46 protein-coding genes, 7 pseudogenes and 1 riboswitch (2 of these 54 cut by a window edge) are annotated in these 57,671 nt (G+C 38.5%); of the genes and pseudogenes, 50 read left to right on the plus strand and 3 right to left on the minus strand.

What is annotated here, in order from left to right; translation table 11 throughout:
* The 10 genes from ADH49_RS00780 to ADH49_RS00825 all read left to right on the plus strand — a co-directional run.
* A protein-coding gene (locus ADH49_RS00780; RefSeq protein ID WP_048688079.1) for a CopY/TcrY family copper transport repressor crosses the window boundary here: on the plus strand, positions 1–30 show its 3' end. 405 nt of this gene lie to the left of the window's left edge; 30 of the gene's 435 nt are visible here — the last part of the coding sequence; its start codon lies beyond the left edge, outside the window; its stop codon occupies positions 28–30.
* Positions 27–2,255, plus strand: a complete 2,229-nt coding sequence (locus tag ADH49_RS00785; protein WP_048688082.1) for a heavy metal translocating P-type ATPase — start codon at positions 27–29, stop codon at positions 2,253–2,255. Before ADH49_RS00780 ends, ADH49_RS00785 begins: the two co-directional genes overlap by 4 nt.
* 48 nt (positions 2,256–2,303) lie before the next feature.
* Positions 2,304–2,510, plus strand: a complete 207-nt coding sequence (gene copZ, locus ADH49_RS00790; RefSeq protein WP_048688240.1) for a copper chaperone CopZ — start codon at positions 2,304–2,306, stop codon at positions 2,508–2,510.
* A 237-nt stretch (positions 2,511–2,747) separates the two neighbouring features.
* Positions 2,748–4,010, plus strand: a complete 1,263-nt coding sequence (locus ADH49_RS00795) for a UDP-N-acetylglucosamine 1-carboxyvinyltransferase (RefSeq protein WP_048688087.1) — start codon at positions 2,748–2,750, stop codon at positions 4,008–4,010.
* Positions 4,011–4,022: 12 nt separating this feature from the next.
* Positions 4,023–4,574: a GNAT family N-acetyltransferase gene (locus ADH49_RS00800; protein ID WP_048688090.1), complete on the plus strand. Its 552-nt coding sequence runs from the start codon at positions 4,023–4,025 to the stop codon at positions 4,572–4,574.
* A complete protein-coding gene (gene spxR, locus ADH49_RS00805) occupies positions 4,567–5,844 on the plus strand; it encodes a CBS-HotDog domain-containing transcription factor SpxR (RefSeq protein WP_006596063.1) in 1,278 nt (425 codons plus the stop codon). The genes ADH49_RS00800 and spxR overlap by 8 nt, the downstream gene beginning before the upstream one ends.
* A gap of 18 nt (positions 5,845–5,862) precedes the next feature.
* Positions 5,863–6,723 (plus strand): methionyl aminopeptidase, encoded by an 861-nt coding sequence (locus ADH49_RS00810; RefSeq protein WP_048688095.1) that lies wholly within the window; start codon positions 5,863–5,865, stop codon positions 6,721–6,723.
* Positions 6,724–6,811: 88 nt separating this feature from the next.
* Positions 6,812–7,780, plus strand: coding sequence for a YihY/virulence factor BrkB family protein (locus tag ADH49_RS00815; RefSeq protein ID WP_048688100.1), 969 nt, complete (start codon positions 6,812–6,814; stop codon positions 7,778–7,780).
* 116 nt (positions 7,781–7,896) lie between these two features.
* A complete protein-coding gene (locus ADH49_RS00820) occupies positions 7,897–8,361 on the plus strand; it encodes a MarR family winged helix-turn-helix transcriptional regulator (protein WP_048688103.1) in 465 nt (154 codons plus the stop codon).
* Entirely contained in the window at positions 8,358–9,065 is a 708-nt protein-coding gene (locus ADH49_RS00825) for a B3/B4 domain-containing protein (RefSeq protein ID WP_048688105.1), read from the plus strand. Before ADH49_RS00820 ends, ADH49_RS00825 begins: the two co-directional genes overlap by 4 nt.
* Before the next feature lie 56 nt (positions 9,066–9,121).
* On the opposite strand, the gene ADH49_RS00830 is transcribed toward ADH49_RS00825, so the two are convergent.
* Positions 9,122–9,559, minus strand: a complete 438-nt coding sequence (locus ADH49_RS00830; protein ID WP_048688108.1) for a GtrA family protein — start codon at positions 9,557–9,559, stop codon at positions 9,122–9,124.
* A gap of 28 nt (positions 9,560–9,587) precedes the next feature.
* A riboswitch (PreQ1 riboswitch) is annotated at positions 9,588–9,723 on the plus strand.
* Here ADH49_RS00830 and ADH49_RS00835 point away from each other — a divergent pair.
* The 4 genes from ADH49_RS00835 to pulA all read left to right on the plus strand — a co-directional run bounded on the left by ADH49_RS00835 (position 9,721) and on the right by pulA (position 15,680).
* Positions 9,721–10,230, plus strand: a complete 510-nt coding sequence (locus ADH49_RS00835; protein WP_048688111.1) for a QueT transporter family protein — start codon at positions 9,721–9,723, stop codon at positions 10,228–10,230. It overlaps the preceding riboswitch by 3 nt.
* Before the next feature lie 140 nt (positions 10,231–10,370).
* Positions 10,371–12,329, plus strand: coding sequence for an NAD-dependent DNA ligase LigA (gene ligA / locus ADH49_RS00840; protein ID WP_048688114.1), 1,959 nt, complete (start codon positions 10,371–10,373; stop codon positions 12,327–12,329).
* A gap of 8 nt (positions 12,330–12,337) precedes the next feature.
* Positions 12,338–13,306 carry a diacylglycerol kinase family lipid kinase gene (locus ADH49_RS00845; protein ID WP_048688118.1) on the plus strand — a complete coding sequence of 323 codons (969 nt, stop codon included), beginning with the start codon at positions 12,338–12,340 and terminating at the stop codon, positions 13,304–13,306.
* 76 nt (positions 13,307–13,382) lie between these two features.
* On the plus strand, positions 13,383–15,680 hold the full coding sequence (pulA, locus tag ADH49_RS00850; RefSeq protein WP_048688120.1) for a type I pullulanase: 2,298 nt from the start codon (positions 13,383–13,385) through the stop codon (positions 15,678–15,680).
* A 309-nt stretch (positions 15,681–15,989) separates the two neighbouring features.
* Here pulA and ADH49_RS00855 read toward each other — a convergent pair whose 3' ends face one another.
* Positions 15,990–18,176 (minus strand): LTA synthase family protein, encoded by a 2,187-nt coding sequence (locus ADH49_RS00855; protein ID WP_048688124.1) that lies wholly within the window; start codon positions 18,174–18,176, stop codon positions 15,990–15,992.
* Between the two features lie 242 nt (positions 18,177–18,418).
* On the opposite strand from ADH49_RS00855, the gene ADH49_RS00860 reads away from it, so the two are divergent.
* From ADH49_RS00860 to ADH49_RS01005, 30 genes and pseudogenes are all read left to right on the plus strand, one after another.
* Positions 18,419–19,582: a class I SAM-dependent rRNA methyltransferase gene (locus ADH49_RS00860; protein WP_048688127.1), complete on the plus strand. Its 1,164-nt coding sequence runs from the start codon at positions 18,419–18,421 to the stop codon at positions 19,580–19,582.
* Positions 19,579–20,256, plus strand: a complete 678-nt coding sequence (gene aroD, locus ADH49_RS00865) for a type I 3-dehydroquinate dehydratase (RefSeq protein ID WP_048688131.1) — start codon at positions 19,579–19,581, stop codon at positions 20,254–20,256. Before ADH49_RS00860 ends, aroD begins: the two co-directional genes overlap by 4 nt.
* On the plus strand, positions 20,246–21,121 hold the full coding sequence (gene aroE / locus ADH49_RS00870; RefSeq protein WP_048688134.1) for a shikimate dehydrogenase: 876 nt from the start codon (positions 20,246–20,248) through the stop codon (positions 21,119–21,121). Before aroD ends, aroE begins: the two co-directional genes overlap by 11 nt.
* Before the next feature lie 101 nt (positions 21,122–21,222).
* The gene (gene aroB, locus ADH49_RS00875; RefSeq protein ID WP_048688136.1) at positions 21,223–22,287 is read left to right on the plus strand and encodes a 3-dehydroquinate synthase; all 1,065 of its coding nucleotides are present in this window, start codon (positions 21,223–21,225) and stop codon (positions 22,285–22,287) included.
* A 20-nt stretch (positions 22,288–22,307) separates the two neighbouring features.
* Entirely contained in the window at positions 22,308–23,474 is a 1,167-nt protein-coding gene (aroC, locus tag ADH49_RS00880; protein WP_048688143.1) for a chorismate synthase, read from the plus strand.
* A gap of 12 nt (positions 23,475–23,486) precedes the next feature.
* Positions 23,487–24,593: a prephenate dehydrogenase gene (locus tag ADH49_RS00885; protein ID WP_048688146.1), complete on the plus strand. Its 1,107-nt coding sequence runs from the start codon at positions 23,487–23,489 to the stop codon at positions 24,591–24,593.
* A gap of 99 nt (positions 24,594–24,692) precedes the next feature.
* Positions 24,693–25,031 (plus strand): YlbF/YmcA family competence regulator, encoded by a 339-nt coding sequence (locus ADH49_RS00890; protein ID WP_048688148.1) that lies wholly within the window; start codon positions 24,693–24,695, stop codon positions 25,029–25,031.
* Positions 25,032–25,148: 117 nt separating this feature from the next.
* Positions 25,149–26,432, plus strand: coding sequence for a 3-phosphoshikimate 1-carboxyvinyltransferase (gene aroA, locus ADH49_RS00895; RefSeq protein WP_048688151.1), 1,284 nt, complete (start codon positions 25,149–25,151; stop codon positions 26,430–26,432).
* Positions 26,425–26,910, plus strand: coding sequence for a shikimate kinase (locus ADH49_RS00900; protein WP_048688154.1), 486 nt, complete (start codon positions 26,425–26,427; stop codon positions 26,908–26,910). The genes aroA and ADH49_RS00900 overlap by 8 nt, the downstream gene beginning before the upstream one ends.
* A complete protein-coding gene (pheA, locus tag ADH49_RS00905; protein ID WP_048688156.1) occupies positions 26,901–27,755 on the plus strand; it encodes a prephenate dehydratase in 855 nt (284 codons plus the stop codon). Before ADH49_RS00900 ends, pheA begins: the two co-directional genes overlap by 10 nt.
* Positions 27,752–29,077, plus strand: a complete 1,326-nt coding sequence (locus tag ADH49_RS00910) for an LCP family protein (RefSeq protein WP_048688157.1) — start codon at positions 27,752–27,754, stop codon at positions 29,075–29,077. The genes pheA and ADH49_RS00910 overlap by 4 nt, the downstream gene beginning before the upstream one ends.
* Before the next feature lie 63 nt (positions 29,078–29,140).
* The gene (rlmD, locus tag ADH49_RS00915) at positions 29,141–30,499 is read left to right on the plus strand and encodes a 23S rRNA (uracil(1939)-C(5))-methyltransferase RlmD (protein WP_048688160.1); all 1,359 of its coding nucleotides are present in this window, start codon (positions 29,141–29,143) and stop codon (positions 30,497–30,499) included.
* Positions 30,500–30,794: 295 nt separating this feature from the next.
* A complete protein-coding gene (locus tag ADH49_RS00920) occupies positions 30,795–32,069 on the plus strand; it encodes a DUF262 domain-containing protein (RefSeq protein ID WP_048688162.1) in 1,275 nt (424 codons plus the stop codon).
* Positions 32,066–32,785, plus strand: a complete 720-nt coding sequence (locus ADH49_RS00925) for a hypothetical protein (RefSeq protein WP_048688164.1) — start codon at positions 32,066–32,068, stop codon at positions 32,783–32,785. The genes ADH49_RS00920 and ADH49_RS00925 overlap by 4 nt, the downstream gene beginning before the upstream one ends.
* Positions 32,786–33,168: 383 nt before the next feature.
* Positions 33,169–33,378 carry a helix-turn-helix domain-containing protein gene (locus tag ADH49_RS00930; protein WP_048688167.1) on the plus strand — a complete coding sequence of 70 codons (210 nt, stop codon included), beginning with the start codon at positions 33,169–33,171 and terminating at the stop codon, positions 33,376–33,378.
* Positions 33,379–33,381: 3 nt separating this feature from the next.
* Complete coding sequence (locus ADH49_RS00935; protein ID WP_048688170.1) at positions 33,382–35,121, plus strand: type I restriction-modification system subunit M; 1,740 nt, start codon at positions 33,382–33,384, stop codon at positions 35,119–35,121.
* A gap of 1 nt (position 35,122) precedes the next feature.
* Positions 35,123–36,220: a restriction endonuclease subunit S gene (locus ADH49_RS00940; protein WP_048688173.1), complete on the plus strand. Its 1,098-nt coding sequence runs from the start codon at positions 35,123–35,125 to the stop codon at positions 36,218–36,220.
* Between the two features lie 13 nt (positions 36,221–36,233).
* On the plus strand, positions 36,234–39,470 hold the full coding sequence (locus ADH49_RS00945; protein WP_048688175.1) for a type I restriction endonuclease subunit R: 3,237 nt from the start codon (positions 36,234–36,236) through the stop codon (positions 39,468–39,470).
* Positions 39,471–40,591: 1,121 nt separating this feature from the next.
* A complete protein-coding gene (locus tag ADH49_RS10460) occupies positions 40,592–40,762 on the plus strand; it encodes a recombinase zinc beta ribbon domain-containing protein (protein ID WP_414260468.1) in 171 nt (56 codons plus the stop codon).
* Positions 40,763–41,101: 339 nt separating this feature from the next.
* A complete protein-coding gene (locus ADH49_RS00955) occupies positions 41,102–42,220 on the plus strand; it encodes an Abi family protein (protein WP_048688182.1) in 1,119 nt (372 codons plus the stop codon).
* 394 nt (positions 42,221–42,614) lie between these two features.
* Positions 42,615–43,214, plus strand: coding sequence for a hypothetical protein (locus ADH49_RS00960; protein ID WP_048688185.1), 600 nt, complete (start codon positions 42,615–42,617; stop codon positions 43,212–43,214).
* 167 nt (positions 43,215–43,381) lie between these two features.
* The gene (locus ADH49_RS00965) at positions 43,382–43,555 is read left to right on the plus strand and encodes a hypothetical protein (RefSeq protein ID WP_239681805.1); all 174 of its coding nucleotides are present in this window, start codon (positions 43,382–43,384) and stop codon (positions 43,553–43,555) included.
* 2 nt (positions 43,556–43,557) lie between these two features.
* Positions 43,558–44,049 carry a nucleotidyltransferase gene (locus ADH49_RS00970; RefSeq protein WP_048688188.1) on the plus strand — a complete coding sequence of 164 codons (492 nt, stop codon included), beginning with the start codon at positions 43,558–43,560 and terminating at the stop codon, positions 44,047–44,049.
* A gap of 558 nt (positions 44,050–44,607) precedes the next feature.
* A pseudogene (locus tag ADH49_RS00975) lies at positions 44,608–45,055 on the plus strand (ATP-binding cassette domain-containing protein); the annotation flags it as partial.
* Between the two features lie 90 nt (positions 45,056–45,145).
* Positions 45,146–45,463: pseudogene (locus ADH49_RS00980) on the plus strand (23S rRNA (uracil-5-)-methyltransferase RumA); the annotation flags it as partial.
* A gap of 17 nt (positions 45,464–45,480) precedes the next feature.
* Entirely contained in the window at positions 45,481–45,762 is a 282-nt protein-coding gene (locus tag ADH49_RS00985; RefSeq protein WP_048688193.1) for a CD1845 family protein, read from the plus strand.
* 247 nt (positions 45,763–46,009) lie between these two features.
* On the plus strand, positions 46,010–46,201 hold the full coding sequence (locus tag ADH49_RS09880; RefSeq protein WP_152904146.1) for a hypothetical protein: 192 nt from the start codon (positions 46,010–46,012) through the stop codon (positions 46,199–46,201).
* A gap of 44 nt (positions 46,202–46,245) precedes the next feature.
* Positions 46,246–46,905 (plus strand): DNA-binding protein, encoded by a 660-nt coding sequence (locus ADH49_RS00995; protein WP_048688199.1) that lies wholly within the window; start codon positions 46,246–46,248, stop codon positions 46,903–46,905.
* 152 nt (positions 46,906–47,057) lie between these two features.
* Positions 47,058–48,155, plus strand: coding sequence for an AAA family ATPase (locus ADH49_RS01000; RefSeq protein ID WP_048688202.1), 1,098 nt, complete (start codon positions 47,058–47,060; stop codon positions 48,153–48,155).
* Between the two features lie 2 nt (positions 48,156–48,157).
* Positions 48,158–50,491, plus strand: coding sequence for a S8 family peptidase (locus ADH49_RS01005; protein ID WP_048688205.1), 2,334 nt, complete (start codon positions 48,158–48,160; stop codon positions 50,489–50,491).
* Between the two features lie 30 nt (positions 50,492–50,521).
* Here ADH49_RS01005 and ADH49_RS01010 read toward each other — a convergent pair.
* Positions 50,522–51,009, minus strand: a pseudogene (locus ADH49_RS01010) (hypothetical protein); the annotation flags it as partial.
* Between ADH49_RS01010 and ADH49_RS09620 the strand changes: the two are divergent.
* The 6 genes and pseudogenes from ADH49_RS09620 to ADH49_RS01040 all read left to right on the plus strand — a co-directional run.
* A pseudogene (locus ADH49_RS09620) lies at positions 51,010–51,798 on the plus strand (putative ABC transporter permease subunit); the annotation flags it as partial.
* Positions 51,780–52,360: pseudogene (locus tag ADH49_RS01020) on the plus strand (recombinase family protein); the annotation flags it as partial. The pseudogenes ADH49_RS09620 and ADH49_RS01020, both read left to right, overlap by 19 nt.
* Positions 52,361–52,655: 295 nt before the next feature.
* Positions 52,656–53,492: pseudogene (locus ADH49_RS10440) on the plus strand (alpha/beta fold hydrolase).
* Between the two features lie 166 nt (positions 53,493–53,658).
* Complete coding sequence (locus tag ADH49_RS01030) at positions 53,659–54,513, plus strand: ADP-ribosylglycohydrolase family protein (protein WP_048688211.1); 855 nt, start codon at positions 53,659–53,661, stop codon at positions 54,511–54,513.
* Positions 54,514–54,598: 85 nt separating this feature from the next.
* Positions 54,599–55,117: pseudogene (locus ADH49_RS01035) on the plus strand (ClbS/DfsB family four-helix bundle protein).
* A 324-nt stretch (positions 55,118–55,441) separates the two neighbouring features.
* Positions 55,442–57,671, plus strand: the 5' portion of a protein-coding gene (locus tag ADH49_RS01040) for a GbpC/Spa domain-containing protein (protein WP_048688214.1). Its footprint extends 320 nt past the window's final position; the window shows 2,230 of its 2,550 coding nt (coding positions 1–2,230); the start codon lies at positions 55,442–55,444; its stop codon lies beyond the right edge, outside the window.

The following is a 57,671-nucleotide window of genomic DNA, read 5'->3' on the forward strand; positions in this document are numbered from 1 at the left end:
TGTGCCAGTCATGTGGAGGAAGAGATATGAAAGAAGAAACTTTTGTCATCAATGGGATGACCTGTGCATCCTGTGTGATCAATGTGGAGAAAGCTGTTAACCATCTTGAGGGTGTTGAAAAAGCGACAGTGAACCTAACCACTGAAAAAATGACGGTTGAATATCAGGGGGAACCTTTGAGTCCAGAGGCTATTTCAAAAGCAGTAGCGAACGCCGGTTATGAGGCAGTAGTATACAATCCAGATACAGCTAAGAGCCAAGAAGAGCGAGAAGGTGACAAGCTACAATTGATCCGAAAACGCCTCTTTTGGTCTTCCATCTTCACCCTGCCTCTCTTTTATCTAGCAATGGGCCCCATGATTGGCCTACCAGCACCTGCATTTGTTTCACCTGGTCGAGCACCTGTGGCTTATACTCTTGTTCTTTTGTTCTTGCCCATTCCCGTGATGATCTTTGGACGAGCCTTTTATCGAAATGGCTTCCGAACCCTTCTAAAAGGCCATCCCAATATGGATGCTTTGGTAGCTCTAGCGACTAGTGCAGCCTTTCTTTATAGCCTTTATGGGACTTATCACATATTGCTTGGTCACCACCATCACGTGCACCAGCTTTATTTTGAATCTGTAGCCGTGATCCTGACCCTAATTACTCTGGGTAAATATTTTGAAATGCTATCAAAAGGGCGTACTTCTCAAGCCATTAAAAAGCTCATGCATCTGGCGGCTAAAGAGGCAACGGTCCTACGTGATGGAAAGGAAGTGAAACTACCTGTAGAAGACTTGGTCATTGGAGATCAGATCCTGGTCAAACCAGGTGAAAAAATAGCCGTTGATGGTCAAGTGGTTTCCGGACAATCAGCCATTGATGAAAGCATGCTGACGGGTGAATCTATCCCCATCCAAAAAACTGAAGGCAGTCCAGTTTACGCAGGTTCCATTAATGGACAAGGTAGTTTGGTTTATCGGGCTGAGAAAGTTGGTCGGGATACCTTACTAGCACAAATCATTCAGCTGGTGGAAGATGCCCAACAAACCAAAGCACCGATTGCCAAGATTGCGGATCAAGTGGCAGGGGTCTTTGTCCCAGTAGTCATGGGGATTGCCCTCTTATCAGGTCTCTTTTGGTACTTCATCATGGGTGAGACCTTCACCTTTGCTATGACGGTAACAATTAGTGTCTTGGTCATTGCCTGTCCATGTGCTCTAGGCTTGGCGACTCCGACAGCCATCATGGTGGGGACAGGATTAGGGGCAGAGCATGGGATCCTCTATAAGAGAGGGGATGTCCTTGAGTTAGCTCACCAAGCGCAAGTCTTGGTCTTCGATAAAACGGGGACCATCACTCAAGGTAAACCTCAGCTGTCTTCTTCTTATACCTATGGTCAGAAGAACCATGCCTTACAACTCCTAGCTTCTCTGGAAGCCAAGTCCGAGCATCCATTGGGACAAGCTATTTTGGATGCTGCGAAAGAAGAGCATATAGACTTATTAGAGATGAAAAACTTCTCTAGTCTAACAGGAAGGGGCCTCACTGCTAACTATGGTGGGAAGGTTTATCTGGCTGGGAATCAAACGCTCATGGATGAGGAAGGAATCGATATTCATCTTGCCAAGGCTGACTTGGAGGACTTAACTCAGGATGGACAAACCCCGATTTTCTTAGCTGAAGATGGACAACTCTTGGCCCTATTTGGGGTAGCAGACCGGATTAAGGAAGATAGTTTAGAAATGGTTGCTAGCCTAGAAAAAATGGGCAAGGAGGTCATCATGCTGACTGGGGATAATGAACGGACTGCTCGAGCGATTGCCAAGAAGGCTGGAATCCAGCAGATCATCAGTCAAGTGCTTCCTCAAGAAAAATCACGGGCGATCCAAGATTTGCAAGCAGAAGGCAAGTCTGTGATCATGGTGGGAGATGGAATCAACGATGCACCAGCTCTTGCAACTGCGGATATCGGGATTGCCATGGGATCTGGGACAGATATCGCCATGGAAAGTGCCGATATCGTCGTCATGAAACCGCAATTGATGGATGTCGTCCGGGCTTTGGAAATTAGTCGTTACACGATTAAGACCATCAAGGAAAACTTGTTCTGGGCCTTTATCTACAATGTTTTAGCCATTCCGGTGGCGATGGGCCTTCTCTATCTCTTTGGTGGCCCGCTCTTAAACCCGATGTTAGCAGGTCTAGCCATGAGTTTTAGTTCAGTATCGGTTGTACTGAATGCTCTAAGATTAAAGAGAAAAAAATTGTAAGAACTAGGAGAAAAATTGCCTCCTCGAGTAAAAGAAGGGAAAATAATTATGTCAAAAACATACGAAATTAGTGGAATGAAATGCCAAGGTTGTGCCAATGCTGTCACTGAAAAATTATCCGCAGTAAAAGGTGTGGAAGAAGTAAGAGTCGATATAGAAAAAAATCAAGTAACCATTGAGGGGAAATCTTGGAAATGGTCCTTGAGCCGAGCTCTAAAAGGCAGTAAATACGAACTAGGAAATGAAGTGAAATAAACTCAGGAAAGGCGGTCCGAAAAGGGCTGCCTTTTTTAAAAAACAACAATAGAACACATAAATAAATTAGTCTTGCAAGCAAAAATATAAAAAAATAGTAAAACATATAGTTGAGGTTTTCTAAGGATTGGATTGACCGATCAAAAGATAAGAAGTAGTGGAAAATGAAGCGTTTTTATGATATAATAGATGCGGTAATTTTTTACCGAATGATTGAAAGAGCTTATACAAATTTACATGAAAAAAATTATAATTAATGGTGGTCGCCCTTTAAAAGGTGAGGTGACCATTAGTGGTGCAAAAAATAGCGTGGTGGCCCTTATTCCAGCGACTATTTTAGCAGACGAAATTGTGACCCTTGATGGTGTTCCAGATATTTCAGATGTGGCTAGCTTGATTGACATTATGACCCTCATGGGGGCAAAGGTGGAGCGAGATGGGGAGACTCTTATTATCGATCCACGTGGTGTACAAGATATGCCAATGCCATTTGGTAAGATCAATAGTCTTCGCGCTTCTTACTATTTCTACGGAAGTCTTTTGGGACGTTATAGCCAGGCAACTGTCGGTCTACCAGGTGGATGTGACCTAGGTCCTCGTCCCATTGATCTGCATTTGAAAGCCTTTGAGGCGATGGGTGCTAAGATGACCATGGATGGTTCGAGTATGAACCTTTCCACAAATGGGAAGCGTCTTCGTGGTGCAGCTATCTATATGGATACGGTTAGCGTTGGAGCAACTATTAATACCATTCTGGCTGCTGTTAAAGCGGAAGGTCGTACCGTTATTGAAAACGCTGCTCGTGAACCTGAGATCATTGACGTCGTGACCCTTCTCAATAATATGGGAGCACACATTCGTGGTGCGGGTACAGATATCATTACCATTGAAGGAGTGGACTATCTCCACGGGACGCGTCACCAAGTGATCCCCGATCGCATCGAAGCAGGGACTTATATCGCCCTTGCTGCAGCTGTTGGAGAAGGGATTCAAATCAACAATGTCCTCTACGAACACCTAGAAAGCTTTATCGCTAAGTTGGAAGAAATGGGCGTTCGTATGACGATTTCTGAGGATAGTGTGTTTGTTGAAAAGCAAGATAATCTGAAAGCTGTTCACATTAAAACCTCTCCTTACCCAGGATTTGCAACGGATTTGCAACAACCCTTGACTCCATTGCTCTTGACAGCTAATGGAAAGGGAAGCATCGTAGATACTATTTATCAAAAGCGGGTCAACCATGTGACTGAACTGATGCGCATGGGAGCGACCATTGAAACAGTTGGTGATCACATTGTTTACCAAGGACCAAATCAATTAACAGGTGCTCCAGTTAAGGCGACAGACCTGCGTGCAGGCGCTGCCTTGGTGATTGCTGGTTTGATGGCTCAGGGTAGAACGGAGATTACCAATATTGAGTTTATCCTTCGCGGCTATTCGCATATTATTGAAAAATTGCAACAATTGGGAGCTGACATCGAGCTGATTGATGAAGCATAACGAACGATTTTTATGAACATTTGGACGCAACTAGCAGCATTTTCATGTTTTGAAACAGAGCGCCTCTTCTTGAGGCCCTTTCTATATAGTGATGCCGCTGACTTTTATACCATATCCTCCAATCCAGAGAATTTGCCTTTTATTTTCCCAGCACAAACGTCCCTAGAGGAATGCCAGTATGTCTTGGCGAATTATTTTCTAAAGAATCCTTTAGGAATATGGGCGATTTGTGACAAGGGAACAGACCGTGTGATTGGATCGATTAAGTTTGAAAAATTGGATGAAATTAAGAAAGAAGCTGAACTTGGTTATTTCTTACACAAGGACTATTGGGGTCAAGGCCTCATGACAGAGGTTGTCAAAGAAATTACCTTCTTGTCCTTTCAGGAATTTCATCTCAAGCAAGTCCGAATCATTACCCATGTTGAAAATATTGCCAGTCAACAGGTGGCTTTACATGCCGGTTATAGTTTGAAACGGCAATTCAAGGGGAGTGACCGCTATACCCGAAAGATGCGGGATTATTACGAGTTCTGCATAGATAGAGGAGATCTCAATGAGTAAACACCAAGCGATCTTAGATTATTTGGAGAAACTACCAATTGGCAAACGTGTCAGTGTGAGAAGTATCTCGAACTATTTGCAGGTGAGTGATGGGACTGCCTATCGGGCCATTAAAGAAGCTGAAAATCGTGGAATTGTTGAAACGAGACCTCGTAGTGGGACTGTTCGTGTCAAGTCCAAAAAGGCTGTCCTAGAACATCTGACTTTCCGAGAGATTGTAGAGATTACCGGTTCAGAAGTCTTGGCAGGAAAAGAAGGGCTGGAACGAGAGTTCAACAAGTTTTATATCGGGGCCATGACAGAAGAGCATATTTTAGATTATGTCTCTGAAGGTGGACTCCTCATTGTGGGAGACCGGACCAATATCCAACGTCTGGCCCTCCAACACGACAATGCTGTTCTTGTAACTGGTGGTTTTGACGTCGATCCTTCTATTTTGGAACTGGGTCGCAGTGGTCAAACTCCTATCTTACGTACCAAGCATGATACCTATACCGTGGCGACCATGATCAACCGTGCTCTCGCCAACATGCAAATTAAAACGGATATTTTAACGGTCGAACAAGTCTATTCGCCTATGCATGAATATGGTTTTTTACGGGAAACAGATACCGTACGAGATTATTTAGATTTGGTAAGAAAGAGTCGGTTTAGTCGTTTTCCTGTCGTCAATCAACACCAGATGGTTGTTGGGGTAGTGACCATGCGAGATGCCGGAGACAAGACACCCCAGACAACTCTGGACAAGGTCATGTCCCGTAGCGTCTTTACGACAAACCTATCCTCTAGTATCGCCAATGTCAGTCAACGCATGATTGCAGAAGATTTTGAGATGATCCCTGTTATTCGCAGCAATCAGACCCTATTAGGGGTTATTACTCGTCGTGCTGTCATGGACCGGATGAGCAAGGAGCAATTGTCGGGCTTGCCAACCTTCAGTGAACAAATCAGTCAAAAAGTAGTTCTGCAAGCCAATCATTTTGAATTGACGGTTGAACCGAGTATGTTAGAAAAGAGTGGTGTTCTCTCGAATGGCGTTCTCACTGAAGTTCTAACAACAGTCACTCGCCAGCTCATGATGAATTCTGGGAAAAATTTAATCATCGAACAGCTCTTGGTCTATTACCTCCAAGCTGTTCAAGTGGACGATACCTTGCGGATTGAAACGCGTATTGTCCGACAGACTAGACGATCGGCTATTATAGATTTTGATTTGTATTTGAATTTACAGTTAGTTACGAAGGCCACCGTCACTTTGAAAATTAATTAGAATGGAAGTAGGAAATAGATGATTACATTGAAATCACAGCGTGAAATCGAAGCCATGGACCGTGCAGGAGACTTTCTTGCTAGTATCCATATTGGCCTTCGGGATTTGATCAAACCAGGTCTCGATTTGTGGGAAGTAGAAGAGTATGTTCGACGTCGCTGTAAAGAAGCCAATGTCTTGCCCCTTCAGATTGGTGTAGAAGGAAGCTTGATGGACTATCCCTATGCGACATGTTGTGGGATCAATGATGAAGTGGCTCACGCCTTTCCTCGCCACTATGTCTTAAAAGATGGTGACCTCTTAAAGGTGGATATGGTCTTATCAGAGCCCTTAGATAAGTCTGTTATTGATGTCTCAAAATTAGACTTTGATAATGTTGCACAGGTGAAAAAGTATACAGAAAACTACTCTGGTGGTTTGGCTGATTCTTGTTGGGCCTATGCAGTTGGTAATGTTTCCCAAGAGGTCAAAGATCTCATGGATGTCACCAAAGAATGCCTCTATAAGGGGATTGAACAAGCGGTTGTCGGAAATCGTCTGGGTGATATTGGAGCAGCGATTCAAGAATATGCTGAAAGCAAAGGCTATGGTGTAGTACGTGATTTGGTCGGTCACGGCGTAGGACCAACCATGCATGAAGAACCAATGGTACCTCACTACGGACGTGCAGGACGTGGCTTGCGCTTACGTGAAGGGATGGTCTTGACTATTGAACCGATGATTAATACCGGAACTTGGGAGATCGATACAGATATGAAGACAGGTTGGGCCCACAAAACCCTTGACGGTGGACTTTCTTGTCAGTACGAACATCAGTTTGTTATTACAAAAGATGGACCGGTTATTTTGACCAGTCAAGGCGAAGAAGGAACCTATTAAAACAAGTAGAGAGGAAAGAATGGAGCTGAAGATAAATAACGGTTTCGCTCTTTTCTCTTTTTATGACTTTGTTTAGGGGAGGATAGATATGAAAAAGTTTCTAAAATGGCTAGGCCAACGACCGTTTATTAAGGGGTTCTTGCGCTTTTATATGGCCTCTGAATCGGACATCACAAGTATAGCAGTGGCCTATTATTTATTGATTTCCATTCTCCCTTTATTGTTGATTGCAGCCAATATCCTTCCTTACTTCCAGATTCGTCCGACTCAGATTTTGCTGACCTTGCGTGAAGTATTACCCGCCTCCATGTACCGCATTGTCTTGCAAGTTATTTCATCGGTGCTTACTAAGCCGTCTACTGGTTTGCTGAGTTTCTCCATCATTTCGGCTTTATGGGTCTCCTCACAGTGTATCGCTTACCTGCAGAGAGCTTTCAATAAAAGTTATGGAGTGGAGAAGGAGAGGGGGATTATCTGGGCGAGAATCTTCAGTATTTTGATTAGTTTTGCTCTGCAAGGTCTGTTCGGTCTATCTTTGGTTCTTACCATGTTTGGCCGGATGATTATTCGTTCTGTCTATGAGATTTTTAAGTTTGATGAAAGTATCTACCTTCGCCTCTTAAATATTTCAGGACCTTCGGTTTACTTCCTGCTCTTTTTAACCTTGCTCTTGCTCTATTACACTCTTCCCAATATCAAAATTCCTAAGTTTCGCTATGTCTTTCCGGGAGCCATCTTTGTGACAGCAGTCCTTTATTTGACCTTGAATATTTTCTGGAAATATGTCGACCACTACATCACGAGTTTCTTAGATGCACGTTTCTTCGGGTCAGTCCTTTTAGCGGTCATTATGTTCTGGTTTATCCTGGTAGCTAAAGTATTGATTATTGGCTGTATCTTAAATGCTAGTATTCAATATGCGATTGAAGCGAAATTTGAAACAAAAGATGGGGATGTGGTAGCCAAGTACAAGTCTTCTAAGGTAGCTTTTCACCAAAAGGAAGCTTCTCTCAAGCGTCGTTTCCATCTTAAAAACTTGAGAAAAAATCAGGACTGATGTTAAAGAATAAAATAGGAACAAGCCGGTTTTCAGCCGGCTTTTTGTTTTATATAAATTTAGTTGCATTTGCAATAAAAATGTGATAGACTCCTTATAAAGGAAAGGAGGAGCAGATGAAGGTTCTAAGAGAGATTGGCATCATAGCCCGAGCCTTAGATTCGATTGCCAATATTGAGTTCCGAGATTTGGAACTGGCAAGAGGCCAATACCTATATTTAGTACGGATCGGGGAGCAACCAGGCATCATTCAAGAGGAGTTATCCGATTTATTAAAAGTGGACCGCTCAACAGTAGCCCGCTCTGTTAAAAAATTAGCTGATAAAGGATTTATCCGAGAATTAAATGATCCTTCCAATCAAAAGATAAAAAAATGGATCCTGACGGAAAAGGGTCAAGCACTTTATCCTTTTATCCTTGCTGAGCATGCTTATTCTGAGAACACTGCCTTAAAAGGTTTTTCAAAGGCAGAAATCCTTCAATTAGAAGAATGGCTTGCTAAAATGAGAGAAAACGTAGCAGCGGATTGGGAGCAAGTGAAAAAAGGTCAAAAAAGAAACTATAGTGAGGTAAAGAAATGAAATTTACAGTAGATCAAGCATTTTGGGATTTGTTTCCCCAAGCAAAAGTAGTGGTGATGACAGTAGAAGGTATCGACAATCATGTTGACGAGAGCAAGGATCCTTATTTTAAGGATCTGCTCGACAAGGGAGTCGCACGATCAAAAGAATATATTGATGAAGATCAGTTCACTGCTAGTCCAGTCGTTCAGGAATGGCGACAGGCTTTTACCAAATTTAAGACCAAAAAAGGTGCACGTTCGTCAATCGAAGCCTTATTGAAACGTGTGTCGCAAGGACGGGAGTTTTATCCCATTAATCCTTTGGTTGATCTCTACAATAGTGTTTCGCTAGCCTATGCTATCCCCTGTGGTGGTGAGGATATGGAAAAGTTAGCTGGAGGCTTATCCTTAGGAAAAGCTAAGGGGGGAGAGCCATTCTTCCCGCTAGGAGCTGAGGAAGACGCTCCGGCTTTGCCGGAAGAGATCATTTATTATGATCAAGAAGGTGCTGTTTGTCGTTGTTTAAACTGGCGGGAAGCTCAAAGAACCATGCTGACAGAAGAAACGCGACAGGCTATTCTTGTGATGGAGGCAGTGACTGAAGAACAAGCAGAACGGGCCAAAGAAGCGATGGACGAATTAAAAGGCTTGGTCAAGGACTACTTTGGTGTGGAAGGAAAGATTGCATATTTGAGCGCCCAAGTATCTAGTCTAGAAGTATAAAAAAATACCGTCAGAGACCATATGAGTTCTGACGGTTTTTCTTAGTTATTTGGAACTTATTTCTTATTTCGGAAGACAAAAAGTTTACTGAAAACATAGTTCAAAATGACGATCATAAATTGGGCGGCAAACGTTTCGATGGTATTAATTGCCGTCCGATTCATATTGACGAACTGACCAATGATTTGCGGATACTGGGTTACAAAGATGGTGGTCATCAGGAGGTCCAGCACGAGAGTTCCCATTCTAGCAAAAGAGAAAACAATCAACCGTTTCAACCAGCCTTTTCTTTCTTGTTTAAAGACAATCGTATCATTGGTAGCAAAGGCAAAAAGAATTCCTGCAATATTTCCAATCAAGGTAGCTAATTGTTCCTGGTCTGTCAGTTGGAAAACAATCAGCCGAGTAGCAACAGAAACAATCGTTGTAGCAACACCAAAAATCAGGTAGGCTAAGATTTCATTATCAAAGATTCGATTAAGTAGTTTTTTCATACAATTAGTCTATCATAATTTCCTTATTTATGCTATACTTATAAAGTTGATTTGCTGCTTTGAAATCTATTAGTTTGGGTCATCGGCAAAGATCAACCCTTGGTGCTTAGCTTCTTTCACCAAGCATATTATACGCGGGAAAACCGCTAAAGGAGAAAACGATGAAAAACTATACTGTTCGTGACTTGGCACAGATTGCCCTAGTTGCAGCTCTCTATGTGGCCTTGACCATTACGCCCCCGTTGAATGCCATCGGAAGCAACGAGATCCAATTCCGTGTTTCTGAAATGCTCAACTTCATGGCTTTCTACAACCGAAAATACATTTGGTCTGTTACCATTGGGTGTATGATTTCTAACTTCATGAGTTATGGAATTATCGATTTGATCGTTGGTGGTGGATCTACCTTGGTCTTCGTAACACTTGGGGTTTACCTATTTAAACGATTTGAAAAGGAAGAGCTCTTTAATGGATGGATTCGCAAGGATCATTTCTTATTTTCAATTTTCTTTGCCCTCTCTATGTTCACGATTGCCTTAGAATTGCATATTATAAACGAAACACCATTCTTCTTGAATTGGTTGACTACTGGTTTGGGTGAATTCGCTTCTCTGATTGTCGGAGCGATTCTGATCAAACGAATTTCAAATCATATTGATTTAACTCAATAAATTAAGAGTCTGAAGCCTTGCTTCAGGCTTTTTTTGCTCATTGAAATAGGATTTCGGCCGGGTAGTAAAAAAATGCTTTTTTTCTAGTGGGAAGTAGTCAAACAGGCCACAGTAAAGCGTTTTTATGGTAAAATAGAAGTATGGAAACCAGAATAAAAGAGTTAGTAAATCTACTCAACCAATATGCGGAAGAATATTATACCAAAGATGCTCCCTCGGTATCTGATCAAGAATATGATCGTCTATACCGAGAACTTGTAGAATTAGAAGAAGCCCATCCAGAATTGGTTCAACCCAATAGTCCAACTCATCGAGTCGGAGGAACCATTCTCAAAGGATTTGAAAAATACCAGCATACTTACCCGCTTTATAGCTTGCAGGACGCCTTTTCTTATGAAGAATTGGTGGTCTTTGACCAACGGGTTCGAAAGGAATTTCCATCTGTCACCTATGTATGTGAGTTAAAAATAGATGGTCTATCTATTTCACTTTCTTATGTGGATGGCGTCCTCGAAACTGGTGCTACGCGGGGGGATGGGAGTGTTGGAGAAAATATTACCGAGAACCTCAAGCGAGTTCGCGATATTCCTCTAGTTTTACCGGAACCTCTTACATTAACCGTTCGCGGAGAATGTTACATGCCCCGTGCGTCTTTTGATGCTGTAAATTTGTCCCGTCAAGAAAATGGGGAAGCAGAGTTTGCGAATCCTCGAAATGCTGCAGCCGGTACTCTAAGACAGTTGGATACGAAGATTGTTACGGAGCGCAAGCTCGCGACCTTCCTCTATCAGGAAGCTAGTCCTACTGACCAAGCGACCCAAGAGAAGGTATTAGCCAAATTAAACGGACTCGGTTTTGTCGTCAATCCTCATCACAAGATAGCGACTAGTATCGAGCAAGTTTGGACCTATATTCAAGAAGTGGCAGCCATGCGAGACCAGCTTCCTTATGATATCGACGGGGTCGTGATTAAAGTAAATTATCTAGCTGTTCAAGAAGAACTTGGTTTTACCGTCAAGGCTCCCAAATGGGCAGTGGCTTACAAATTCCCAGCTGAGGAGAAGGAAGCAAAACTCTTGTCAGTTGATTGGACTGTCGGTCGGACAGGAGTGGTGACACCAACGGCTAATTTGACTCCCGTTCAGCTGGCAGGGACGACTGTTAGTCGTGCTACTCTCCATAATGTGGATTACATTGCTGAGAAAGATATCCGCAAGGACGATACGGTTATTGTTTATAAGGCCGGGGACATTATCCCCGCTGTCTTGCGTGTTGTCATGGATAAGCGCATATCGGAAGAGAGATTAGAGATTCCGTGTCACTGTCCGAGTTGCGAGAGCGAGCTCCTTCATTTTGAAGATGAAGTGGCCTTGCGTTGTATCAATCCTCGCTGTCCGGCTCAAATAAAAGAAGGACTCGCTCACTTTGCCAGCCGTGATGCCATGAACATTACAGGCTTGGGGCCAGCAGTGGTCGAAAAACTGTTTGCTAAAGAACTGGTTCAAGATGTAGCAGGTATTTATCGGCTAACCGTCGATGACCTCTTGCAATTGGATGGTTTTAAAGAAAAATCTGCCCAAAAATTAGTAGATGCGATCCAGACATCGAAGGGAAATTCTGCTGAAAAACTATTGTTTGGTCTGGGAATTCGTCATGTGGGAAGTAAGGCTAGCCAGCTCTTGCTCCAGGAATTCCATTCCATTCCAGCTATAGCAGATGCAAAGGTTGAAAAGATTGCGGCGATAGACAGTTTAGGAATGGTGGTTGCTGAAAGTCTTAAGCGTTATTTTGCCCAGGAAGGCTCTCAACTTCTTTTAGAAGAGCTTAAGGATGCTGGGGTAAACTTAGATTACCTTGGACAAAAGGTTGCAGCAGATGCTCCTTTGTCCGGTAAAACAGTTGTCTTAACTGGTAAACTGGAACGTCTGACACGTTCGGAAGCCAAGGCTAAATTAGAAGCCTTAGGGGCTAAAGTCACAGGTTCCGTGTCCAAAAAAACTGACCTATTAGTAGCAGGTAGCGATGCGGGAAGTAAATTAAGCAAAGCGCAGGAATTATCGATTGAAATACAGGATGAAGCCTGGCTTGAAAGTTTATAGAGGCATGTATGGAAAATAAGATTAAAAAAGCACGAGTGATATATAATCCGACCTCTGGTCAGGAAATCATTAAAAAGAATATCGCAGAAGTTTTGGATGTGTTAGAGGATGTTGGCTACGAAACAAGTGCCTATCAGACCACTCCAGAGCCCCTTTCAGCTCAATTAGAAGCAGAACGAGCTGCAAAAGCTGGTTTTGATTTGATAATTGCTGCTGGAGGAGATGGAACCATTAATGAGGTTGTCAATGGGGTTGCTAGCTTGGAACACCGTCCAAAGATGGCTTTTATTCCAACTGGAACAACCAACGATTATGCTCGTGCACTGAAGATTCCAATGGGAGACCCAGTCGCAGCTGCACGGATCATTGAGAAGAACCAAACTATTCAAATGGACATTGGCCGTGCTTACGGAAGTAAATATTTTATCAATATTGCTGCAGCAGGAACCTTGTCCGAATTAACCTTTAGCGTTCCAAGTGAAGTGAAATCACGCTATGGCTACTTTGCTTATGTGGCCGAAGCTGTGAAAAAATTTCCTAAAAATAAAACCCGCAAGGTACGGATTGAACACGACAATGGGGTCTATGTTGGACCAGTTTCTCTTGTTTTCGTAGCATTGACCAATTCAATCGGTGGCTTTGAAAGTGTGGCACCAGATGCTAAACTTGATGATGGGAACTTTACCTTGATCTTAGTCAAAACAGCTAAATTATTTGAAATGCTGTCTCTCATTATGCAAGCTGTAAATGGTGGGAAACACGTTAATGATTCAAATATTGAATACCTCAAGACCTCTAAATTAAAAATTGAAGTTTTGGATCAGAAAGAAGAGTTCAAGATTAATTTAGATGGCGAATACGGCGGAGATACACCGGTAGAACTGGAAGTTTTCCACAATCACTTAGAATTTTTTGCCAACATCGATGAAATTAATGACGATGCTCTGGTCCGTTCAGAATATAAATCAGAAGAATAATGGAGAATCATTGCTGAGAGTGGGTAATGCCAGTTTCTTCATACATAGTTAATTAGGAAATAGGAAATACAATACGATGCATCAGTATCAAGTGAAAATCCACTACCATCATCCCGTAGGTGATTATTTCGCCCGTGATATGTGGAAGTGGCATGAAGGAGTATGGGGAGAGGAAGTCTCTTTCTCCAAGCTCGATTATTTTGGAGTTGAGGGGCTCCTAGTTTATAACTGTGAGACACCTCAACACATTGGCCATGTCATCATCAAGGAAGGAAACTGGCTTAGTCAGTCGGATGAATACCATATTGAGCTTTTACCAGAAGGGAAAGTGCGGGAAGTCTGGTTGATTCAAGGAGATGACACCGTTTATTATTCCTTGCAGGCTGCAATGACCAGTCATGAATACAGCCGTCGGAAGCCACGCGCTTTTGATATGGCGACGCACTATCAAGAATTTGATGCCAAATGGGGCTATCAGGGTTGGTTGGGATATCGCCAGCAAGATGATGATTACCGCTTTAAACTTTGGGCGCCTACTGCCAATAAAGTAGACCTTCTCATCTATGATTCTGTAGCCAATGACAGCAAGGTCTGGAAGATTGTCCCAATGGTTCGTGGTCAGAGAGAATCTAGCGACCATGTTCGCAATAACTGTGGTGTCTGGTATGCGGATGTCATGGGAAACCTCAGTGGACTAGCCTATCAGTATAAGGTTTATTTTGATTACCATACAGAGATTGCGCGTGATCCTTATACGATCGCTACCAGTGAAAATGGGAAAAAGTCTGCCATTCTTTCTCATCAGGATTGCATCTTCCCTGCCTTTCAGTCAGAAGCTTATGAAAAGGCTGACTGGCGTCTGGATAATCCTTGTCAGGCGGTTGTCTATGAAATGCATGTCCGGGATTTGACCATCTCTCCGACTTCCGGGGTGGATGATGCCTATCGAGGAACCTACCGAGGAGCTCACCAGACTGGGACGAAGAACGCCCAAGGAGATGCCACAGCCTTTGACTATATCAAGGAATTAGGGGTCAATGTGGTCCAACTGCAACCAGTGACCGACCGCTATAAGACCTATGATGAAGACGGGAATGTCCTCTACAATTGGGGCTACGACGTGCAGAATTACTCTGCTCCAGAGACTAGTTACTCGACCAAACCTCACGATCCTAAGACCACCATGCGTGAGTTAAAAGAAATGATACACGCCTATCATGAAGCGGGTATTTCGGTAGTCATGGATGTGGTCTATAATCATATCTATTCGACAGAAGATGGAGCTTTCCAAACAACCGTTCCTGATTATTACTACCGGATGAATCCAAATGGATCCTTCCAAAATGGTACAGGAGTTGGGAATGAGACGGCCAGTGAGCATGAGATGTACCGCAAATTCATGATTGATTCCTTGACGTATTGGGTAAAAGAATATAAGATTGACGGTTTCCGCTTTGACTTAATGGGGATTCACGATGTGGATACTATGAATGAAATCCGTGAAGCCATGGACGCAATTGATCCACGGATTCTCCTTTATGGAGAAGGTTGGGATATGGGGACAGGATTGGCTCCGGAAGATAAGGCCAAAAAGGACAATGCTTATCAAATGGCCCAAGTCGGTTTCTTTAATGATACCTCTCGAGATGCCATTAAGGGAGCTGAGGTATTTGGTTCCATCAAACGTGGCTATGTTAGTCGCAAGTCTACAGAAGATATCATTGCGCGCTCCGTACTTGGAAGTGCAGAGTTGGGATCCTTCCTAACGCCAAGTCAGGTCCTCAACTATGTAGAAGCCCATGACAACTACAACCTCTACGATTTACTTTCTTATGTCCATCCAAATGATTCTCAGGAAAAAATTAAGAAGCAGGTAGAAATGGCGACAGCCATGAATCTCCTCTTCCAAGGGATGGCCTTTATGCAGGTTGGACAAGAGTTCCTACGAACCAAACTAGTTGCAACGGGCGAAGATGGAGAAGTGACACCTCAAGATCGAGAACGGGCCATGAATTCCTATAATGCGCCAGATGCTGTCAACCAAGTCGATTGGGATTTAGTATCTGTCAATAAGGATACAATCGAATATGTGCGTCAAATCATTCATTTGAAGAAGACCCTACCTGCCTTGTCCCTCGAATCTTATGAGGAAATCTACCAACATGTCTTCGTGCATACAGCAGATATGGGCAGTGGTGTTGTTGTCTTTGAATTGACCTGGGATAAACACTATTATGTTATCTTTAACACCAGTGGACTACCATTCTATCTCCAGAACGCAAATCATCTTGAGCTCCTTGTTGGAAATAGCCGAAACAAACGTCCATTCTATGTAGAGAATTTAACAGCTTCCATATTTGAATGGAAGAAATAAATAAAAAAAAAGATTGGGATTTCCTAATCTTTTTTCAAATAGAAGATAATGTCCTCTTAAAAACTTTCCTTAGGTGAGTACGGACGTCAGCGAACTTCTCTGAAGTTCCAAGACTTAGTTTTGAACCTAAAGTTTCAAAACTCCCGAGTACTTGAAACACTATGTTTCAAGTACTTTTCTCACAGCGGAAAGTTTTAGATTTGCTTTAATAATCCAAGGTAAAAGAAGTGTTTTTTGAAAAACAGTCCAGCTTCCTTAAAGTAAAAACAGTTTGTCTATATTCAAAAATAAGATTGGGAGGTCCCAATCTTATTTTTTCTCTGATGAAGATGAGCTTGAGCTACTTGAGCTGGAATCCTCACTCGAAGAAGAAGAACTGAACTGTTCAGGGTGGAGATCTTTATAGCTTGGTGCTTTGAAGAGATCAACCGTTGATTGATTGCCTTTTTGGCTATAGAGGCTGGTTGAGGAATTCCCTTTTTCTTTTTCAATTTTCTTCAATGCTTTCATCGAGTTGTTGTAGGAGTAGTCATCCGGGTTGACTTTACCAAGATCATTTCCAGTGTAGAATCGTAAGAGGTCCCCCGTTTGGATACTATCACTAATCTTGAGTTGTAAATTAGCTGCCTCACGGATTTTATCCAGTTGCTCTTTCGTTGATTCGTCTGGATTGGTGATTTCTTCACCAGTCTTGGTGTAATAGGTCCGCCCACTGTAACTTGTATACTCAGGAGTCACAAAGTAGTTAGCAGAACGGAAAGCTACGATTTGGCTATGATTTGGAGATAACAAGTCTTGACCCACTTGAAGGAAGTTCTTAGAATCAATTCCTAACAAGTGTTCCAATGTTGGAAGCATATCAATCTCTCCACCATAGGTCTCAATGACTTTCCCCTTGTTCATGCCAGGCACGACCACCATATAAGGTACCCGTTGCAACATAGCATTATCATAACTTGACCAAGTCTCAGAGTTCTTATCAAGCAAAGGAGCTAGAGCTGGATTGCGAGAATTAGAAATACCGTAGTGGTCTCCATAAAGAACGATAATAGAATTTTCGTATAAGCCAGATGCCTTTAGATAATCGAAGAAGGCCTTGATGGATGAATCAAGATAATTGGCTGTTGCAAAATAGCCATTAATCGTTTCATCCTGGGTTTCTGCAAGAGGGAAGCCAATTTCGTCACCAATCAGACTCGTCGTATAAGGATAGTGGTTGGAAACGGTAATGAACTTAGTATAAAAAGGTTGTTGCATGTGTTCCAAGTACTTGATAGAATCCTTCAACATAATCTTATCATTAAGTCCATATTGGAAGGAGTTGGTATCATCTTGCTTGGTAAAATAGGAGGCATCAAAGAAGTAATGGTAGCCCCATTGTTTGTAAGCAGTATTACGGTTCCAGAAGCTTCCGGCATTTCCGTGGAAAACAGCACTGGATTGGTAGCCATTCTTTGAAAGAATGAAAGGAGCTGCTTGCTGGGTATTGGTCCCACCGTAGTTCACCATAAAGGAACCTTGGTTCAAACCGAACAAGCCCGTTTCAATCATGGTCTCTGCATCCGATGTTTTACCAGCTTTTACCTGGTTGAAGACATTGGAAAATGCAAAGGTTTCGTTTGAATGGTAGAGCGAGTTGATAAATGGGGTCACTTCGTATTCTTTGCCATCGACTTTCAATTTATAGTCGATCAAGAATTGTTGGAAGCTTTCCAAATGGATATAGATAACATTACGACCTTTAGCAAGTCCAAAGGTTTCAGGGTTTGGTTGAGCATAATGGCTAGCAACATACTCTTCAACTGGTTTCAGGTCAACTTCAGAAGCCTTTGAACGTTCTTTATTGGCCATGTAAGTCTGGTTGGCACTGTAACCCAAAAAGGCAGGTAAACCAAGCGCACGAACCACATAGTAGTTGGAGAAGCCACGCGTTAACAATTCCGGACGGTCAATCTCTGCCAAGAAAAGGTTGGCAGAGAAGAGCATAGCAGAGAGCGAAGTCACTGCAAAACTTGCCCGTTTGTTAAAGGGACGGTGATCTAGTTTGACCAATTTCTTTAAGAAGAGGAAAGCTAGAATCGGGAAGTCTAAAATATAGATAATATCCCAGGGACGGAATAATTCTAAGGCTGCAGCTCCAAGACCAGCGGAAACCTTACTAGAGGCCAGCATGGTATTAACCGTTACGAAGTCAGTAAACTCACGATAATAAATCGAGTTGGAAATCAACCAGATAAATAAAATGACATAGATGCTAAAAGATAGCAAATAAAAGAGTTTGGTTCTCTTAATATAAAAAGCGAGACCGATGAATAAGAGGCTGAGTGGAATCGGGTTAATGACTGCGAGAAAAACCTGATAAAAGCCTTGAATATCTAGATTAAAGTCTACTGCATAGGCCCACATGGTTTTAAACCAATAAAGCAACAGTAGGGTAAAGACAAATCCTAGTCTGGTACTCATAGCATCGAGTATCGTTTTGGTAATTTTTTTCACAAAAATATACTTCCTTGCCTTATTTCCTAAAAATTTTCTTACAACAGTATACCATAATTTAAAACGTTTTGAAAATAAAGCAAGTAAATAATAATGTTAAAAAAGAGTATGGTTGATATTGGTAATCATTAGCTAAACAAAAGAAGTGAGATTGTTTAAAAAGATGGTGAATACTTCCTTGATAATAGGATTCTTAAGTAGGAGACTTTGTGAATTTTTGAAAATTTTGATACAATAGAAGTATGAAAAAGCTGACAATTAACCGACAAGTTGAGAAAAAAATCCATAAAGGTTATAAGATTTTAGAGAAGAGTGATTTTGAACAACTCCCTTTTGACAATGAGGTAGTCGAGCTGGTCACAGCTTCAGGTCATTTTCTAGGGACAGGCTATCTTTCAGAGCAAAACAAGGGGCTTGGTTGGGTCATTTCTACGAAGAAAATCATCTTGGATCAGGCTTACTTTAGTTACTTATTTGCTGAGGCTAAGTCAAAACGTCAGTCTTACTATCAGTCGGAATTGGATACAGCTTTTAGAATTTTTAATCAAGAAGGCGACGGATTTGGTGGCTTGACCATTGATCTCTATGGAGATTATGCTGTTTTTTCTATCTACAATGCCTTTGTTTATCAAATCAGAGAGCTTCTTGTTACGGCTTTTCAAGAAGTTTTTCCAGAGGTCTTGGGAGGATATGAAAAAATCCGTTTCAAGGATCCAGGTTATGAGTCAGCCCATCTTTTTGGTCAAGAAGCTCCAGAGCAGTTTTTGATTTTGGAAAATGGTGTTCGCTACCAAGTCTTTCTGAATGATGGCTTGATGACAGGGATTTTCTTGGACCAACACGATGTGCGTGCTAGTTTAGTAGATGGCTTAGCTGCAGGTAAATCCTTACTCAATATGTTTTCCTACACGGCGGCTTTTTCGGTAGCAGCGGCCATGGGCGGAGCAGTAGAAACAACCTCTGTTGATTTGGCTAAGCGGAGTCGCGAACTATCTGAAGCTCATTTTGTGGCAAATGGTCTAGCATTGGACCAGCACCGCTTTATCGTCATGGATGTTTTTGATTATTATAAGTATGCCAAGCGTCATGCCTTGACTTATGATGTGATCGTTTTAGATCCGCCGAGTTTTGCTCGCAATAAGAAGCGTACCTTCTCTGTTGCGAAGGATTATCACAAACTAATCGAGCAGTCCCTAGAGATCTTGAAACCAAAAGGTATTTTGATTGCAAGTACGAATGCTGCCAATGTCAGTCGGGATAAATTTAAGAAAGAAATTGAAAAGGGCTTCAAAGGCCAAAAGCATCGCTTTATCAGTGAAGTAGGACTTCCAGCTGATTTTCAATACAATGAAAGGGAAGAAAGTAGTAATTACTTGAAAGTTTTTACGATTAAGGTGGATCAATGAAATTAGTCGTTTCTGTAATGCCAAGAAATTTTGAAGAAGCACAGGCCATTGATGCCAGTCGTTATCAGGATGCAGATGTCATTGAATGGCGTGCGGATTATTTAGACAAAAATGATATCTTACAAGTGGCGCCTGCCATCTTTGAAAAATTTGCAGGCCGTGAGATTTTATTTACGCTACGGACACGGGAGCAGGGAGGAGAAATTGAACTTTCTGGTGAAGAGTACGTAGCCCTTATCCATGATATCAACAACATCTACCATCCGGATTATGTCGATTTCGAGTACTTTGGTCATCAGGCAGAGTTTAATCAGATGATGGATTATTCCAATCTTTGCTTAAGCTACCATAATTTCCAGGAAACCCCTGAAAATATGATGGAAATTATGTCTGAATTAACCAGCTTTACACCGAAATTGGTCAAGGTATCTGTGATGGCTCATACCGAGCAGGATGTTCTGGACCTAATGAACTATACACGTGGCTTTAAGACGCTAAATCCAGAACAAGAGTTCGTTACCATTTCTATGGGGAAAATCGGCCGAATCTCTCGCATCGCTGCCGATTTAACCGGTTCTGTTTGGTCCTATGCCAGTGTTGGAGAGCAAAGTGCACCAGGTCAAATCAGCTTGTCCAGCATGCACAAGATTCGGGAGATCTTAGATGAAGATTGATGGCTATACGCGAATGGCGGCCGTGATTGCCAAGCCCATTCGTCATAGTATCTCACCCTTTATTCACAACCGGGCTTACCAATTAACCGCGACCAATGCAGTCTATCTTGCTTGGGAAGTGGAAGAAGAACAAGTCGAACAAAGTCTTCAACAGTTACGGGTACTAGATATGTTGGGTGCTAATATTTCCATGCCCTACAAGAAAAAGGTCTTGCCATTTTTAGATCAGGTAGATGGAAGCGCGCAACTCATTGGTTCGGTCAATACAATTGTTCAGAAAGATGGTCGTTTAACAGGCTACAACACAGACGGTCTTGGTTTTCTAAAGAGTCTCCCTAAGACTTTTTCGATAAAGAATAAGAAACTTGTCCTTTTAGGAGCGGGTGGTGCTGCGACTGCTATTGTTGTAGAGGCTATTCGGCAAGGAGTTGGCGAGATTCATTTATTTGTTCGTCCAGAAAGCTTAGATAAATATCAGGCTATCTTTGCTCCACTATCCGAAACTCTTGCTGTTTTAATTGTCCTTCATGACTTATCCAGTTGGGATCAGTTGAATGCAACGATAGAGGGGACGGATTTATTGATCAATGCTACAGGACTTGGAATGGACGGGTTTTCTCTCCCTATTCCGAAAGACTTTATCTTTCCTAAAGGTTGTCTAGTGGCTGATTTAGCTTATTTTCCTGTCAAGACACCATTTCTTCAATTAGCAGAAGAACAAGGGGCAAAAACCTTAAATGGCTTGGGAATGCTCTTCCATCAAGCTGCCGTTGCCTTCGAACTGATGACGGATAAAACTTTCCCGGAAGAGGAAGTCTGGCAAGCTTTGAAATTGGAATACCCAGATTATGTATTAGAAAAATGATGGAAGAAAACAGAAAAACTTAATCAAGTATGCTCTGTTTTCTATTTTTATACAATAGTGAAATTGTAATTTTTTTCACATGGATTTGAAAGGAGATCCTTATGAAGGTGAATGTTGATCTACCAAAGAATGGTTATGAGATTGTCATTGAGAATGGAGCGATCCAAAAGGTTGGAACCTGGCTCAGTCATTTATGGGAAGCTCAAAAAGTAGCAGTCATTACAGACAACCATGTAGGATCTCTTTATGCAAGTCAGGTGGTAAAAAACCTTGAAAGTGAAGGATTTACAGTGATTAGCTATGAGTTCCTAGAAGGAGAAGCTAGTAAAAATCTGACGACCGTCCAGAAAGTCTATGAATTTTTAGCGAAAAATGGGATGACACGATCAGACGGCATTCTCGCTCTTGGTGGTGGCGTTGTCGGTGATCTAGCTGGCTTTGTAGCTTCCACCTATATGAGGGGCATTCATTTCGTTCAAGTACCGACTAGTTTGACAGCGCAGGTTGACTCCTCTATCGGAGGTAAGACCGGAGTCAATACACTCTATGCTAAAAACATGGTAGGAACATTTGCCCAACCGGATGGGGTATTGATTGATCCTGAAGTGCTGCGGACTCTTGGCAAGCGCGAGTTGATCGAGGGCATGGGAGAAGTTATCAAGTACGGTCTCATAGAAGATCAAGTCTTATGGGAAGAGCTGGATCAAATGGATGGCTCCGTTGAGTCTATTTATGAGCATGCAGAATCCCTGATTGCCCATTCCTGTCAAGTCAAGCGCAAGATGGTCGTCGAAGATGAGCTAGACCAAGGCATTCGCCTATATCTGAATTTTGGTCATACCCTTGGCCATGCGATTGAAGCAACAGCCGGTTATGGCCAGATTATGCACGGAGAAGCCGTAGCGATTGGAATGGTGCAAATCACTAAGGTGGCAGAAGCTAAGGGATTGGTCCAAGCCGGTTTAACGCAGGCTATTCGTCAAATGTGTCAAAAATTTGGCTTACCAGTAGAATTCCATACTTGGGATAAGGAAAAGCTTTATCAGGCCTTAACCTTGGACAAGAAGGCGAGGGGCAATCAATTGAAACTCGTTTTGGTACCTGAAATTGGAACTTGTCAGATCCATCCAGTCCCATTGGAAGAAATGAGAGACTTCTTAAACTAGAAAGCGACAAAGGAGATACCATGCGTTATTTAACAGCAGGAGAATCACACGGACCACGACTTACAGCTATTATCGAAGGAGTGCCAGCAGGTCTCCCTTTGACAGCTGATTATATCAACGTCGAATTAAAACGCCGCCAAGGAGGCTACGGTCGTGGAGCACGGATGAAGATTGAAAGCGATCAGGTCGAGATCACCTCTGGTGTTCGCCATGGCTTGACCATGGGAGGTCCTATCACCTTGAATGTCACCAATCTAGACCATCAAAAATGGCTAGAAATCATGTCTGTTAGTGATGTGGAGGAAAAGAAGAAGGGGCTCCGGAAAATTACCAAGCCTCGTCCAGGCCACGCCGATTTGGTCGGTGGCATCAAGTACCGTTTCGATGACTTGCGAAATTCTTTGGAACGGTCATCGGCTCGGGAAACAACCATGCGGGTAGCAGTAGGTGCAGTAGCCAAACGTTTATTGGAAGAGATTGGGGTTCAAGTAGCCAGCCACATCGTCAATTTCGGTGGCATCGAAGTAGAGGTTCCGGAAAATCTAACAGTTTCCCAAATCAAGGAAGCGGTTGCTCAGTCAGAAGTTTCCATCGTCAATCGAGAGCGAGAAGAGGAAATCAAGGCCTATATCGATAGTGTGAAGAAAGAAGGGGAAACCATCGGAGGGATCGTCGAAACGATTGTAGGTGGTGTGCCTGTCGGTCTGGGATCTTTTGTCCAATGGGACAAGAAATTGGATGCTAAGATCGCTCAAGGGGTTGTCTCTATCAATGCTTTTAAAGGTGTAGAGTTCGGGCTAGGCTTTGAAGCAGGCCGTCGAAAAGGCAGTCAAGTCATGGACGAAATTCTCTGGTCTGAGCAAGATGGGTATACTCGTCGAACCAATCATTTGGGTGGATTTGAAGGCGGTATGACCAATGGAGAGCCGATTATCGTTCGTGGTGTTATGAAACCAATCCCAACCCTTTATAAACCCCTCATGAGTGTCGATACTGAAACGCACGAACCGTATAAGGCAACGGTGGAGCGGAGTGATCCAACAGCACTTCCGGCTGCAGGGGTTGTCATGGAAGCTGTGGTGGCAACGGTTTTAGCCACAGAAGTCTTGGACAAGTTCTCTTCTGATAATCTGGAAGAATTGAAGGAGGCTGTCGAGAGTCATCGGGCCTATACCAAAGCTTTCTAACTGGAGAAATAGATGGAAGAAAAGGTTGTTTATATCGTCGGTCTAGGACTGATTGGTGCTTCGTTAGCCATGGGGATCCGGAAAGCTCATCCGCAAGTGACTTTACTAGGCTATAATCGCAGTCAGGCCTCACGGGATATTGCACTTAAGAATGGCATAGTGGATGAGGTGACGGCTGATTTGGAAGAGTTTGCTGGTCGTGCAGATGTTATCATCGTCTCTTTGCCCGTCAAACAAACGATTCAAACCTTTCAGCAACTGGCGAAAATACCACTGAAAGAAGGAGTCATTGTGACAGATGTGGGCTCCACCAAGGGGGCCATTGTAGAAGCTGGCGAAAATGCTTTTAGGCATCTCCCAGTACGTTTTGTCGGCGGGCATCCCATGGCGGGAAGTCACAAGACAGGAGCTGCCTCAGCTGACTCCACCCTCTTTGAAAATGCCTATTACATTTTTACCCCAACAGCTGAGACAGACCCAAGTGCGGTCTTGGAATTGAAGGATCTCCTCTCAGGGCTTGGAGCCCGTTTCATCGAGGTAGATCCAATAGAACACGATCGGGTCACTTCTCAAATCAGCCACTTTCCTCACGTATTGGCAGCTACCCTGATGGGACAAGCAGCTGCTTATACAGAAGAGCATGCCTTAGCAGGTCGCTTTGCTGCAGGAGGATTTCGTGATATGACGCGGATTGCGGAGAGTGAGCCAAGTATGTGGACCTCCATTTTGCTATCTAATCCAGCTTCGGTTCTTGATCGGATAGCGGATTTTCAGGATCGTCTTGAGCAAGTTGCTGATATGATTCGCCAAGGGCAAGAAGATGCCATTTGGTCCTTCTTTGACCACAGTCGAAACCAACGCCAACATATGCAGATCCATAAGAGAGGAGGGGTTGAAAGCACCTTCGATATTTTTGTGGATGTTCCAGACGAAGAAGATGTCATTCTTCGAATCCTGGAGTTGCTTCGTGGTACCTCCTTGGTCAATATTCATATCAATGAGGAAAACCGAGAAGATGTCTACGGGATTCTTCAGATTTCCTTTAAGACAGCTGCAGATCAAGCACGGGCCGAAGCCTTGATCACCGAGAAAACGGATTATAGCGTAGTGATCAAATAGGTCCCAAGTAGGATTTTTACAAAAATAGCAGTTTCTAACACAAGTTGTACCAGAATCTTTGTATAATAGAACAAAACCAAATTGTTAAGGAGAAATCACATGTCAAATATTTATGATCTAGCCAATGAATTGTCACGCGGAATTCGTGACTTACCAGAATACAAGGCTGTCCTTGCTAGTAAGGAAGCCATTGATGCCGATGCCGATGCAAAAGCGTTATTCGGAGACTACCTGGCTTTCCAACAAGAAATTCATGGAGTCATCCAGTCTGGACAAATGCCAACTGAAGACCAACAAAAGGAAATGCAGGACTTTGCTGGAAAATTACAAGGAAACCCAATTGTAAATGAGTTTTTCACCAAACAACAGCAATTGTCTGTTTATCTAGGAGATATTGAACGGATTATTTTTGATCCAGTTCAAGATTTATTTAAATAAGGGAGAGGTGGAGAGCCCACCTCTTTTTCTCTCCCATCTTAGAGGACCTTCCAAGTGAACGTTGAAAATGGCTTTTTTTTATGGTAAAATTTTTAGAAAAGCTTGAAAGGGTAAGCCATGAAATTACAAACGAATTGTAAGGGTTTAAATGGAATCATTCGTGTTCCGGGGGATAAATCGATCAGTCATCGTTCGATTATCTTTGGAAGCCTTGCGCATGGAACCACTAAGGTCTATGATATCCTACGTGGTGAAGATGTCTTATCCACTATTCAAGTATTTAGAGATCTAGGCGTTTCTATCCAAGATGATGGTCAAGTGATCACCATCGAGGGAAAAGGCTTCGAAGCCTTTCAACAACCTAAGAATAATCTGGATATGGGGAACTCAGGCACCTCCACTCGATTGATAGCGGGTGTCTTAGCAGGAAGTCCATTCCCAGTCACCATGGTTGGAGATGATAGCTTGTCCAAACGACCAATGGATCGAGTGGCGATCCCCCTTCGAGAGATGGGAGTCACTGTCCAGGGTCAAACAGATCGAGACATGTTGCCCCTTCACCTTCATGGAACAAAAGAGTTACAACCAATCCATTATTCATTACCGGTAGCCTCTGCTCAGGTCAAGTCAGCTCTTCTATTTGCTGCCATGCAAGCAGAAGGGGAGTCAGTCATTCTAGAGAAAGAACTGACACGGAATCACACCGAAGATATGATCCAGCAGTTTGGTGGCCAGATCAGCGTGAAGGGCAAAGAAATTCGCCTACGTGGGCCTCAAAGCTTCCAAGCCTGTGAGGTGACGGTACCAGGTGATATTTCCAGTGCAGCCTTTTGGTTGGTAGCTGGTTTGATTGTCCCTAATAGTCAGATTCGTCTAGAGAATGTCGGCATCAATGAGACTCGTACAGGTATCCTAGAGGTTATTGAAAAAATGGGTGGCAAGCTTCAAATATTGGATGTTGATCCTCTTGATAAGGCTGCGACGCTTGTCGTAGAGACTTCCGACCTCCATGGAACAGAAATTTCGGGTGATTTGATTCCTCGCTTGATTGATGAGCTTCCAATTATTTCTCTTTTGGCAACCCAAGCTTCTGGGAAAACCATTATCAAAGATGCTGAAGAATTAAAAGTTAAAGAAACGGATCGCATTCAAGTCGTGGCGGATAGTCTAAATGCCATGGGGGCTTCCATCACTCCAACAGAGGATGGTATGATCATTGAAGGGAAAACACCTTTGCATGGTGCTAGTCTGCAAACCTTTGGCGACCACCGGATCGGCATGATGGGAGCTATCGCAGCCTTGCTTGTAAGAGAAGGTGAAGTGGAGCTTGCGCGTGCTGAAGCAATTAATACCAGTTACCCTTCCTTCTTTGCAGACTTAGAGAAGGTGTCTCATGCCTAAAATACTACTTGGCTTTATGGGAGCAGGGAAAACGACTATTGGTCGTTTGTTGGATCCAGCTTTTGCTGATATGGATGCACTCTTAGTTCGACGCTTAGAAATGCCGATTTCTGACTATTTTACCCGCTATGGTGAGGAGAGTTTTCGCTTGCAAGAGTCGCTTTTGTTGAAAGAGTTACTCAATCAAGATAGCTCGGTCATTTCAACTGGTGGGGGCATCGTCCTGAAGCCAGAAAATCGAGAGCTTCTCAAGAAGAATGCTTGTAATATTTATTTGCGGATTGATTTTGATCACCTCTATCAACGACTGGCAACTGATCCTGTAAATAAGCGCCCTCTCTTTCTTGATAAAAACCAAGAAGAGTTTTGTACCTTGTATGAACAACGTCTGCCCTTATATGAAGAAGTTGCCACACATGTGATTGATGTTGCTGATAAGACACCTGAAGAAATTGTGGAGATGATCCAATGCTTGTAGCTTATCTTGGTCCTAAGGGATCCTTTACCCATCATGTAGCCCTTGAAAGTTTTGAAGACGCGACATTACGCCCTTACGGGTCTATCACAGAAGTGATCAAAGCCTATGAATCCGCCCAAGTTGATTATGCGGTCATCCCTGTTGAGAACTCTATCGAAGGCAGTATTCATGAGACGATTGACTACCTCTTTCACCAGGCTCATTTTCAGGCTATCGCAGAAGTAGTCTATCCCATAAAGCAACAACTCTTAGCAGTTAGACAGGATCAAGCCATTGAAGTGATCTATTCGCATCCACAAGCTTTAGCCCAAGGGAAAGCCTATGTCCAGGAGCATTTCCCTCAAGCCAGACTGGAGATGACAACTTCGACATCCTATGCAGCTCGATATGTCTCTCAACATCCGGAACTTCCTATCGCAGCCATTGCGCCTTTAGAGGCCAAGGATGAATATGGTCTGGAAGTGGTGGCCAGTAATATTCAAGAGATGGATCAAAATTTCACCCGCTTTTGGATCCTTGGTCAGCGCCCTTTTGAAGGCAGTCACTCGCTGAAGAAAGCTGCCTGCAAGGATAGTTTGGCGATTACCTTACCAAGTAATATTGCGGGCTCCTTATGCCAGGCCCTATCTACATTTGCTTCAAGAGAATTAAATTTAACAAAAATTGAAAGTCGTCCTTTAAAGACGGCCCTAGGGGAGTATTTTTTTATTATCGATGTGGTGGATGCTGACGAATCACTGTTTGCTTCTGCCTATCAAGAACTGGAATCCCTAGGAGCATCCATCAAAACCTTGGGCCACTATTGGGTCTATGTGCTAAACGACAATGAAACGGAGAACGTATGAGTAGAGAATCAGAAAACCTATCCTATCATGAACAAAAGAGATTGGATTATCTTTATTCCAACTACCATTATCTGAACGAAAAAGAGCAGTTGGAATACAAGTATTTAAAAAATAAATCAGAGGGACGATTCCAAGACGATCCCGTTTCAGCAAGAGCAGAAGAGTCAGTTGTTCCTTCAAGTAGAGGGGAAGACAATTCTGATGAATTACCAGTCTATCCATCACGTAGCCGGAAGGACAAACAAAAAACCAATAAAAAGAATCGAGAGGAAGGAGCAGCCCTTCCCAAACGTAATAAGGGAAGAAAGATCCGCTTTAAACGTATTTTAAAATGGATAGCCATCTTCTTCTTATTGGTTCTTGGTGGAATGGTCTTCATGTTTCTCAAAGGTTTGAATAGCAAACCCGGTGGGACCAACGCCCAACCAGCTGTTAAAGAGTATTTTAACGGTCAGAAGACCAAAGACGGGGTCAATATTCTGATCTTGGGAACAGATGGTCGGATTGGGGAAAGCTCGTCTGAGACGCGAACGGACTCCATCATGGTGGTCAATGTCAACAACAAGGACGGCAAGGTGAAATTGGTCAGTTTTATGCGGGATACCTTGGTTCATATTGATGGCGTGAGCCAGCAAACAGATCCAGAATATCCAGATTATTATGACCAGAAGTTGAATACGGCCTTTACTATTGGAGAGCAGAATAACAACCAAGGGGCGGAATTGGTCCGTCAGATGCTCAAGGATAACTTTGACATTGATATCCAATACTATGCCATGGTTGATTTCCAAACCTTTGCGACGGCCATCGATACCCTCTTCCCAAATGGGGTCGAGATGAATGCGCAGTTTTCAACGATTGATGGCGAAAAGGTCAGTGAAGTGGAAGTGCCAGACGATTTGAACATGAAAGATGGCGTCGTTCCAAATCAGACCATTAAGGTCGGAAAACAACGGATGGATGGCCGGACCCTCCTCAACTATGCTCGTTTCCGTAAGGATGATGAGGGTGACTTTGGCCGGACAAGACGCCAACAAGAAGTTATGTCTGCCATTGTTCACCAAATCAAGGATCCAACCAAGCTCTTTACTGGATCTGAAGCACTAGGAAAGGTCTTCGCTATGACCTCAACCAATGTACCCTTCTCCTTCCTGTTGACAAACGGAATTGGCTTAGTCGGAAGTGCCAGCAAGGGGATTGAACGTATTACCATTCCAGAAAATGGGGATTGGGTGGATGCCTACGATATGTATGGTGGTCAAGGCTTGCTGGTCGATTTCGATGCTTATAAAAAGAAATTGTCCCAAATGGGCTTAAGATGATATAATTAAGGGATAGGAGTCTGAAAACTCCATCCCTTTTAATTTGTAGAAAGATAGAACACCATGTTAAAGAAAAATGAAATTGTAGACGTTGAGATTGTCGATTTGACCCATGAGGGAGCAGGGGTGGCTAAGGTCGATGGCCTGGTCTTTTTTGTGGAGAATGCCCTACCAGGAGAAGTGATCCGCATGCGCGTGCTTAAAGTCAACAAAAAGATTGGCTTCGGTAAAGTAGAGGAGTACCTAGAAAAGTCCCCTCACCGCAATGAAGAGCTAGACATGGCTTACTTACGAACTGGAATTGCCGACTTGGGGCACCTGGCCTATCCCGAGCAACTGAAATTCAAGGCCAAGCAGGTCAAGGATAGTCTTTACAAGATGGCAGGTATCTCTGATATCGAAGTACCCCTGACCTTGGGGATGGACCATCCTATCCAATACCGCAACAAGGCACAAGTCCCTGTTCGTCGTGTCAATGGTCAGGTAGAGACAGGATTCTTTCGGAAGAACTCTCATGATTTGATGCCGATCGAAGATTTCTACATCCAAGATCCAGTCATTGACCAAGTGGTCTTGGCTCTTCGAGATTTGATTCGTCGGTTTGACCTCAAGCCTTATGATGAGAGGGAACAATCTGGCTTGATTCGCAATCTTGTAGTCCGCCGAGGACATCATTCTGGAGAAATCATGGCCATTTTGGTCACTACTCGTCCCAAGGTTTTCCGTGTGGACCAGTTGATCGAGCAGTTTATCAAGCAATTCCCGGCCATCAAATCCGTTATGCAAAATATCAACGACCAGAATACCAATGCCATTTTTGGGAAAGAGTGGCGAGTTCTCTATGGTCAAGACTATATTACCGATCAAATGTTGGGCAATAGCTTCCAAATCTCAGGACCAGCCTTTTACCAGGTCAATACCGAAATGGCAGAGAAGCTCTATCAGACAGCCATTGACTTTGCGGAGTTAAGAGCAGAAGATGTCGTGATTGACGCCTATTCCGGAATTGGGACCATTGGCTTGTCCGTTGCCAAGCATGTTAAAGAAGTCTATGGAGTAGAGGTCATCCCCGAAGCTGTGGAGAATAGCCAGAAGAATGCTAGTCTAAATGGCATCACCAATGCCCACTATGTCTGTGATACAGCAGAAAATGCTATGAAAAATTGGCTTAAGGAAAGCATCCAACCAACTGTTATCCTAGTAGACCCACCACGCAAGGGCTTGACTGAAAGCTTTATCAAAGCAAGCGCCCAAACAGGCGCTGACCGCATCGCCTATATCTCCTGCAATGTCGCAACCATGGCGCGTGATATCAAACTCTACCAAGAGTTGGGCTATGAATTGAAGAAAGTCCAGCCGGTGGATTTATTCCCACAAACGCATCATGTCGAGTGTGTGAGTTTATTGGTAAAACGCAGTTAAACATCTCGCTTTTACATTTCAAGGCGAGATGATTCAAAGCTCCATTGGAGCTTTTGAGTCCCGCAGACGCATCACGTTGAGGCCGTATCACTGCTTGTACGAGCTGAAACATCAGCGAAGTAGAAGTAAAAATATAGTTTATACTTTTACAAATAAGAATGGGATTGTTGCAGTTTATTTTTAGATGGACTAAGATAGAATTATAGTGATTGTTACTGAGAGGTTGCAGTTGTTTTATGGTATAATATATATTAACAGATATTTTGTGTTGATAAATAGAGAGGAATATAAAGTTATGGAGAATAAAGTATATTACGGAGAATATTCTTTGGACTATTGGATTGAATTAATTCTGTCAAAAAACATTATACTGCCCGATTATCAAAGAAATTTTTCATGGGACGAGACTAAAAGAGAGAAATTGATTACTTCTCTTAAAAATAAGGAATTTGTTCCCCCTGTAATTATTGGATCATTTACTAAAAATGGTTTGAAGAAAAATCTTTTAATTGATGGACAACAAAGGTTAACTAGTATTTTATTGTCCGTTTTGGGTTATTTTCCAGACCGTGAAACCTATAAAAAGCATTCAAAAGATAAAGTTAGAAATTATATTGATGAGAATGACGATTTTGCAGGTGAAACAGATTCCTCCACTGATGTCATTAATTGGACATTTAATGATTTACTCATAGGTGATAATTTAACAATTTCAAAAATAAAATCAACTTTAGAAAAGGATGAATATTTCAAAGAGTTGAATAATGATAATGAAATAGATAGTTCTTTTTTGAAGAATACTTTTCTCGGATTTTCGTATCTTGTACCTAGTAATAGTCAAATAGGGGATCAGCAAAGATATTATTCATCAGTTTTTAGAAATATTAATAGACAAGGAATGTCTCTTACTGGTCAAGAAAGTAGAGAAGCACTTTACTATTTAGATGAAAGTAAAACTAGTTTCTTTAAGCCTAAATTTATCAACCTTATTGAAGGTGAGTTATCCATTGATTTTATTAGATATTTATCAATTTTATCACAATATAAAAAAGAGGCATCTGCTCAAAATTTATGTAGTGGATTTGGTGGAAGAAAAGAAAAATTAGAGGAGTACTATGAAAATTATATCAATTTTATAATTGGTGATAAAAATATTAAGTATTTTATTAGCTATGAAGAATTATTTGATACTAATGAACAACTACTCTCTTGCGAACATCCTCATTCAGGACGCTATAACAACATGAGTAATTTCATTAGTGATTCACCTTTAACCAAAAATACTTTTGATTCTATTATTGATTGTGACTTATATTACTTTGGTTTAATTTATTTAATAATATTTGAAAATAAGAGTATTGATTTGGAAAAATGGTCGGACATAACTAAAAGAATTGAGAAACAAATAGAAGAATATAAAGCACCATATCTTGATGAACAGGGTGTTCCAACATATGAATTTTCAAAAGCTGTATCAATCAGCTACCACCAAAAAAATCCATCTGCCTTAAAATATTTACGTGAGAGAGTTGAAAAATCAATTGCTATTTATAGGGAGTTTGAGATATGAGTAAACATGAGGAATTTATTAACAGTCCTATTGAATCCATTATGTTGGAAGGGATTTCTGCAATTACTCCTATCAATACAGGAATAGAAACTTATCCTTTAAATGATTACTTGCTTAAGACAATTTTTCTACAAATGACAGGTTTTCAAGAACAAAAATTTAAATGTATTGCTTGGGAAATAGCTACTGAAGATTTTGAGTTTCGGAGAGTTTTTTTGAAAGATTATGCTTCCCAAGGTTTTTCTACTTATGACTCTAAAAAGTCTATTTATCAAAACCTAATGATTCTACTTGATAGGGGTGAACTATCTGAATTTGATAGAAAGTTGATAGTCAATGAATCCAAAGATATCATATGTAAAATTTTTAATGAAAGTAATTTCCAATACTGGAATGGTAATACTTACATAGAATTCAAGGGTAATATAAAGAATAAAATTGGATATAAAGGCATTGCAAGAAAGGGAGAAGGTTACAATTTGCTAGAAAGTGAAGGTCAGAAAGTATATGATATGTTGTATCGACATAGAAATCGATTGGCCCATAATACGCTTTCATATCAACGTAATTTGCCTACATTACATGAATTAGAGAATAAGGAATTTGGGGATTCTAACTATTTTACCTGGTTTTATATTTTGATAGTTATAGATAAAATTATGATTAAACTATACAATGAATTTAATCAAACAAATAAATCTCTTCTGGATATGTGATTTATTATTTCCAATAGAAAATTTCGTTTTATAGTATAATTTAAAAAACAATTGTGGCATTTTTGTTCTTTAGTACGAGTAGATCCTATCACTATATGTTGAGACGGTATACCTCCAAAAGAAACAGTAATCTTAAATGATGGCATAGTCCAGAGGTTATCTTCAGGGCTATGCCTTTTTCTTATTGGAGGATATTCTTCAATGTGATTATGGTTGATTCATGTTATTTTACAATGCCTTTCCAGCAACATAAGAAAGACGCTTTTTAAAATGTTTAAAAGATGTTGTGAGAGTGATTTAGATTTGATTTAAAGAATTTAGAGTTGTATGCGTATTCACGGAAATGTGATATAATTTATAAAAACGTTGATGGAGGAATTGTGATGGCTGTAAGTTACAAAAAACTTCTACACATGATGATAGAAAAAGACATCTCTAATCAAGATTTAATAAGACATGCCAATATTTCAGCAAATATTATTACGAAAATACGTACAGGAAAATATATAGCATTAGATAAATTAGAGAGTATTTGCTTAGCGCTGAACTGTACTCCTAATGATGTACTTGAATTTATTAAGGAGAAAAAATAGCAAATGAAAGATACAGAACTGAAACAATTAAAAGATAAACTATGGCATTCTGCCGATGTTCTTCGTGCGGGAGCGCATTTAGCTGCAAATAAATATGGTCAGCCTATTCTTGGACTTATCTTCCTTAGATATGCAGATATTTTATACAAACAACATAAGGAAGATATTGAGGAGGAGTATAATCGTCTTAAAGGTGGACGTATGGAAAAATCCATGAAAGAAATTTCAATAGAAAAATGCGGATTCTATCTTCCTGAGTGTGCTTATTATGACTTTATCAATGACGCGCCGGATGATGCAAACAAAGCTATTCTTGTAAAGGAAGCTATGGAAGCCATTGAGAATGAAAATCATAGAATGGAGGGTGTCCTTCCTAAAGAAGTATATGCGCAGCTAGTACCGGAAGAGGAACCAGAGCTTCTTTCTAACATCGTGCGTATTTTCAAGGATATTCCTGAAAATAGCACGGTTGATATTTTTGGTGAAATTTATGAATACTTCTTAGGGAAATTTGCACTTTCGGAAGGTAAGGATGGGGGAACATTCTATACACCTGCAACTGTTGTAAGATATATGGTTGAAGTGTTAAATCCTCAACCAGGTGAAAAGAAGTTCCTAGATCCAGCATGTGGTTCTGGTGGTATGTTCGTACAGGCCGCAAGATATATGCATGATCATAATGCCAGCGAGAGTGAGCAGATGAAATTCCGTTGCTATGGTGTTGAAAAGGAACCGGATACAGTAAAACTAGCAAAGATGAATCTTCTCCTTAATAATATCCGTGGTGATATTACACAAGCTAACTCATTTTATTCAGATCCGTATAATGCAGTTGGACAGTTTGATTATGTAATGGCAAATCCTCCTTTTAATGTTGACGAGGTTGTGGTTGAGAAAGTTTCTGATGATGCTCGGTTTAATACGTATGGTGTACCAAGAAACAAGAGTAAATCGACAAAGAAAAATGCTGATAAGAAAGAAACAGTGCCAAATGCTAACTATTTATGGATTGGCTACTTTGCTACTGCGCTAAATGAGAATGGAAAAGCAGCTCTTGTTATGGCTAATTCTGCTTCGGATGCTTCTGGTTCAGAATATGAAATCAGAAAGAAAATGATTGAAGAAGGTATCATCTCACAGATGGTGACTCTTCCTTCTAATATGTTTTCTTCAGTAACTCTTCCTGCAACTCTTTGGTTCTTCGATAAACAGAAGCCAAACACTGAAAAGAAAAATGAAATCTTATTTATAGATGCGAGAAATGTATTTACACAGATTGACCGTGCTCATAGAAAGTTTTCTGATGAGCAGATTAAGAACTTAGGTGTTATTACCAAGCTTTATCACGGTGATACACAGGCTCTTGTTGATTTGATTGATCAGTATAAAGCAGAGCTTGCAAATGCTCCAGAAGCTTCTGATGATAAGGAAGTTCTTACAAAAGCATATTGGCAGACACAAATTGACTGGTTAACTGAAAGATTCCCTGATGGTGTGTATGCTGATGTTATCGGTCTTTGTAAGGCAGCACCTATGGATGGTGAAGACGGGATTATTGATCAAGACTACTCTCTTAATGCAGGACGTTATGTCGGTGTGGTTATTGAAGATGATGGTTTAACCCATGAAGAATTTAAAGAAGAAATGTATTCTTTAAATGCTGAATTCACTACATTAAGTGCTGAAGCAAAGAATCTTGAAGAACTCATCGCAAATAATCTGAAAGAATTGTTGGGTGAGTGATATGGAATATGTGAAATTGGGGAATATAGCAAAATTTCGCTATGGAAAGATGCCTGATAAAGATAAGTTTCTTGACGATGGATATCCTGTTTTCAGCGGATATAGAATAACAGGATATTATAGTGAATACATGGTTGAAAATCCGACTTTAATTGTGGTAGCAAGAGGAGTTGGAGGTACAGGGGATGTAAAAATTTCACCGCCAAAATCTTATATCACGAATCTATCTATCATTGTTGATCTTGATGAAAGTGTTGCAGATATACGTTACTTATATTATCAATTTGTTTGCAATAATTTGAGATACTTGGATACGGGGGCGGCTCAATCACAAATCACAATAAATAATTTATCAAAACACAAAGCTTTACTACCAAGACTTGTTATTCAAAAGAAGATTTCATCGATATTGACAACTTACGACAACCTCATCGAAAATAACAACAAGCGTATCAAATTGTTGGAGCAAATGGCAGAGAATCTATATAAAGAATGGTTTGTAAGATTTCGCTTTCCAGGATATGAGGATGTGGAATTTGTTGGTGCGCTCCCAATCGGATGGCAATATCAACCTATTTCAGAATCGATGGATTTCTTTGATTCCCAGAGAGTACCTTTAAGCGCTATGCAAAGAGATGAAATGGAAAAAATATATCCATATTACGGAGCAGCAAAGTTAATGGATTATGTTGATGATTATCTGTTTGACGGAGAATACTTGTTATTAGGTGAAGATGGAACTGTTGTTACTACGGACGGGTTTCCTGTACTTCAATTAGTAAATGACAAGTTTTGGGTTAATAATCATGCACATGTTATAAGAGGAAAAGGTAATATTTCAACACGATTCCTTTATTTGACGTTTTGTAGATTCCCTATAACTAGTGTTGTTACAGGAAGTGCTCAACCAAAAATTAGCAAAGGGCGATTGGAAAAATTGAAAATCTTAGTTCCAGATGCAATAACAATGGAACATTTCAATAATTTGATAAATCCAATGTTTGATGAAATCAATGTATTGAAGAAACAGTTAATACGAATTACAAAGCAACGAGATATGCTTTTACCACGCCTAATGAGTGGGAAACTTGAAGTGTAATAAGGAGGACCATATGCGTAATTTTATATCTGAAGACGACATAGAACAGGTTATACTTGAAAAGTTAAAAGCGGAACCCTTTAAATATGATATCCTCATTTGTGATGCTGATCCTAGTAAGCGAGACGATTTGAATGATGGCACAGGAAGGGCTTCTAAGAAAGAATGTGTACTTCCTAATGTTATGCTATCTTCTCTCAAACGGATTAATCCTACTATCTCCGAAGAAAAAATTAAGGAAATAGTCAAAAACTTAAGGCAGAACTACACGGGTACGGATATTGTTGATACTAACTATAAGATATACAGACAAATCCGCAATAATATAAAAATTACAGTTCGTAAAAATGGAAAAGAAGATTTTGATTTTGTAAAGCTTATCGATTTTGAGCATCCGGAGAACAATACTTTCACAGCAGTTTCTCAGATGTGGATTCAAGGAAAGGTCTATTATCGCAGACCGGATATCCTTATTTTCATCAATGGAATGCCAATGGTGTTCATTGAACTGAAGAACAGCATCGTTAAGATTGAAGAAGCCTATAATAAGAATTTAAAGGATTATTTAAGAGATATTCCGAATCTATTTGCATTCAATCAGATTTGTGTTCTTTCAAATGGATTAGTAACAAAATTGGGCGCCTTCAATGCAACATATGACTACTTTTTTGAATGGCTTAAAGTTGACAGTGAAAAGGAAAAACTCGATAGAGAAGCTATCCACTCAGCTGAAAATATAAAAGATAGTTCGGTAAGATATTTTGTTGATGGTTTGCTAAACAAAGATAGATTGATTGACTATATCGAAAATTTCATACTTTTTGAAAATCAACGAATAAAAATTATCGCTAAAAATCATCAGTATTTAGGTGTAAACAATCTGATGGAATCAGTGAAAAACAGAAAAGAATTGAATGGTAAATTGGGTGTCTTCTGGCATACACAAGGTTCGGGTAAGTCCTACTCGATGGTTATGTTTGCACGTAAGGTTAAACGCAAAGTAGCTGGTAATTTTTCATTCCTTATTATCACAGACCGTGAAGATTTGGATACACAGATTCATAAGAACTTTGTACGCACAGAAGTTATCGGTTCTAAAGAGGAATGTCAACCAAAGGACAGCAAGCAACTGCGCGAATTTTTAACTACCAACAAAGCATTTATTTTCACGTTGATTCATAAGTTTAGATACGATAAGACGAAGAAGTATCCAGTTCTTTCTACACGTGATGATATCATTGTTCTAGTTGATGAGGCACATAGAACACAGTATAAAGATTTAGCGGAAAATATGAGAACTGCACTTCCTAACGCAAATTTTGTCGCATTTACAGGGACACCTCTTCTTGGCTCTAAGCGCCTTACAAATCAATGGTTTGGTGAGTATGTTTCAGAGTATAACTTTGCACAATCTGTTGAAGATGGCTCTACTGTACCATTATTCTATTCTAGACGCGTTCCAGAAGTAGGGCTTGAAAATGATTTTCTTGATGATGACGTTGTAGATATTATCGAAGAGGAAAACCTTAATGAAGATGAAACTCGCCTATTGGAGAATGCATCCTCTCGAATTTTAGAAGTTATTAAGCGTGATGATAGATTAGATAAAGTAGCGCAAGACATAGCTTATCACTTCCCAAGACGCGGATTTCTTGGAAAAGGAATGGTCGTATCAGTCGATAAATATACTGCGGTCAAAATGTATGACAAGGTTCAGCATTACTGGGCTATCGAAAAACAGAATATTACGAAGCAACGAAATTCTGCTACTACAAAGGAAGAACGTGATCAGCTTAGTCACATTCTTGCCTATATGAATAACGTGGAAATGGCTGTAATTATTTCCGAAGAGAACGATGAAACGACAAAGTTTGCTAAACAGGGATTAAAAATAGCAGAGCATCGTGCAAAGATGAAAGAAATTACACCGGATGGAAGAGATATCGAGGATAGATTTAAAAGCCCAGATGATCCTCTGCAATTAGTATTTGTATGTGCCATGTGGCTAACAGGATTTGATGTGAAGAACCTTTCTACACTCTATCTTGACAAGCCAATGAAAGGTCATACATTAATGCAAGCCATAGCTCGTGCTAACAGAGTGTATCCTGGGAAACCAGCAGGGATCATCGTTGATTATGTAAATGTCTTTAAATACATGAAGAAGGCATTAACAGAGTATGCTAGCGGTGATGACGACACTGAATTTCCAGCGAAGAATATTGATCAGCTCATGGGATATATTGATGGTACGATTGCTGAAGCAGATTCTTTCTTGTTATCATTGAATATTGACTTAGAGAAAATAATTGCAGATGCCAATACTTTGGATAAACTGGATTTATTAAGAAGTGCTTATGACACTATTGTTGCTAAAGATGACTATAAAGAGAAATTCAAAGTTATTCTGAACACGTTAATAAACATCTATGAAGCATCGAAACCAGAAATTTTTGAAAAGAACTGGAATAATGATAAATTTGCACCGCTTGTATATTTGCATGGCCTCTTATATAACACTGTTAATGATGAAAAGGTTGCTCGTGCTAGACGGAAAATGAACCAAATTCTGGACGGTAGTGTAATTACAAGTCAGGATTTCGTTAATTATGTTCGGGAGAAAGAAGCTCAGTACATGATTAAAGGGACAAAGGCCATAGATTTATCTAAAATAGATATTGAACAGTTAAGACAAGAAATAAAATTGGCTGAGTATAGAGCTATTGAAATTAATGATTTGAAGGAATTCATAGAGAATGCGCTGGAACAAATGATTAATAGAAATTGTACAAGAACAAAATTCTCCGAACGGTTCAAACGCATTATTGATTCCTATAATGCAGGCGGAACAGAAAATGAAGATTATTATGAGCAACTTGTGAAGCTTCTTGAAGAACTTCGTCAAGAGGACAATCGTGCCAATACAGAAGGTCTTACTGAAGAAGAATTGGAAATTTACGATTTATTGGTTGCTGGAAAGAAATTGACACAGGTTGAGGAACAAAAAGTAAAACTCTCTGCAAAAAATCTTTATAAGAAATTGGTGGATAATCGTAGTAACCTTCTTGTGGTAGACTGGTATAAAGATGAGCAGCCACGTGCCAAACTTAAATATGAAGTTGAATTATCATTAAATCAGGATCTTCCTGAAAGTTATGATAAAGAAGCATTTGATTCTAAGGTATCCTTGCTCATCAATCATTTTGTCGACATGGCAGTACAAGGGTATGGATGGATCGGTCTGGCCTAGGGTTACATTGAAAATAATCATTTAATTATTGTTATGAAGACTATACTACTAAAAAATTAAGTGGTTAGTTCTATTGGAGATAACAAATATAGTTAATATTACGGGAGTTCTGGGTGTTACAAAAAATAGTGACACCCGGTTTTTGTGATATATGTGGAGGTATCAGACTGAGAGCAGCAGTTAAGTGTATTGGTCCAATAGGTGCTTTAACTGAGTTTTTATTTCCATTTACACTTAGTGGATACTTTTATTTCCAATGAGCATGGCTTTATGGGAATGAATGTGTCACCTCTTATATATGAAACTTAGGCAAGATTTGCTCTTGGGGAAACTTGTAGATGTTGTTGATGAATTTTTTAACATAACTTGAGGTTTTATTTTTGAGAATATTAAGAGTAAAATTATGATTGTTTATTTAAAAATTTCATGATAGAATAAGATTGAAATATTGAATCTTCTGTTATCGGGGATAGGGGTTCGACTCCCCTCCTCACCATTTGCTGCTAACCGATGTATCAGACTCCTCTACCTTTTTTCTGTTGGTCACACAAGTAGCTGTAGAAATACTTATAGACTTAGTAAGTGATTGGTTATTCAATGTATTGAATGTAATGGAGGGCAAGATTATGGTAACAATAATTTCGCAAGGTTCAAAATTTCTAATGTGTCTCGTCGCAGCGGTGGGGAGCTTCGGTAGCATTTATGCAAAGCTAGCGAGACACTACAAAAGAGTATTGCAAATTGTGGAATACTTTTTTGTAGTGTTATATAGATTGAGATTATATTTTGACAGATCCTTCTTTAAATGTGTTAAAAGTGAGAGTATTAGTCCTGATATAAAGGATGAGATGCTTTCGCTGACTGAACTTTTGATGTTTTTAATGTTAGAAGGATAAATTAATAAGGGAAATTTCTTAGAGTGAATATTTTACTTTAGAAGAACAGTATTTTGGAGTGAAACTTGATACAATTATGAAAATTTTCAGGGTGACTAAATAGTCATCCTTTTATTAGTTTATATACTAGTATAGAGAGAAGTGGGAGATTGTTCAGTTAGAAATAGAAAGAAGAAAAAAATTTAGAGAACAACATAAGCTCCAATTTTATATCATTCAGAAAAAATCAATCCTTTTACAACAGAAGTATTTTGTGCCGAATGTGGTTCAGCATTTGGCAGAAAAAATTGGACTACAAGTCGAGGTAAACGTAAGGTTCGACTGTGTAATAATCGATATAGGAATAAAGGCCAGGTTGGATGGTTAAACAATCATATCGATGAGGAAATACTTTAAAAAGCCGTAGTAATAGCGATAGAACTACTGAGTGTGAATGTGGAAATATTGCATGGAAAATGGAAAAAAATAATGGAAGAAAATCAGTTATTAGAAAAGCAGCATAGTATGATACTGGCAGCGTTGATAAATAAGGATTACTGAGAATTTGATTCCTTTAAAATGTGTCAGGTACTGGATAGTATAACAATTCGGAGGATGGGCAGATAACGGTCAGATTTTTAGAGGGGACTGTAGAATTATAGATTATCAAAGGCGCTTTCACAACAACGGAAAACCATTGTTGTGAAAGTGTTTTTCTGGTATAATAATAGGCACTATATATACGGGAGTTTGTCAGTGGGTATTAAAATATCTCAATCGAGAAATGATATTGAAAGCATCCTTCAAAAAAGAGGTTTAAAATTTGCTAAGCACGATTTGGATAAGGCTTTGCTTAATAACAATTATTTTAATTTGTTTAATGGTCTAGAGTCTTTACTTTTACCAGATAAAAATATTAAGCTTTACAATGGAGAGAGTATTGAAGATTTTTTAGATTTGTATAAATTCGACAAAAATCTATCTAGTCAAATTTTTAATCTTGTAATTTCTTTAGAAGATAAATTGAAAAATTCAATTGCTTATTATTTTTCTCAAAAACATTGCCGTACGACTGATACTACGATGGAATACCTTAATCCTCAAAAGTATACCAATCCAATGACTAGACCTAATTATCCATTTCAGAATTATCAGAATGAATCAATCTATAATCACTTTAGTCAGTTTAATCTATTTGGACAAGGTTTTTTAACAAAACTTGTTAAATTTAATGACCACATTGATGCTAATTTTTATAGAGATAGTTCATATGGTTTAACATATTCAGCAAGAAATACGCACCCTTATTATCGGAGTTATAATAGCCAAAATAGGAGTTATTCAAATCCAGACTATAATGTTGCGGTACCTTTTTGGGTAAGTATAGAAACCTTTGATTTTGGAACAATTTTACGATTGCTCCATTATCTTGAAGATGATGTGCTGGATAGTGTAATGAAAGATTTTGGGATTGGAATTCGTCATAGAGCGGAATTTCTGAATATGTTAGATTTTATTAAAGAACTACGAAATCATTGTGCTCATGGCTCATTGATTTCTCGTTTTAGAACTCCGAAGTATATGAAAATAAATGGGAATTTGATACATATTTTTAATTTAACTCCTGTTTATCATAATACTTCGAATTCCTCTACGCCAGCGTCGGTAATAAAATTATTTGATGTGTTAAAAATCTTGAGTTTCTTTGTTGATACTAAACCAATTTACAAACAATTGCAGAAAATTATTTACCGTAATAATAAAAGATTCAAAGGGAACTATGATTTAAATGAAAGACTTCTAGAAAGAATGGGAGAGACTCAGTTATCTGTTTGGAAAAATTATCTTTATAAGAAAGTGAATTTTCAATTTTAGCTGTTGACATCAACAAACTGATATTGTATAATTTAATACATAAGAAAAGCTTTATAAGCATTTGGAGAAACGGTATCTCCATCGATAGAAAACCCTGGCATTTGCCAGGGTTTTCTTGGTTGAGTGACTTTTAGTCCGTTACGCTCTGTAGGGACATTATGATGATCTGATTTTGTTCAATAATATTATTGCAAAGTTAAGCAGCTTCATTTCGTTCTATAGTATATGTAGGCACTGTCAGCACATATTGAGGCAGTATCACTGCTTGTACGAGCTAAAGAGTAGCAAGATTTATAAGAGACTGTGACTGTGAAGTTGCAGTTTTTTTTGGGGGGGGAATGGTATAATGAGATTATAAATGTGAATATTGTTTAAATTTTCTGGAGGATGCATAATGTTGAATTTAGTAAAAGGTCACCAAGTTAGCTTGGTAGAAAACCTATTTGAATCATTTACAAAGTTAACTGAACATCATTTGACGGCGAATGTACACGCAGAAAAAATATTAGAAGTTTTTCAACACTTTATTGCGATTCATGACGAGCCCTTGTTTTTTATTTTGGAATTGCCTGTCAGTATTGATAGAGAAAAAGTGATAGCAAAGAATATTATCAAGGAATCCCATAAGGATGTTTATTATATTGATGGTTGTTCAAGAGAAGAATGCCTAGCACTGTTAATTAGATACGGTGATTTACTTGTTAATGATGGATTAAGTAAGTTTGGATTTGGTGGACATAAAAGTCATGATGAGATTATGCTTGATAGCTATAATGTTGTGACAATTTATAGTAAAGAACTATCGAAATTTAATGACTTTTTTGAACCTCATAATATTCAATTTGTTGAAGAACTAGTGACAGCTTGGAAAACTTTATCTAAGACCTCACCAGGAATCTCTGAAATCTATGAAAGTAATGGAAAAACTGTTTATGATTTGCCTGAAGAATTAGCTGAATGGGGAATATATTTAGCTGAAACTCGAACAGAATAGGCATATCTATAGGATTAGAAAGAGAATATTTCAATTCCTCTAATACCCGAAATTTAACTTGAGTCAATTTATAGAAGGAAAAGCTAGATATAAGCACATGTTGAATGTGTAAGTTTGTTAGTGAAATGTGGATAATCGTTCAAAAATCAGAAGGGCTAGAGATGTATATGTTGGAATTATATCAAAATCCTTCTTATAAAGATCTAGTCGCATTTGGGTCCTTAAAAGAAGGAAAAGAATTTGTATCCAAAATAACTGGATATACTCTAGAAAATGAAGATGATTTTGTTCAAGGTAATAAAGTAGAAATAACGAACATTTATATGAAAGGTTTAGAGTAAAGATGAGTCTCTTATTTGAAGAATTTAAAATCATTTGTTTCTATTTAAATCGAGTTGGAATTACACCAACACTGATGGGTTCTTTGGGATTGGAGTTTAGAACGAAAGAAAATTGGGAGCCGTCTGACATTGACATTCATGTGCCTGGTGACCCTAGAGGTTGGGAAGCACCTGATCATCTCAGAATTTATGACTGGGACAAGATAATGAAAGTGATGAAAGACTTAGGCTACGTCTTAATAGATATTCATGAGCATGAATTCCAAAAGGATAGAGTGAGTGTTGAATTTGGAAGTATCGATTCCTTACCTGATTTTGCAGGAGTTTCGGAATCGGATATAGAGCTTATTCACATTGAAGGCATCACTTTTCGTCTTCCAAGTCTGGAGCAGTATCTAAGTATTTACAAAGCTTCTTCTCAAGATTCCTATCGAAATGATCTCAATGACAATAAGGATTTTAAAAAGATCGAGTGGCTGGAAAGATATTTGTAAATTATCATATGAAAAGTAGTAAGTTTGTAAAACTGGCTACTATGTTATTTTTACTATCATTTTTATTGGTCATTTAATTTATACTATATTGGTTAGTAATAGAATTAGTAAGGAAAAGGATTTTAAATTATAGAATGGATGATGTTTCTTTTGGAAGAAGTGATCAACTTTCCGTTCCACAGTATCATTTTAAAATGATTTTTATTGCCTTTTGTTTATTAGTATAAAAGTAGAATATTACCACAGGTTGAGGCGGTATCACTGCTTGTGCAAGCTGAGGCATCAGCGAAGTAGAAGTAGATGTTCGGCCCATGCAATGAACACCCAAGAAAACGAGGAAGGTGAAGAGTGATTAGCTGCGTGCTAGTCCAAACGGAATGCGCAACATATTGGGCTGATATAAGTATTCAAATGGTGTAGACAAATGCAAATTTGGGGGTATTTTTTGTGTCAACAATTAAAATTGAAAACCTCACATTCTCATATTATGGCTATGTAAAACCTGTATTTGAAAATGTATCATTTTCATTTGATACAAACTGGAAAACAGGGCTAATAGGAAGAAATGGAATAGGAAAAACAACACTATTTAAGCTACTGCTAAACCAAGAAGTTTATAAGGGGAAAATTAGCAAGTAATTTAAAAATATCGTATATTCCTCAAGATACATCAAATTTAGCAGGAAGCTTAAGTGAGTATATTCATCAGCAAGACGTTGATGGAACATTGTGCAAAACAATTCTTAGTAAACTAGATTTTGCAAAAGAATTATTTAAAATGGATATGAAAAATTATAGTGATGGACAAAAGAAGAAAGTTTTAATTGCTGTAAGTTTGTCAAAGCCAGCTCATATATTTGTTTGGGATGAACCATTAAATTATATAGATGTAATATCAAGAATACAGATTGAGGAAATTATAAAAGAAGCAAGTCCTACACTCATATTTGTGGAACACGATAAGAGGTTTGTAGAAGATATCGCTAATAAAATACTACGATTATAAACTAAATAACAAGTTTCAGTTTGTGGATCTAACCCCTTTTAACGATAACCTTATGCTATTGTTAAAAAGTATATGGATATGTTTTTTATGACTGAGGATGTTGAGACGGTAGCACTTTTGTCCAAACTTGATGTCGATAAGCATATAGATGTTGAAATTAAGCTTGATGAGCTTGATTTGACAAGTGCTGAAAGTAAAGCGTCTTATGCACAAATTAAGGAATATATATTAGAAAAACTTGATTTAAAGGTTTCGACACTCTATATTGCACAGATTAAAAAGAAGTGTGGAATTGTACTGAGGGAGAATTATAATAAATCGAAAAAAGAGAAACAGGCTATTCCGCAATGCGCACCGGAAAAAGAGGAAGCTATCATGGATGCGTTAAGACATTTCAAAATGATTTAAGAAAGGAGATGTATTATATGAGGTGGATATTAAAGATAATTTTATTTCCAATAATATTACTTCTATCAATACTAATTTCTTTTCTAAAATTCATAATTAGTGTTAGTGGAATGATTTTAGGAATTTTATCGTTCTTAGTGATATTGGGTTCGCTTGCAGCCCTTATACAAAAAGACACAACTACTTTTATTCAAGCACTGGTAATAGCATTTTTGATAAGTCCCTATGGACTGCCTAAAATTGCATTATGGGTTACAGCATACATTGAATTTGCAAGAGATAGATTAAAAGAAATATAAAGAAACTAATGAGGTGATAGATAAAATACTATCGCCTTTTTCCATGCCAAAAATCAAAAAAGAAAGGAGGAAGATGATGTGAGTATGTATTTATTTGATGAACAGCCTATTATCGCAAATAAAATCAGAGAAAGAGATGAGGACTGGATTCACCTTACTGAAGATGATAAGGGATTTATCTATAACAAATACTTTGTTGATCATCCTGAACAGGTACTTGGCACAATGCGTGAAGTGTCAGGAAGATTTGGCAAGAGATTTACCTTTTGCCTGTGCAAACGGCAGTAATTCATATAAGTACGGCTATGTAACAAAGGATGAGTACCTAAGCGGAAATATCAGAGATAAGCCATTTATTTTAGGACAGATAAAAGCTTATCAAAATGAAAGTAAAACAGAAGAAAAGCAAAAAACAAAAGAACAGGAAATTTTAAGATAAGGGAGCGAACAGCTCCCTTTTACCATGAAAGGAGATATAAAAACATGGATTACAAAACAATAAGGGATAGGATTGAAGATATGGTAAATGATAATCACAAGGACTTTGTTAAGGCGGTTATCAGCATGGAAAAAGGAATTAACGATGAAGGTGCTTTGGATAAGCTCTATGACGCTTATATGGACAATGACACCGTTAATTTGCTGCATGAAGAATTCGACTATATGATTGAGGATTTAAAGGAACAGGGACAGATTAAAGACCTGCCTTATGTTCAAGAGGAGAAAGATAATCTTGTCAATATCGTTGGAAATATTGTAGGAAAGATCGATGTAGTTGAAAGGGAAAATAAGAACGGAGAAGCCTTTAAGGTAGTAAATTTCTCTGTGGCATCCAAAGATGATGAGGGAAATAAGGTATATCATAATTGCTCCGCATACGGAGAAAAGGGTCATATTCCAAAGGACTTTAAGCAGGGAGATTTTGTTAAGCTTTTTGGTCAGATTAGAACTTCCGTTGACGATGACGACAAGGAAAATACTAACATCAGGATACTTTCTTCAAAACTTTTAAAGGCAAGAGAACAGATGAAAGGTCGAGATGAAAAGAAAGAATCTGTACTTGGAGCAATTAAGAAGTTTAAGGCAGAAGAAAAAGCAAAGCCTACTGAAAAGAAAGAAGCTTCTAAAGAAGCTGAGAGATAAATTTATGGTCGGTGTGGTCTTAGGACTGCACCGACTCTTTTGTTATGATAACAATAATCAAAAAATAATAACAAAAAATATAGTCTTGATAACAAAAATATTGAAAAGTAATGCGGTTTGATGTATAATGAATAAAATAGGAGGTGCATGGAATGTATACTGAAATTTCCAAAATAATTGAAGGTGCGTTATCCGGAGACAAGGAAAAGGTCTTTAATTATTCTAAAATATTGGCTAAAAATTTAGAAAATGATGGTAATTTAGCATTATCACGAAAAATAAACAATTTATTGTCAAAAAAAAGAGGAGGAATATTGTCCTTAGACTCATTATCATCTAAGCCAGTTGATGGTGAAAGCAGAATGGACATGGTGGATATTTGCTATCCAATTATTGATAGAGACAAATTAATTTTGAATAAAGAAATTGACAACAAAATCAAGGAGTTTATAAAAGGTTATGAAAATAGAGATAAATTATTAAAAGCTGGAATAGATGAACCTTGTACATTGCTTCTCTATGGTCCGCCGGGATGTGGTAAAACCTCAATGGCACAATATATATCTATGGAGACTGGACTTCCATTAGTAACTGCAAGGCTGGATGGAATGATTTCATCTTTGTTGGGAAGTACAGCAAAAAATATTAGGAAAATATTTGATTTTGCTTCAAGGCAAGAATGTATCTTGTTTTTAGATGAATTTGATGTAATCGCTAAAATAAGAGATGATAAAAATGAGACGGGAGAATTAAAAAGAGTTGTAAATAGCCTTATTCAAAATATAGATGTTTTTAGCAAAGATAGTATTATAATTGCAGCTACAAATCATCATGAATTACTTGATCCCGCTATTTGGCGTAGATTTAATAGAGTTTTGAGCGTTAGTAAACCAACAGAACTTGAAATTAATAGTTTGATTCATACATGTATCGATACATCAAAATTTAAATTTGATATTTCAGATAAGAAAATTGAGAATATATCAAGTTCGCTAATAGGATTAAGTCATTCTGATATTAACACTATAATGAATAATTCTATGAGAAGTTCCGTAATAAATGGGAAAAATGAGATTACATTATTTGATATTTTAAGAGAAGCATTTTTGTTCAAAAATCATTCAATAACTAATAACATAGAGTTCCTTGAATTTTTAATTCAAGGAGGAATGACTCATAGAGAATTGCAAAGTTGTGGATTTCCACTGAGAAGAATACAGATGGTTTCTAAAAAGTTAAAGGGTGAGTAATAATGAAAGAGAAATTGCCAATTAAATTTTTTGCTAAACGTGAAGAGGATAAACAAAGAGTAGAAGGTGGAGGGAAAAAAGAACTTCCTAAATTTGTTCTAAGTGGTAGTGAGTTAAACGAAAAATCTGCTGAATTGTCTCGAATGATTTTTGATGCGTTAGAAGAAGATTGGGAAGACAGAAACATACCAGTTATAATTGAAGCAAAATTAAATAAAGATGCTCATGCTAAAAGCCATAGAAAGAAAATCGAGAATATATTTTTTACTAATAAGAATAATGTTATTGGAGTTTCAGATGAAAATACTTTAATTGTCCGTGTAGATTCTCAAAAAGATGGAGCTAAAATTGAAGAAAAAATAACCGATGTTAAAAATAATGCATATGGTATTTCGGGTATTGACAATATCATTAAATATAAGCCTACTGTATATAAAACGGAAGGCGTCTCTAACTATAAGGTGAAACTTTTTAACTTCAACGAGTTTTCTATTAACACTAGTCATAAAGCAAAATTTGAGATGCTTTTGAGAAATGAACATGTAGAATTCGTAAAAACAAATTATACGAAATCACTGATAATATATAAATTACACAATATATCAAATTTACAAGTGGATAAACTCGTAAATAGCACATTGTTTGACTTAGCAGAAGAATTTGTTCCTATGCCATATGTATCAATTAATTTAGATGTTTTGAATAAAAAAGATGAAATTAAAATAAAAGAATATGATGTTGATAAAAGAAGTGAGATTGTCGGTGTTTTAGATAATGGAATATGTGGGATAGCCCCATTAAAGTCATGGATTTATGGAAATAGAAATTCCCCATATCCAAATGAATTAATATCGGAAAGTCATGGAACATTTGTTGCGGGTGTTATTACATATGGGGATGAGTTTCAAGGAGAAGAAGTTGTCGGGGCTAAAAATATAAGAGTCTTTGACGCTGCGATTTTTCCAGATACTCAAAAGGAAAGAATAGAAGAAGATGAATTAATAGAAAACATTAGAGAGGTTATAAAAAATAACCATAAAGAAATAAAAATATGGAATTTATCAATAAGTATTGTTCGAGAAATATCTGAACAAAAATTTAGCGATTTTGCTATTGCATTGGATGATATTCAAGACGAATATAATGTCCTAATATGTAAATCAGCTGGAAATTGTACTAATTTTGCTAGAGGAGGTGCTGTTGGCAAATTACACGAAGGAGCTGATTCCGTTAGATCATTGGTGGTTGGATCCATTGCAGATAAAAAAGAGTATGGTTGGATATCTGAGCCATATAACTTATCGCCATTTTCGAGAAGAGGTCCAGGTCCGGCATATATAATAAAGCCTGATATTGTTCATTTAGGCGGTAATGCTGGAGTTAATTCACAAGGAGAGATTATTCAAGGGGGAGTAAAATCATTTTCTAAAAATGGAGAGATTGCAGAACAAGCAGGCACTAGCTTTTCCACCCCTAGAGTAGCTGCTTTAGCTGCGGGATTATTAAATGAAATGGATGAAGAATTTGACCCGTTGTTATTGAAAAGCTTAATAATTCATTCAGCTAATTATCCTAATAATACTGAAATACCAGAATTTGAAAGAACTAAATATCTTGGTTTTGGATTACCTGATACCGTTCATAACATATTATATAATACTCCAAATGAAACAACTTTAATACTGCGTGATGTTCTGCCAAAAGGAAGATTTATAGATATTAAAGATTTTCCTATGCCAGAATGCTTGGTAAAGGATGGGTTCTTTAATTTTCAGGCTATTGTAACACTTGTATATGATCCTATTTTAGATCCAACTCAAGGGTTCGAATATTGTCAATCGAATATAGATGTGAGGTTTGGTTCTTATGATGAAAAGGTACCTAGGGATACAAGTAAGAATTGTATACTAAATCCGATTGGAAGGAGTGGGGCTCAAAATATATTGGTGGGTTCATTATATAGCAAGGTCAAAATGAGAGAATCATCGAAAGAGTTTGCGTTAAAAGAAAGAATGTTAATTCAGTATGGAGACAAATATTATCCAGTAAAAAAATATGCAGTGGATACATCTGAGTTAACAGACGGGAACAAATTGAAATATACAACTGCGGATAAAAAATGGTATTTAACAATAGATAACACTTATAGAAGTAGTATTGAAGATAGGGCAGCTATCGAAAATAGGGAATTAAGTCAAGAATTTTGTTTAATCATCACAATTAAAGATCCAACTAATACTTGTAATGTTTATAATGGTATTACACAAAAACTCGATGAATATAATTTTTGGCACAATAATATCAAAATATCAGAAAATATCAATATTAATTTATAAAAGAACATTAAAAATGGGGTAAGAAATTAATTATCTCTCCATCTCCTTACCCATATAAATATCATAGTTTCTACGTATCTTGTAAAGCTCGTCCACAGCAGATTTTGAGGAAGAATACTCTTTCATCAGGGTATTCTTTTTCTCATTCAGTTTATCAAGTTTGTCTAAAATATCCTTTGAATTTGGCAGCTTGAAATAGGACTTTTTAAGCTCGGAAAGGGCATTCTTGTAGAGGGTAATCTGAGCTTTGTATTCCTCAAAAATACCCTATCAGATGGATTAGAACGATATTCTTTGTAATATTCTCGATATTTTTTAATGGTATGGACTTGCTCCATCGTAGCGGATAACTGTTCCATCTCCTTATCAATTGCTTTGATTTTATCTTGCAAATGTTGCCTTTCATCAGCCGATTTTTGTATGTATTCATCAAGCTGCTGAACGGATTTAATCTCATGTTCTCTGATAAAGATAACGGACTCCGCCATCGTATTCAGATTATGTTTCGTTGCCCAGTATCAGGTAATGAAGACAGCATTGAGATCATGCTTTCTAAGCAAATTACCGAACTGTACCCAATATCCAGGTTATTCATGCAACACACAAATTTTTCAATGTATATTGGAGTGGGATCATTTATTGCTTTTTCAACAGCACTTTTTTGTATATTTGTAAAAATTGTTTCGATGAAGTATGGATTGCTTAATACTCTTGCTAAAACAACATCAAAATATTGTGATAACAAAAAATATTATAATAGAAAATCAATATTTTTTTCCTTGTATAAAAAAGAGATGGGACGCTTTTTAAGCTCGTACATGGCGGTCTTGAATGTAGGCTTTGGTGTAATACTTTTATGTGTTTTTAGTATATTTTTGCTTTTTAATTCTGTGGAACAAATAGAAGAGTCTTCAGGAATAGGAAATATAAATGAATATCTCTCAAATTTTGCTCCATTATTTATCGCATCTATGCTATCGCTCAGTTGCCCAGCAGCTTCAGCGATATCTTTAGAAGGAAAAAACATTTGGATTTTGCAAAGCTCTCCTGTTAAGGTAAAAATGATCTTAAATTCCAAGACAGCTGTAAACCTTACACTTCATTTGATTGGGTATATGATTTCTATATTTGCATTTATGCTAAAACTTGATATGAACTTTATTCAAGCTATTAACCTAATAATTGTTCCTATATGCTATTCGATCTTTATAACAGTGATAGGAATTTCCCTAAATAAAAAGTATCCAAATTATGAATGGGAAAGCGAGATGATGGTTGTAAAGCAGAGCATAAATGTACCTATAACAAACAAATTAGAGAAGAATTATTAGACGATGCTGTTGCGGAGGTAATAATAAAGTTAGTAAGCAATCCTAAATTTGCATCTATGATGCAAGAAAAAATTAACATGAAGGTTGATACATCTGCTATTGAAAAAGAGATAGAGAATTATCAAAAAGAGCTAAAAAAAGTCATTCTACGAAATTTAAGCTAATTGAGGAAATAGATAATTTAGATGTTGATGATAAGCACTACAAACGAAGAAAATAGGACTTAGATGATAGACTTTATCGTATGTACGATAAAATCGAAGAATTAGAATCATTGTTAATTGATGCAAAAGCAAAGAAACAAACTATTGAAGCTGAAAAACTTACAGGTAATAATATATATAAGGTTCTGATCTATTTTGACAAGCTGTATAAGGTGATGAACGAAGTAGAGCGTAGGCAGTTAATAGAAGCTTTGATAGCTGAAATTCAAATTTATGAAGATAAACAACCTAATGGACAGTGGCTAAAGGATATTACTTTCCAGCTTCCTATCATAGACGAAGATTTGAATATAGGTTTGGACAATAATGAGTAAGTTGAGTGTGTGGTACTGCTTGTGCGAGCTGAGGCATCAGTGAAGTAGATGTTGTAGTTGTTTTGAGATGGGGACGTAGAGGATATAAACGTATGCGTGATAAGTTTTTTATCATAGATATGGGCTATGTAATGAACTGATTATATAATTGGACATTAATAGTTGATAATTATGAAGAACCCTCAGCTACTGGAGTTGGTTATGAACTTGTCGCAAAGTTTGGTCAAGAGTTTGTGGAATTATATCATGGGATTTATTTTAAATAATGACAAATTAGTGTTGTGGGGGGACAATAATGCTGGAAAAAACACTAGAAACTTCATCAGGAGTGATTCATTATTGGATAAATGAAATTAATAAACAATCAAGAATCGCTCTTATTTTTTTACCGGGACTCACTGCTGATCATAGACTGTTTGACAAACAGATAGAATATTTTAAGGATAAGTTCAGAGTATTGGTGTGGGATGCACCTGGACATGCTTCGTCATATCCTTTTGACCTTGATTTTGATTTGTTTGATGAAGCAAAATGGCTGAATGAAATATTAATAAATGAAGGAATTGATCAACCAATCTTAATTGGACAATCAATGGGAGGTTATCTAGGGCAGGTTTATGCAGAACTATATTCTGAAAAACTAAATGGTATTGTTACAATTGATTCACCTCCTCTTCAAAGGCGGTATTATACCGTAATAGAATTATGGTTATTAAAGAGGGTAGAAGCAATATATAGATTCTATCCATGAAAAACACTTTTGAGACAGGGAACGAAAAGCGTATCAACAACTGAATACGGAAGAAAATTAATGATGGATATGATGATGGTTTACGATGGGAACCAGAAAAGATATGCTTATCTAGTAGGACATGGATATAGAATCTTAGCAAAAGCAGTAGAAAAAAATTTGGCTTATGAAATAAAATGTCCACATATGGTGATATGCGGTAAAGAAGATCGAGCAGGTTCTTGTATCCGATATTTGAAATCATATGAGAAAAAATCGGGAAATCCTGTTGAGTGGATTGATAATGCTGGGCATAATTCCAACACAGATAGACCAGATGTTGTAAATAAATTGATTCATGAATTTGTGAAAAAAGTGTGCCAAATAAATCCTAATTTTTAGAGATTAACCCTTTTAATGATAACCTTATGTTATTGTTAAAAAGTATGTGGGTATTTTCTTCATGACTGAGGATGTTGAGGCGGTATCACTACTTGTACGGACTGAGATATAAGCAGAAGAGACGTTGAAGTATATTTATAATGGGTATTTTTAAAGGAGGATATTTATGTTAGGAGCAATTATTGGAGATGTTGTTGGGTCTGTTTATGAATGGAATAATATTAAAACAAAAGACTTTCCATTTTTTAGAGAAGACTGCTTTTTCACAGATGATACGGTGATGACCTGTGCCGTTGCTGAAGCCATTATGAATGGTGGTCAGAAGGATGACTTTATTGATGCCATGAAGAAGTATGGTAGGATGTATCCTGATGCTGGTTATGGTACTAGGTTTGATGTATGGATTCATAGCAATGATCGCACCCCTTATAATAGCTTTGGAAATGGCTCTGCCATGCGTGTTTCTCCCTGTGCTTGGGTCATGGCTTGTTGCTTTTGTGCACGAACAGGTACCTGGCCAACTAGCAGAGCTCTTGCGCGACTTTCCGCAGAGGTGACTCATAATCATCCAGAGGGCGTCAAAGGCGCTATGGCGACGTCTGATGCTATCTTTATGTGTCGGTATTACTTTGGGGGCTACTGTAGTGACTACGGACAACCAATCAATGATAACCCTATAGAATGTAAGAGACGTATCAAGGAGCACATAGAGCAGGAGTATGGCTATAACCTTTCTCAATCACTAGATGAAATTCGTCCTAATTATCGTTTCAACGAAACTTGTCAGGATACGGTGCCTCAAGCCATCATTGCATTTCTTGAAAGTACAGATTTTGAAGATGCAATTCGAAATGCGATTTCTCTTGGCGGAGATAGTGATACTCTCGCTGCCATCACAGGAAGTATAGCCGAAGCAGCTTATGGTATTCCTGAGTGGATCACAGACAAGGTTTATACCTATTTAGACGAGCCTTTAAAAGAAGTGCTCAGACGCTGGGAAGAATTCGTTATAATCAAATAATCGTATATATTAGCGTATGCCCATACGTTAACGGGACATGCTGATTGATGTTAACGTTGTAGCTTTGAAGGATGGGGGTGATTTTTTGCGACTATACGAAAATAAAGAAGAACTCAAAACTGAAATAAATAAAACATTTGAGAAGTATATTGTAGAATTTGATAATATTCCAGAAAGCTTAAAAGATAAAAAAATTGATGAAGTTGACAGAACTCCGGCAGAAAATCTTGCCTATCAGGTGGGATGGACAACTTTAGTTCTTAAATAGTAAGAAGATGAAAGAAGTGGGCTTCAAGTAAAGACACCATCGGATGAATTCAAATGGAATCAACTTGGTGAATTATATCAATGGTTCACAGATTCTTATGCTTATTTATCATTGCAAGAGTTAAAATCTAAATTAAATGAAAATATTAATTCTATATATGTAATGATTGATTCATTAAGTGATGAACAATTATTTAAACCACATATGAGAAAATGGGCTGATGATGCGACTAAAACAGCAGTGTGGGAAGTTTATAAGTTTATTCATGTGAATACTGTAGCTCCTTTTAAAACTTTCAGAACAAAAATCAGAAAATGGAAGAAGATAGTACTATAAATCCCAGTTTATCGAGCTAATCCCTTTTAATGAGTAAAATGAATTTATTAATTTCTAAAAGCAATAGAAGTAAATCTGTGTGTAACTGCAACGAGTAAGTTGCAGTTTTTATTTTGAATAATTAATTGAAACAATAAGATACCTCATAATAAAATGTTAAAAAAAGCATCTTGTAAAACATGAAAATCAATTGAAAGGATAATGAAAATATACAGAAAATCCTTGACATTGCATTTTTATTTTGATACTATCATTCTGACTTCGAAGAACAAAAATTCTTTTTGCTTGAGAAGAATAATTAAAAAATTTTAAAAGGAGCTTGTTATGTCATCGTTAAAGAATAATAAAACGATTAAGTATGCCTTGAGAAAAACCTCAGTTGCTTTTGGTTCTGTTGCGGTCGCAACAATGATTGCAGTTTCGGGTATTGCCACTGTATCTGCCGATGAAAACTCATTAGTTGCTACATCTGTTACTTCAACTAAAGCGGTAGCTGGTGAAGAAACAAAAGAAGTTCCTGTTCCAGAGAAGTTGGAAGAAGCTAAAACTGCAGCAACAAATGAAGGTCTTGAAGTCAATGAAACGGAGACTAAAAAGCAAGATTCTGAGGAAGCTGCTGCTAAAGATTACGAAAAACAAGTTACTGATATTAATAAAACTGTAGCTGATTACAAAGCTGAAGTTGCAGCAAATCAAGAAGCTTACGAAAAAGAAAAAGCTGAAGTTGATGCTAAAAATGCTACTGCACAAGCAAACTACGATAAAGAGCTTACAGCTTACAACGAAAAACTTACTGCTTATAAAAACGAATTGACAGAAAAAACAGCTGAAAAAACAGCAGTAGAAAAAAGTAATGAAGAAGCACGTGTTGCTTATGAAAAAGCGCTTGAAGAATATAACACTGCTTTAGCAGTATACGATGCATCTGTAAAAGCAAATAAAGGAGCTACTGAAGGTAATAAACTAGCTCAAGCAGAATATGAATCTAAATTAGCTGAATACAAGACTAAAAAAGCTGCTTATGATGAAGCACAAGCTGCTTACTTGATTGAACTTGAAATTTACAACAAGAAAAAAGCACAATACAATGATGCTAAAGATGCCTTCAATAAGATGGTCGCAGAGCGTGGTGGAAATCCTGAGAAATACAAACAAGATTTGACATTCCTCTCTGAAGAACTTGCTGATGGCGAAACAACTAAAATCACACACCAAACAACTGGATTAACAACTTACTTGACCAAAGAAGGTCAATCTCGTATGTACGGTGATGGGAAAGCTACAAAAATGTATGAAACAAAGAATCTTCAAGATTCTGATTTGACAACTACAAACCCATATGCCAACAATGAAATCGAGTGGGGTCTTGTAAAAGTCGGAGATAAATTTGATGTGACATACACAGGACTTACTCAAGCTAAAATTGTAAAAGGTAGCGAAGAAAAACGTATTGCAAAAGTTGTTTATAAATATGAAGTGAAGAGCCTTCCATCATCAGATGGAAAAGGAATCGTTCAAATTTATAACGATCCAGCGGTTACAATGACAATTGGTAGCTCAACTGATACTGAAAATCCAATTACTGTCGGTGTTGACATTGAATTTTATGATGAAAATGATCAATTGTTTGATTTGTCACAATACAATGCAATCCTTGCCCTGAACTCACTTAACCATTGGAATGGTGCATCTTATGTTGAAAACGACAAACCTCGTACTTTAGTTGTTGAAGCTAAAGATATCGAAGGCAATACAGTTCGTGGAACTTGGGATCCGTATTCAGATGGAAGTGAGCCAAAACTTGATGGTGCGGACGTCGTTGTGAAAAGCGGAAAAGCTGACTTCGGTAGTGCAGAAGTTGATATCAATGCTGACAATCCTTTGAAAATTGTAGCTCAAAAAGCAACATGGGTTGATGATGCCTTTAAAGTAACTGAAGAAACAGTAGTTGATGCTACAACAGTGAATGCATCTGGTGGCGGAAATGGTCACTCAGTTGGTACTGAAGATTACACATTTGGTGATAAATCAGACGTTATCGGTACTTACACTGTAGACGCAACATCAGGTGTTTTGAGATACACACCAATAATGAAACATCAAAATACTCCTCACGTTGAGTCAGTAAACATTGGTGACAAAGAGTTTATCAAACTTCCAAATTCAAGTGTTGATCAAGATTCTACTACCAAAGAAGTATCCTCTAAAGAACAAAATCAATACATGGATCAAGGTGCTACATTTAATGCAGACTCTTCAAGTCAAACTAAGGGTTGGGATGATCCTAAGAGCCCTTACCTTTACTACGGTGGTGGTGCTGTTATTTTGAAAGATGGTCATCTTGAATTTACAGCAAAAGGTGCTAATGCAACAGACGAAGCAACTCTCTATTGGTTCTCTATCAATTCAAATGTTGCCTTTCCTCAAGATCCAGGTGAAGAGCCAGTTAAACCAACTGAACCAACACCTCCAGTTAAACCTGAAAAACCAGAATTGACAGAAGTGCCAACTGTTAAAGAAAAACCAGTTCCACCAACAGAACCAGAATATAAAA

The organism is Streptococcus sp. 400_SSPC (assembly GCF_001072745.1).
GTDB lineage: Bacteria > Bacillota > Bacilli > Lactobacillales > Streptococcaceae > Streptococcus > Streptococcus xiaochunlingii.

Bases quoted from the DNA above. Each gene is read 5' to 3' on its own strand.
- ADH49_RS00795 (WP_048688087.1), top strand. From the start codon at position 2,748: ATGAAAAAAATTATAATTAATGGTGGTCGCCCTTTAAAAGGTGAGGTG.
- ADH49_RS00900 (WP_048688154.1), top strand. From the start codon at position 26,425: ATGCCTAAAATACTACTTGGCTTTATGGGAGCAGGGAAAACGACTATT.
- ADH49_RS00940 (WP_048688173.1), top strand. From the start codon at position 35,123: ATGGAATATGTGAAATTGGGGAATATAGCAAAATTTCGCTATGGAAAG.
- ADH49_RS00995 (WP_048688199.1), top strand. From the start codon at position 46,246: ATGGATTACAAAACAATAAGGGATAGGATTGAAGATATGGTAAATGAT.
- ADH49_RS00945 (WP_048688175.1), top strand. From the start codon at position 36,234: ATGCGTAATTTTATATCTGAAGACGACATAGAACAGGTTATACTTGAA.
- ADH49_RS00890 (WP_048688148.1), top strand. From the start codon at position 24,693: ATGTCAAATATTTATGATCTAGCCAATGAATTGTCACGCGGAATTCGT.
- aroA (WP_048688151.1), top strand. From the start codon at position 25,149: ATGAAATTACAAACGAATTGTAAGGGTTTAAATGGAATCATTCGTGTT.
- ligA (WP_048688114.1), top strand. From the start codon at position 10,371: ATGGAAACCAGAATAAAAGAGTTAGTAAATCTACTCAACCAATATGCG.
- rlmD (WP_048688160.1), top strand. From the start codon at position 29,141: ATGTTAAAGAAAAATGAAATTGTAGACGTTGAGATTGTCGATTTGACC.
- ADH49_RS00835 (WP_048688111.1), top strand. From the start codon at position 9,721: ATGAAAAACTATACTGTTCGTGACTTGGCACAGATTGCCCTAGTTGCA.
- ADH49_RS00785 (WP_048688082.1), top strand. From the start codon at position 27: ATGAAAGAAGAAACTTTTGTCATCAATGGGATGACCTGTGCATCCTGT.
- aroE (WP_048688134.1), top strand. From the start codon at position 20,246: ATGAAGATTGATGGCTATACGCGAATGGCGGCCGTGATTGCCAAGCCC.
- ADH49_RS00800 (WP_048688090.1), top strand. From the start codon at position 4,023: ATGAACATTTGGACGCAACTAGCAGCATTTTCATGTTTTGAAACAGAG.
- spxR (WP_006596063.1), top strand. From the start codon at position 4,567: ATGAGTAAACACCAAGCGATCTTAGATTATTTGGAGAAACTACCAATT.
- pulA (WP_048688120.1), top strand. From the start codon at position 13,383: ATGCATCAGTATCAAGTGAAAATCCACTACCATCATCCCGTAGGTGAT.
- ADH49_RS00985 (WP_048688193.1), top strand. From the start codon at position 45,481: ATGAGGTGGATATTAAAGATAATTTTATTTCCAATAATATTACTTCTA.
- ADH49_RS00815 (WP_048688100.1), top strand. From the start codon at position 6,812: ATGAAAAAGTTTCTAAAATGGCTAGGCCAACGACCGTTTATTAAGGGG.
- ADH49_RS00960 (WP_048688185.1), top strand. From the start codon at position 42,615: ATGTTGAATTTAGTAAAAGGTCACCAAGTTAGCTTGGTAGAAAACCTA.
- ADH49_RS00830 (WP_048688108.1), bottom strand. From the start codon at position 9,559: ATGAAAAAACTACTTAATCGAATCTTTGATAATGAAATCTTAGCCTAC.
- ADH49_RS00860 (WP_048688127.1), top strand. From the start codon at position 18,419: ATGAAAAAGCTGACAATTAACCGACAAGTTGAGAAAAAAATCCATAAA.
- ADH49_RS00935 (WP_048688170.1), top strand. From the start codon at position 33,382: ATGAAAGATACAGAACTGAAACAATTAAAAGATAAACTATGGCATTCT.
- aroB (WP_048688136.1), top strand. From the start codon at position 21,223: ATGAAGGTGAATGTTGATCTACCAAAGAATGGTTATGAGATTGTCATT.
- ADH49_RS01000 (WP_048688202.1), top strand. From the start codon at position 47,058: ATGTATACTGAAATTTCCAAAATAATTGAAGGTGCGTTATCCGGAGAC.
- pheA (WP_048688156.1), top strand. From the start codon at position 26,901: ATGCTTGTAGCTTATCTTGGTCCTAAGGGATCCTTTACCCATCATGTA.
- ADH49_RS00810 (WP_048688095.1), top strand. From the start codon at position 5,863: ATGATTACATTGAAATCACAGCGTGAAATCGAAGCCATGGACCGTGCA.
- ADH49_RS00845 (WP_048688118.1), top strand. From the start codon at position 12,338: ATGGAAAATAAGATTAAAAAAGCACGAGTGATATATAATCCGACCTCT.
- ADH49_RS00925 (WP_048688164.1), top strand. From the start codon at position 32,066: ATGAGTAAACATGAGGAATTTATTAACAGTCCTATTGAATCCATTATG.
- ADH49_RS00910 (WP_048688157.1), top strand. From the start codon at position 27,752: ATGAGTAGAGAATCAGAAAACCTATCCTATCATGAACAAAAGAGATTG.
- ADH49_RS00930 (WP_048688167.1), top strand. From the start codon at position 33,169: ATGGCTGTAAGTTACAAAAAACTTCTACACATGATGATAGAAAAAGAC.
- aroC (WP_048688143.1), top strand. From the start codon at position 22,308: ATGCGTTATTTAACAGCAGGAGAATCACACGGACCACGACTTACAGCT.
- ADH49_RS00920 (WP_048688162.1), top strand. From the start codon at position 30,795: ATGGAGAATAAAGTATATTACGGAGAATATTCTTTGGACTATTGGATT.
- ADH49_RS00965 (WP_239681805.1), top strand. From the start codon at position 43,382: ATGTTGGAATTATATCAAAATCCTTCTTATAAAGATCTAGTCGCATTT.
- ADH49_RS00970 (WP_048688188.1), top strand. From the start codon at position 43,558: ATGAGTCTCTTATTTGAAGAATTTAAAATCATTTGTTTCTATTTAAAT.
- ADH49_RS00825 (WP_048688105.1), top strand. From the start codon at position 8,358: ATGAAATTTACAGTAGATCAAGCATTTTGGGATTTGTTTCCCCAAGCA.
- ADH49_RS00820 (WP_048688103.1), top strand. From the start codon at position 7,897: ATGAAGGTTCTAAGAGAGATTGGCATCATAGCCCGAGCCTTAGATTCG.
- ADH49_RS01005 (WP_048688205.1), top strand. From the start codon at position 48,158: ATGAAAGAGAAATTGCCAATTAAATTTTTTGCTAAACGTGAAGAGGAT.
- aroD (WP_048688131.1), top strand. From the start codon at position 19,579: ATGAAATTAGTCGTTTCTGTAATGCCAAGAAATTTTGAAGAAGCACAG.
- copZ (WP_048688240.1), top strand. From the start codon at position 2,304: ATGTCAAAAACATACGAAATTAGTGGAATGAAATGCCAAGGTTGTGCC.
- ADH49_RS01030 (WP_048688211.1), top strand. From the start codon at position 53,659: ATGTTAGGAGCAATTATTGGAGATGTTGTTGGGTCTGTTTATGAATGG.
- ADH49_RS00885 (WP_048688146.1), top strand. From the start codon at position 23,487: ATGGAAGAAAAGGTTGTTTATATCGTCGGTCTAGGACTGATTGGTGCT.